Annotated in this window: 52 protein-coding genes and 1 pseudogene (1 of these 53 cut by a window edge); 22 read left to right on the top strand and 31 right to left on the bottom strand. The window is 64.3% G+C overall.

Features of this window, described 5'->3' with window-relative positions; genetic code table 11:
- The 14 genes from ACFFWD_RS44880 to urtA form a co-directional block, all read right to left on the bottom strand.
- Positions 1-325 carry the start of an urease accessory protein UreF gene (locus ACFFWD_RS44880; RefSeq protein WP_376975989.1) on the bottom strand. 413 nt of this gene lie to the left of the window's left edge, so 325 of the gene's 738 nt are visible here — the first part of the coding sequence; its start codon is at positions 323-325; the stop codon falls past the left edge of the window.
- The gene (locus ACFFWD_RS44875) at positions 306-971 is read right to left on the bottom strand and encodes an urease accessory protein UreE (protein WP_376975889.1); all 666 of its coding nucleotides are present in this window, start codon (positions 969-971) and stop codon (positions 306-308) included. The genes ACFFWD_RS44880 and ACFFWD_RS44875 overlap by 20 nt, the downstream gene beginning before the upstream one ends.
- 21 nt (positions 972-992) lie before the next feature.
- Positions 993-1,292, bottom strand: coding sequence for a putative quinol monooxygenase (locus tag ACFFWD_RS44870; protein ID WP_376975888.1), 300 nt, complete (start codon positions 1,290-1,292; stop codon positions 993-995).
- Positions 1,293-1,318: 26 nt separating this feature from the next.
- Complete coding sequence (locus ACFFWD_RS44865; protein ID WP_376975887.1) at positions 1,319-1,618, bottom strand: putative quinol monooxygenase; 300 nt, start codon at positions 1,616-1,618, stop codon at positions 1,319-1,321.
- Positions 1,619-1,666: 48 nt separating this feature from the next.
- Positions 1,667-3,382, bottom strand: coding sequence for an urease subunit alpha (gene ureC / locus ACFFWD_RS44860; RefSeq protein WP_376975886.1), 1,716 nt, complete (start codon positions 3,380-3,382; stop codon positions 1,667-1,669).
- Positions 3,379-3,921: an HD domain-containing protein gene (locus tag ACFFWD_RS44855; protein ID WP_376975885.1), complete on the bottom strand. Its 543-nt coding sequence runs from the start codon at positions 3,919-3,921 to the stop codon at positions 3,379-3,381. Before ACFFWD_RS44855 ends, ureC begins: the two co-directional genes overlap by 4 nt.
- A 4-nt stretch (positions 3,922-3,925) precedes the next feature.
- The gene (locus ACFFWD_RS44850; RefSeq protein WP_376975883.1) at positions 3,926-4,231 is read right to left on the bottom strand and encodes an urease subunit beta; all 306 of its coding nucleotides are present in this window, start codon (positions 4,229-4,231) and stop codon (positions 3,926-3,928) included.
- Positions 4,232-4,240: 9 nt separating this feature from the next.
- Positions 4,241-4,543 carry an urease subunit gamma gene (locus ACFFWD_RS44845; protein WP_376975882.1) on the bottom strand — a complete coding sequence of 101 codons (303 nt, stop codon included), beginning with the start codon at positions 4,541-4,543 and terminating at the stop codon, positions 4,241-4,243.
- Positions 4,544-4,571: 28 nt separating this feature from the next.
- Complete coding sequence (locus ACFFWD_RS44840) at positions 4,572-5,408, bottom strand: urease accessory protein UreD (protein WP_376975988.1); 837 nt, start codon at positions 5,406-5,408, stop codon at positions 4,572-4,574.
- A 105-nt stretch (positions 5,409-5,513) separates the two neighbouring features.
- Complete coding sequence (gene urtE / locus ACFFWD_RS44835; protein WP_376975881.1) at positions 5,514-6,209, bottom strand: urea ABC transporter ATP-binding subunit UrtE; 696 nt, start codon at positions 6,207-6,209, stop codon at positions 5,514-5,516.
- 3 nt (positions 6,210-6,212) lie between these two features.
- Complete coding sequence (urtD, locus tag ACFFWD_RS44830; protein ID WP_376975880.1) at positions 6,213-6,974, bottom strand: urea ABC transporter ATP-binding protein UrtD; 762 nt, start codon at positions 6,972-6,974, stop codon at positions 6,213-6,215.
- Between the two features lie 4 nt (positions 6,975-6,978).
- Positions 6,979-8,148 carry an urea ABC transporter permease subunit UrtC gene (gene urtC / locus ACFFWD_RS44825; protein WP_376975879.1) on the bottom strand — a complete coding sequence of 390 codons (1,170 nt, stop codon included), beginning with the start codon at positions 8,146-8,148 and terminating at the stop codon, positions 6,979-6,981.
- A complete protein-coding gene (urtB, locus tag ACFFWD_RS44820) occupies positions 8,145-9,725 on the bottom strand; it encodes an urea ABC transporter permease subunit UrtB (protein WP_376975987.1) in 1,581 nt (526 codons plus the stop codon). The genes urtC and urtB overlap by 4 nt, the downstream gene beginning before the upstream one ends.
- A 139-nt stretch (positions 9,726-9,864) precedes the next feature.
- Positions 9,865-11,193: an urea ABC transporter substrate-binding protein gene (gene urtA / locus ACFFWD_RS44815; protein WP_376975877.1), complete on the bottom strand. Its 1,329-nt coding sequence runs from the start codon at positions 11,191-11,193 to the stop codon at positions 9,865-9,867.
- 537 nt (positions 11,194-11,730) lie between these two features.
- Between urtA and ACFFWD_RS44810 the strand changes: the two genes are divergently transcribed.
- From ACFFWD_RS44810 to ACFFWD_RS44800, 3 genes are all read left to right on the top strand, one after another.
- Positions 11,731-13,149, top strand: coding sequence for a DEAD/DEAH box helicase (locus tag ACFFWD_RS44810; RefSeq protein ID WP_376975986.1), 1,419 nt, complete (start codon positions 11,731-11,733; stop codon positions 13,147-13,149).
- 24 nt (positions 13,150-13,173) lie between these two features.
- Positions 13,174-13,464, top strand: a complete 291-nt coding sequence (gene infA, locus ACFFWD_RS44805; RefSeq protein WP_376975876.1) for a translation initiation factor IF-1 — start codon at positions 13,174-13,176, stop codon at positions 13,462-13,464.
- A 268-nt stretch (positions 13,465-13,732) separates the two neighbouring features.
- A complete protein-coding gene (locus ACFFWD_RS44800) occupies positions 13,733-13,945 on the top strand; it encodes a cold-shock protein (protein ID WP_016842648.1) in 213 nt (70 codons plus the stop codon).
- A gap of 139 nt (positions 13,946-14,084) precedes the next feature.
- Here the strand turns inward: ACFFWD_RS44800 and ACFFWD_RS44795 are convergent, their stop codons facing one another.
- The 4 genes and pseudogenes from ACFFWD_RS44795 to ACFFWD_RS44780 all read right to left on the bottom strand — a co-directional run.
- On the bottom strand, positions 14,085-14,681 hold the full coding sequence (locus ACFFWD_RS44795) for a TadE/TadG family type IV pilus assembly protein (protein ID WP_376975875.1): 597 nt from the start codon (positions 14,679-14,681) through the stop codon (positions 14,085-14,087).
- A gap of 7 nt (positions 14,682-14,688) precedes the next feature.
- Positions 14,689-15,249 (bottom strand): TadE/TadG family type IV pilus assembly protein, encoded by a 561-nt coding sequence (locus tag ACFFWD_RS44790; RefSeq protein ID WP_376975873.1) that lies wholly within the window; start codon positions 15,247-15,249, stop codon positions 14,689-14,691.
- A gap of 151 nt (positions 15,250-15,400) precedes the next feature.
- Positions 15,401-15,910 (bottom strand): pilus assembly protein N-terminal domain-containing protein, encoded by a 510-nt coding sequence (locus ACFFWD_RS44785; RefSeq protein ID WP_376975872.1) that lies wholly within the window; start codon positions 15,908-15,910, stop codon positions 15,401-15,403.
- A gap of 148 nt (positions 15,911-16,058) precedes the next feature.
- A pseudogene (locus tag ACFFWD_RS44780) lies at positions 16,059-16,429 on the bottom strand (sterol desaturase family protein); the annotation flags it as partial.
- A 193-nt stretch (positions 16,430-16,622) separates the two neighbouring features.
- On the opposite strand from ACFFWD_RS44780, the gene ACFFWD_RS44775 reads away from it, so the two are divergent.
- On the top strand, positions 16,623-17,693 hold the full coding sequence (locus tag ACFFWD_RS44775) for a phosphatase PAP2 family protein (RefSeq protein WP_376975871.1): 1,071 nt from the start codon (positions 16,623-16,625) through the stop codon (positions 17,691-17,693).
- A gap of 23 nt (positions 17,694-17,716) precedes the next feature.
- Here the strand turns inward: ACFFWD_RS44775 and ACFFWD_RS44770 are convergent, their stop codons facing one another.
- Genes ACFFWD_RS44770 through ACFFWD_RS44760 form a run of 3 tightly spaced genes read right to left on the bottom strand, consistent with a single transcriptional unit; the run spans position 17,717 to position 21,148 of the window.
- Positions 17,717-18,823 (bottom strand): acyltransferase family protein, encoded by a 1,107-nt coding sequence (locus ACFFWD_RS44770; protein ID WP_376975870.1) that lies wholly within the window; start codon positions 18,821-18,823, stop codon positions 17,717-17,719.
- Between the two features lie 27 nt (positions 18,824-18,850).
- The gene (locus ACFFWD_RS44765; protein WP_376975869.1) at positions 18,851-20,296 is read right to left on the bottom strand and encodes a hypothetical protein; all 1,446 of its coding nucleotides are present in this window, start codon (positions 20,294-20,296) and stop codon (positions 18,851-18,853) included.
- 24 nt (positions 20,297-20,320) lie between these two features.
- Positions 20,321-21,148, bottom strand: coding sequence for a sterol desaturase family protein (locus tag ACFFWD_RS44760; protein ID WP_376975868.1), 828 nt, complete (start codon positions 21,146-21,148; stop codon positions 20,321-20,323).
- Between the two features lie 280 nt (positions 21,149-21,428).
- On the opposite strand from ACFFWD_RS44760, the gene ACFFWD_RS44755 reads away from it, so the two are divergent.
- The 9 genes from ACFFWD_RS44755 to ACFFWD_RS44715 all read left to right on the top strand — a co-directional run bounded on the left by ACFFWD_RS44755 (position 21,429) and on the right by ACFFWD_RS44715 (position 30,211).
- Entirely contained in the window at positions 21,429-21,593 is a 165-nt protein-coding gene (locus ACFFWD_RS44755; protein WP_376975867.1) for a Flp family type IVb pilin, read from the top strand.
- 200 nt (positions 21,594-21,793) lie between these two features.
- A complete protein-coding gene (locus tag ACFFWD_RS44750; protein WP_376975866.1) occupies positions 21,794-22,318 on the top strand; it encodes an A24 family peptidase in 525 nt (174 codons plus the stop codon).
- A gap of 123 nt (positions 22,319-22,441) precedes the next feature.
- Entirely contained in the window at positions 22,442-23,236 is a 795-nt protein-coding gene (gene cpaB / locus ACFFWD_RS44745; RefSeq protein ID WP_376975865.1) for a Flp pilus assembly protein CpaB, read from the top strand.
- Positions 23,237-23,250: 14 nt separating this feature from the next.
- Positions 23,251-24,723, top strand: a complete 1,473-nt coding sequence (locus ACFFWD_RS44740) for a type II and III secretion system protein family protein (protein WP_376975864.1) — start codon at positions 23,251-23,253, stop codon at positions 24,721-24,723.
- 9 nt (positions 24,724-24,732) lie between these two features.
- The gene (locus ACFFWD_RS44735) at positions 24,733-25,485 is read left to right on the top strand and encodes a CpaD family pilus assembly protein (RefSeq protein WP_376975863.1); all 753 of its coding nucleotides are present in this window, start codon (positions 24,733-24,735) and stop codon (positions 25,483-25,485) included.
- Positions 25,482-26,750, top strand: coding sequence for a CpaE/TadZ family protein (locus ACFFWD_RS44730; RefSeq protein WP_376975862.1), 1,269 nt, complete (start codon positions 25,482-25,484; stop codon positions 26,748-26,750). The genes ACFFWD_RS44735 and ACFFWD_RS44730 overlap by 4 nt, the downstream gene beginning before the upstream one ends.
- A gap of 23 nt (positions 26,751-26,773) precedes the next feature.
- Entirely contained in the window at positions 26,774-28,237 is a 1,464-nt protein-coding gene (locus ACFFWD_RS44725) for a TadA family conjugal transfer-associated ATPase (RefSeq protein WP_376975861.1), read from the top strand.
- A 12-nt stretch (positions 28,238-28,249) separates the two neighbouring features.
- Positions 28,250-29,227, top strand: a complete 978-nt coding sequence (locus ACFFWD_RS44720; protein WP_376975860.1) for a type II secretion system F family protein — start codon at positions 28,250-28,252, stop codon at positions 29,225-29,227.
- Positions 29,228-29,236: 9 nt separating this feature from the next.
- Positions 29,237-30,211 (top strand): type II secretion system F family protein, encoded by a 975-nt coding sequence (locus ACFFWD_RS44715; protein WP_376975858.1) that lies wholly within the window; start codon positions 29,237-29,239, stop codon positions 30,209-30,211.
- Between the two features lie 36 nt (positions 30,212-30,247).
- On the opposite strand, the gene ACFFWD_RS44710 is transcribed toward ACFFWD_RS44715, so the two are convergent.
- Positions 30,248-33,784, bottom strand: a complete 3,537-nt coding sequence (locus tag ACFFWD_RS44710) for an Ig-like domain-containing protein (protein ID WP_376975857.1) — start codon at positions 33,782-33,784, stop codon at positions 30,248-30,250.
- A gap of 286 nt (positions 33,785-34,070) precedes the next feature.
- Here ACFFWD_RS44710 and ACFFWD_RS44705 point away from each other — a divergent pair, with 286 nt between their 5' ends.
- Both ACFFWD_RS44705 and ACFFWD_RS44700 read left to right on the top strand, forming a co-directional pair.
- Positions 34,071-34,865 carry a FecR family protein gene (locus tag ACFFWD_RS44705; protein WP_376975856.1) on the top strand — a complete coding sequence of 265 codons (795 nt, stop codon included), beginning with the start codon at positions 34,071-34,073 and terminating at the stop codon, positions 34,863-34,865.
- A gap of 144 nt (positions 34,866-35,009) precedes the next feature.
- Entirely contained in the window at positions 35,010-35,813 is an 804-nt protein-coding gene (locus ACFFWD_RS44700; protein ID WP_376975855.1) for a tetratricopeptide repeat protein, read from the top strand.
- Between the two features lie 60 nt (positions 35,814-35,873).
- On the opposite strand, the gene ACFFWD_RS44695 is transcribed toward ACFFWD_RS44700, so the two are convergent.
- Entirely contained in the window at positions 35,874-36,692 is an 819-nt protein-coding gene (locus ACFFWD_RS44695) for a tetratricopeptide repeat protein (RefSeq protein ID WP_376975854.1), read from the bottom strand.
- Between the two features lie 114 nt (positions 36,693-36,806).
- Entirely contained in the window at positions 36,807-37,010 is a 204-nt protein-coding gene (locus tag ACFFWD_RS44690) for a hypothetical protein (RefSeq protein WP_376975853.1), read from the bottom strand.
- Positions 37,011-37,150: 140 nt separating this feature from the next.
- Between ACFFWD_RS44690 and ACFFWD_RS44685 the strand changes: the two genes are divergently transcribed.
- Positions 37,151-38,530, top strand: coding sequence for a leucyl aminopeptidase family protein (locus tag ACFFWD_RS44685; RefSeq protein ID WP_376975852.1), 1,380 nt, complete (start codon positions 37,151-37,153; stop codon positions 38,528-38,530).
- Positions 38,523-39,365 (top strand): C40 family peptidase, encoded by an 843-nt coding sequence (locus ACFFWD_RS44680; protein WP_376975851.1) that lies wholly within the window; start codon positions 38,523-38,525, stop codon positions 39,363-39,365. The genes ACFFWD_RS44685 and ACFFWD_RS44680 overlap by 8 nt, the downstream gene beginning before the upstream one ends.
- Positions 39,366-39,464: 99 nt before the next feature.
- Here the strand turns inward: ACFFWD_RS44680 and ACFFWD_RS44675 are convergent, their stop codons facing one another.
- From ACFFWD_RS44675 to ACFFWD_RS44650, 6 genes are all read right to left on the bottom strand, one after another.
- Positions 39,465-41,087: an ABC transporter ATP-binding protein gene (locus ACFFWD_RS44675; protein WP_376975850.1), complete on the bottom strand. Its 1,623-nt coding sequence runs from the start codon at positions 41,085-41,087 to the stop codon at positions 39,465-39,467.
- A 3-nt stretch (positions 41,088-41,090) separates the two neighbouring features.
- Positions 41,091-42,275, bottom strand: a complete 1,185-nt coding sequence (locus ACFFWD_RS44670) for an ABC transporter permease (protein ID WP_376975849.1) — start codon at positions 42,273-42,275, stop codon at positions 41,091-41,093.
- Positions 42,275-43,384 (bottom strand): microcin C ABC transporter permease YejB, encoded by a 1,110-nt coding sequence (locus ACFFWD_RS44665; RefSeq protein WP_376975848.1) that lies wholly within the window; start codon positions 43,382-43,384, stop codon positions 42,275-42,277. Before ACFFWD_RS44665 ends, ACFFWD_RS44670 begins: the two co-directional genes overlap by 1 nt.
- A gap of 3 nt (positions 43,385-43,387) precedes the next feature.
- A complete protein-coding gene (locus ACFFWD_RS44660; protein WP_376975847.1) occupies positions 43,388-45,259 on the bottom strand; it encodes an extracellular solute-binding protein in 1,872 nt (623 codons plus the stop codon).
- A gap of 16 nt (positions 45,260-45,275) precedes the next feature.
- Positions 45,276-47,180 (bottom strand): extracellular solute-binding protein, encoded by a 1,905-nt coding sequence (locus ACFFWD_RS44655; protein ID WP_376975846.1) that lies wholly within the window; start codon positions 47,178-47,180, stop codon positions 45,276-45,278.
- A 226-nt stretch (positions 47,181-47,406) separates the two neighbouring features.
- Positions 47,407-47,955, bottom strand: coding sequence for a c-type cytochrome (locus ACFFWD_RS44650; RefSeq protein WP_376975845.1), 549 nt, complete (start codon positions 47,953-47,955; stop codon positions 47,407-47,409).
- Between the two features lie 201 nt (positions 47,956-48,156).
- On the opposite strand from ACFFWD_RS44650, the gene ACFFWD_RS44645 reads away from it, so the two are divergent.
- Together ACFFWD_RS44645 and ACFFWD_RS44640 are read left to right on the top strand one after the other, a co-directional pair.
- Positions 48,157-48,897, top strand: coding sequence for a 3-deoxy-manno-octulosonate cytidylyltransferase (locus ACFFWD_RS44645; protein WP_376975844.1), 741 nt, complete (start codon positions 48,157-48,159; stop codon positions 48,895-48,897).
- A gap of 21 nt (positions 48,898-48,918) precedes the next feature.
- Complete coding sequence (locus ACFFWD_RS44640) at positions 48,919-49,779, top strand: prephenate dehydratase (RefSeq protein WP_376975843.1); 861 nt, start codon at positions 48,919-48,921, stop codon at positions 49,777-49,779.
- A gap of 150 nt (positions 49,780-49,929) precedes the next feature.
- On the opposite strand, the gene ACFFWD_RS44635 is transcribed toward ACFFWD_RS44640, so the two are convergent.
- Positions 49,930-50,949, bottom strand: coding sequence for an LLM class flavin-dependent oxidoreductase (locus ACFFWD_RS44635; protein ID WP_376975842.1), 1,020 nt, complete (start codon positions 50,947-50,949; stop codon positions 49,930-49,932).
- A 401-nt stretch (positions 50,950-51,350) separates the two neighbouring features.
- On the opposite strand from ACFFWD_RS44635, the gene metF reads away from it, so the two are divergent.
- The 3 genes from metF to maiA all read left to right on the top strand — a co-directional run bounded on the left by metF (position 51,351) and on the right by maiA (position 56,959).
- A complete protein-coding gene (gene metF / locus ACFFWD_RS44630; RefSeq protein ID WP_376975840.1) occupies positions 51,351-52,265 on the top strand; it encodes a methylenetetrahydrofolate reductase [NAD(P)H] in 915 nt (304 codons plus the stop codon).
- Positions 52,266-52,268: 3 nt separating this feature from the next.
- Positions 52,269-56,129, top strand: a complete 3,861-nt coding sequence (metH, locus tag ACFFWD_RS44625; RefSeq protein WP_376975839.1) for a methionine synthase — start codon at positions 52,269-52,271, stop codon at positions 56,127-56,129.
- A gap of 170 nt (positions 56,130-56,299) precedes the next feature.
- Positions 56,300-56,959, top strand: coding sequence for a maleylacetoacetate isomerase (maiA, locus tag ACFFWD_RS44620; RefSeq protein ID WP_376975837.1), 660 nt, complete (start codon positions 56,300-56,302; stop codon positions 56,957-56,959).
- Positions 56,960-57,326 lie beyond the last annotated feature (367 nt).

Here is a 57,326-nt window from a genome sequence, read left to right as displayed (position 1 = left end):
GCACGAAGGCCACGGCGAGCTCGGCGATTTCCTTCAGTCGGGCGTGGTCAGCGGCAGATGCTGCGTGATGTGCGTGCGCGAGGAACACACCGTCGCAAAACCCGCTTCCCTCGGTGAGCATCGCCGCGAGCCAGCCGCGCAGCGATGCGGCATCGGTGATGTCGCCCGCCTCGACCGCCCATTCGAGGCCGCTGGAATAGGCGAACGCGCCGACCGGGAAGGACGGCGATAACCAGGTCAACAGCCGATACAGCGCCGCCGCCTCACGCTCCGTCATCCCCCCGCTCGCCGCGGCGGGATCAGGCTCATTTGTGGTCATGAGCATGGGAGTGGTCGTGATGCCCATCACCGTGGTGATGGTCGTGGCCGCAATGCTCGTCATGATGGTGGTGATTGTGACCACTGGCGTGATCGTGATCACTGGCGTGATCGTGATCGCCGGCATGATGGTGGTGATGGCCATGATCGTGGGCATGGTCATGATCATGAGCGTGATCGTGGCCGGTGTGGTGATGCGCATGCGGCTCTTCCGCATGGGCATGCCCGGCATAGGCGCCGCCCTCGGGATCGAACGGCGCTTCGATCTCGATCACGCGGGCGCCGAGCCCCTTCACCATCGCCTCGATGACGTGATCGCGGCGGATGCGCAGGCCCTTCGGCATGATCTGCGTCGGCAGATGGCGGTTGCCGAGGTGCCATGCGACCCGGATCAGGTGGTGCGGGTCCTGCCCCCGGATTTCGACCAGCGGCTCGGGGGCGGCGACCACCTCGATCAGCCGGCCGTCCTCCAGCACCAGCGCATCGCCGCCGCGTAGCGCAACGGCGTTTTCGAGATCGAGCAGGAATTCAAGCCCGCGCGTCCCCGTCATCGCCATCCGCCGCCGGTGCCGGTCATCGAAATCGAGCACGACGGTGTCGGCCGGCGCTTCCTTCCAGCGATGCTGTCCCAGAACCTTGGTCGCGCGGATCATCGGAGCCTTCATCTAGATGCGTTAGAACTTCTCGACCTTGCCATCGCTGATGATCTCGATCACCGTCGGCCCGGTCTTCATTTGGGCGGAATGGTCGCGCCATACCTTCATGTGTGGCGCCCTGGCATGGGCGTTGAGGTCGTCGCGGCTTTCCCAGCGCTCCACCACCACATAGAGGTTGGGATCGTTGACGCTGACGTGGCCGTCGTAGGAAAGGCAACCCTTCTCCTTGCGGGTCTCGACCGTGCAGGCCTTGTGGCCGCGGATGAAATCCTCCCGTGCTTCCGGCTTCATCGGCGTGGTGGCGATGACGTAGATCATGGATTGCCTCCTGTTCTTGTTCTTGGCTAGCGGACGTCGACCTTCTCCGGCGTGATCACCTCGATCCGCGGCGGCGCGGTGATGCATTTCACCACGACGCGGCCGAACGCCTTCATGTGCTCGGCGGTGCGATGCGGCACCAGCGCCTCGGCATTCTCCCACTGCTCGACGAACACCATCTTGCTTTGGTCGGTGACGCTCTCATGGAGATCATAGGCGATGTTGCCGGGCTCCTTCCTTGTCTCCTTGATGCAGGCCGTCGCCGCGGCGATGAACTCGGCGCGGGTCTCGGGCTTGATGGTCAGCGTTGCGACAACGTAAATCACGGAAAATCCTCCCGGTTTTCTTTTCTGGTTCAGATACCGGGAGCGGTTTTAGAACATAAAATAGCGCTGTGCCATGGGCAGCACCTCCGCCGGCGCGCAGGTCAGAAGCTCGCCGTCTGCGCGCACCTCATAGGTCTCCGGGTCAACCTCGATATCGGGGGTTGCATCATTGTGGATCATGCTCTTCTTGGAGATTTTGCCGCGGGTGTTCTGCACCGCGTAGAGCTTCTTGGAGATGCCGAGCTTGCGGGCGAGGCCGCCGGTCGCCGCCGCCTTGGAGGTGAACACCACCGAGGACGCCGTCAGCGATTTGCCGAAGGCGGCGAACATCGGCCGGTAGTGCACCGGCTGCGGCGTCGGGATCGAGGCGTTGGGATCGCCCATCGGAGCTGCCACGATCGAGCCACCCTTGATGATGCAGTCGGGCTTGACCCCGAAGAAGGCCGGCGACCACAGCACGAGGTCGGCAAGCTTGCCTTTCTCAACCGAACCAATCAGCTTCGAGACGCCATGCGCGATCGCGGGGTTGATGGTGTATTTGGCGATGTAGCGCTTGACGCGGAAATTGTCGTTGTCGTTGCCCTTGTCCGGCGGCAATGCCCCGCGCTGCTTCTTCATCTTGTCGGCGGTCTGCCAGGTGCGGATGATGACCTCCCCTAACCGGCCCATCGCCTGCGAGTCCGAGGACATCATCGAGAGCGCGCCGAGATCATGCAGGATGTCCTCGGCGGCGATCGTCTCTTTCCGAATCCGGCTTTCGGCAAACGCCAGATCTTCCGCGATCGATGGATCGAGGTGATGGCACACCATCAGCATATCGAGATGCTCGTCGATGGTGTTGCGGGTGAACGGCCGCGTCGGGTTGGTCGAGGACGGCAGCACGTTCTTCAGTCCCGCGATCTTGATGATGTCGGGCGCGTGGCCGCCGCCGGCGCCTTCGGTATGGAAGGCATGGATGGTGCGACCCTTGAACGCCTTCACCGTGTCCTCGACAAAGCCGGACTCGTTCAGCGTGTCCGAATGCAGCATCACCTGGACGTCGTAATCATCGGCAACCGAGAGGCAGGTATCGATTGCCGACGGCGTGGTGCCCCAATCCTCGTGCAGCTTCAGCGCACAGGCGCCGGCCTTGATCATTTCGACGAGGGCCGCCGGGCGCGAGGCGTTGCCCTTGCCCGAGATACCGAGATTGACCGGGAAGGCATCGAACGACTGGATCATCCGCCCCATGTGCCACGGCCCGGGCGTGCAGGTCGTGGCGAATGTGCCGTGCGAGGGCCCGGTGCCGCCGCCCAGCATCGAGGTGACGCCAGACATCAGCGCGTGCTCGATCTGCTGTGGGCAGATGAAATGGATGTGGCTGTCGAACCCGCCGGCGGTGAGGATCTTGCCCTCGCCCGCGATCACGTCGGTGCCGGGCCCGATGATGATGGTGACGTTGGGCTGGATGTCGGGATTGCCGGCCTTGCCGATCGCGGCGATCATGCCCTCCCTGATCGCGACGTCGGCCTTCACGATGCCCCAGTGATCGACGATCAGCGCGTTGGTGATCACGGTGTCGGCGGCGCCTTGCGCATTCGTCACCTGCGACTGCCCCATGCCGTCGCGGATCACCTTGCCGCCGCCGAACTTCACCTCCTCGCCATAGGTGGTGAGATCCTTCTCGACCTCGATGATGAGGTCGGTGTCGGCGAGCCGCACCCTGTCGCCGGTGGTCGGCCCGAACATGTCGGCATAGACGGAACGTTTGATTTTCGTGCTCACAGCGTGCTCCTTGCAAGCCTGACGGTGTCGTCGAACATCTGGTCGAGGGTTGCGTTGCCGCCGCGACAGCCCGCCACAACCTTCTCGGCCCAGTCGACATAGTCGGTGAGATCCTCCTCGCGCTTCTCCGAACTTGGGTTCGGATAAATGCGCGCAAGGATATTGCTGATCTTGTCGGCGATCTTGATGAGCTTCGCATCCGATGACTTGTGCGGGGCGTCATCGATCTGCCGCTGCCGTCGCTCCGTTTTGGAAAGCGACATGTCGTCAGTCACCTCAGCCACGAGCGCGGCGACGCGGGCGCCGAATTCTTCTTCGAGTTCGTCGCGCGTCGTTCGGGTGTCCTCGAGGGTGTCGTGCAGCCAGCCGGCCGCGACTAGCTCGGCGTCTGCTCCATCGGTCACGATGGCAAGCGCGTTGGCGACCTCCGCGAGATGATTGAGGTAGGGCTCGCCAGGTCGTCCCTTGCGCGTCATGCCGGCGTGACTATGCGCGGCGAGTTCGGCCGCCGCGGAGACGAGTCGAAGGCCCTTTAGCATGGCGTCACAGCTTGCCCTTCACCTCGCCGCGGAAGCCGTAGATCGTGCGCTTGCCAGCGAGTGACACGAGTTGCACGTCGCGGGTCTGGCCGGGCTCGAAGCGGACGGCGGTGCCGGCGGCGATGTCGAGCCGCATGCCGCGCGCCTTCTTGCGGTCGAATTTCAGCGCCGGATTGGTCTCGAAGAAATGGTAGTGCGAGCCGACCTGGATCGGTCGGTCGCCGGTGTTGGCGACCGACAGTGTCACGGTCTTGCGGCCTGCATTGAGCTCGATTTCGCCGTCCTTGATGAAGAGTTCGCCGGGGATCATGTCGCACTCCTATCGGATCGGGTCATGCACGGTGACGAGTTTTGTCCCGTCAGGGAACGTCGCCTCGACTTGGATGTCGTGGATCATCTCGGGGATTCCGGCCATCACCTGGTCGCGCGTCAAAACCTTGGCGCCGGCTTGCATCAGTTCGGCGACCGTGCGCCCGTCGCGCGCGCCCTCGACGATGAAATCGGTGATCAGCGCAACCGCCTCGGGGTGGTTCAGCTTGACGCCGCGCTCGAGCCGGCGGCGCGCCACCATGGCCGCCATCGAAACCAGGAGCTTGTCCTTTTCGCGGGGAGACAGATTCATGCGAGCACTCTGATGGTCTTGAAAGGGATTAGTTGAGCCACAGCCTCGGCAGCGGGACGGCTGAGGCGCGGCCGAGCACCGTCATCATGTCGGTGCGCAGCCTCGCCGCATCTTGGGCACAGAAGCGCGCCATTGCAAACCCATTCCAGGCGGAGATGCCGACCTCGCCGCCGAAACTGCCCGAGGCCTCGCGGATGCGCTCGACCAGCGCCTCGTCGCCCGGCACGATCAGCGCGGTGCCGATCGCGGCGCCGCCATTGGCGATCGCGGGCCTGGCGAGCTTTTCGCCGATCTCGCCGTCGAGGCGAATGGTCTCGGCGAACACCAGCCGGCCGCCGCGACGCAGGCGCCAGCGGTCGACGAACTCGCCATGGCGCATGGTCTCGCCCATCGCGGCGCGGCCGAACACCACGATTTCGCAGAGCAGCAACGAGGCCTGTTCGGCAAGGTCGATGTCGAAGCGCCTGACGATGCGGGCGCGATCGAACAAGATGGTCTCCTGCGGCAACCAGGCGAGATGCGCGCCCGCCTGAACCTTCAGCGCGATGTTGAGCCGCGCCGCTGGCCCCGGCGCGCGATAGACCTTTTCCGCCGCGGCCGTGGTCAGCGTCAGCCGGGCGCCTTCCTCAGCCGCGATCTCGATGTCGAGGCGGTCGCCGCCGGCAATGCCGCCCGCGGTGTTGACGAACATCGCCGAGAGGCCTTCGCCCTCCGGCGAGGGAAAGCGGACGCGCAAGGAGCCGGACTCATGGAGGTCACCGCGGCGGGTGACGCCACCCCTCAGATGCACGCCGAACCGCACCGCGCCCTGGGCGCGATTGGCGGCAAATGTCGCTGAGGCCGCGCCGGCGCTCTCCGTCCGCATCCGCTCCTCACCGGCGTCATGGAGCCCGGTGCCGAACTCCAGCGTCTTTGTTTGACGCGTTTTCTTCACGCGAACCGGTACCCACTTCGCTCGAAAACGCTTTGGTTACAGCGCCATCTGGCGGCTGATCTCGGCGGGATCGAGGCTCGCACGGTCGCAGGCATATTTCACCGCACCCCGGTCCATCACCGCGAAACTGTCGCCGAGTTCGCAGGCAAAGTCGAGATATTGTTCAACCAGCACGATCGCGATGTTGCCGAGGTTACGCAAATAGGAGATGGCGCGGCCGATATCCTTGATGATCGAGGGCTGGATGCCCTCGGTCGGCTCGTCCAGCAGCAGGAGCTTTGGCCGCATCACCAGCGCGCGGCCGATCGCGAGCTGCTGCTGCTGGCCGCCGGAGAGGTCGCCGCCGCGACGGCCGAGCATGGTCTGCAACACCGGAAACAGCGAGAACACGTCGTCGGGGATGTTGCGGTCCTCGCGCTTCAGCGGACCGAAGCCGGTCTTCAGGTTCTCCTCCACCGTGAGCAGCGGGAAGATCTCGCGGCCCTGCGGCACGAAGCCGATGCCGCGCCGCGCGCGCTCGTAAGGCTTCAGCGCGGTGATGTCCTTGCCGTCGAAACTGATGGCGCCGGAGGCGATCGGATATTGCCCGACCAAAGCGCGGAGCAGCGAGGTCTTGCCGACGCCATTGCGCCCGAGCACGCAGGTCACCTTGCCGGGCTCGGCCGCAAGCGAGACGCCACGCAGCGCCTGCGCCGCGCCATAGAACAGGTTGATGTTGTCGACCTTCAGCATCGCTTAACGCCCCAAATACACTTCGACGACCCGCTCGTTCGACGACACCTGGTCGATCGAGCCTTCGGCCAGCACCGAGCCTTCATGCAGGCAGGTCACCTTGACGCCGAGCTCGCGCACGAAGGTCATGTCGTGCTCGACCACCATGATGGTGTGGTTCTTGTTGATTTCCTTCAACAGCTCCGCGGTCAGATGGGTCTCGACGTCGGTCATGCCGGCGACCGGCTCGTCGACCAGCAGCACCTTCGGATCCTGCGCCAGCAGCATGCCGATCTCGAGCCACTGCTTCTGGCCGTGCGACAGGCTGCCGGCGAGGCGGTTGCGGGCATCGGTCAGGCGGATGGTCTCGAGCACCTTGTCGATCCGCTCCGACTCGGCCCCGCTGCCGCGCCAGAACAGCGTGCCGCGGACCGAGTGATCGACATTGAGCGCGAGCAGGAGATTGTCCTGCACGGTCTGGCTCTCGAACACCGTCGGCTTCTGGAACTTGCGGCCGATACCGAGCTCAGCGATGCGGGTCTCGTCGAGCCGCGTCAGGTCGACCGTGCCGTCGAACAGCACGCTGCCGGCGTCCGGCTTGGTCTTGCCGGTGATGATGTCCATCATCGTAGTCTTGCCGGCGCCATTCGGGCCGATGATGGCGCGCATCTCGCCGGGCGCGAGCGTCAGCGACAAATTGTTGATGGCGTGGAAGCCGTCGAACGAGACGTGCACGCCGTCGAGATAGAGCATTGCCGAGGTAGCGCGGGTATCCATGACGTTCATGTGCCTACTCCGCCATCTTCGGTGCGCTGATGCCGTCTTCGCGCGCCGCGCTCGCCTCGTCGGCCGCGATGCCCGCACTGCGCCGGGTCTCACGCCAGCTGCTGAAGGTACCGACGATGCCCTTGGGCAGCAGCAGCGTCACCAGGATGAACAGCGCGCCGAGCATGAACAGCCAGTACGGCGCCAGCGGGCCCGAGGTGAAGAAGGTCTTGGCGTAGTTGACGACGACGGCGCCGAGCGCTGCCCCCACCAGCGTGCCGCGGCCGCCGACCGCGACCCAGATCACCGCTTCAATCGAGTTGCCGGGCGCGAATTCGCTGGGGTTGATGATGCCGACCTGCGGCACGTAGAGCGCGCCGGCGACACCGGCCATGCAGGCTGACAGCGTGAACACGAACAGCTTGTAGGATTCGACGCGGTAGCCGAGGAAGCGGGTGCGGCTTTCGGCGTCGCGCACCGCGATCAGGACCTTGCCGAGCTTGGAGGTGACGACCGCGCGGCAGATCACGAAGGCGATCAGGAGCGCAAGGCAGCTCAGCAGGAACAGCGCGCAACGCGTGCCGTCGGCCTGTACGTTGAAGCCGAGGATGTCCTTGAAGTCGGTCAGGCCGTTGTTGCCGCCGAAGCCGAAATCGTTGCGGAAGAACCCGAGCAACAGCGCATAGGTCATCGCTTGCGTGATGATCGAGAGATACACGCCGGTGACGCGGGAGCGGAAGGCGAGCCAACCGAAGCAGAAGGCGAGCAGGCCCGGCACCAGCACCACCATCAGCGCCGCGAAGTAGAATTTGTCGAAGCCGTACCAATACCAGGGCAGCCTGTCCCAGTTCAGGAACACCATGAAGTCGGGCAAAACGGGATTGCCGTAGACGCCGCGGCTGCCGATCTGCCGCATCAGGTACATGCCCATGGCGTAGCCGCCGAGCGCGAAGAACGCGCCGTGGCCGAGCGAGAGGATGCCGCAATAGCCCCAGATCAGATCGATCGAGAGCGCCAGGATGGCGTAGCAGACATATTTACCCCACAGCGCCACCAGATAGGTCGGCACCTGGAACATCGAGCCCTGCGGCAGCAGCAGGTTCGACAGCGGGATCAGCACGCCGATCGCCGCGACGATCAGGACGAATGCGGTCGCGCCGCGATCGAGCGAGCGGGTGAGGATGTGCGGGCTCATGCTTCCACCGCCCGTCCCTTGAGCGCGAACAGGCCGCGCGGCCGCTTCTGGATGAACAGGATGATCAGCACGAGAATGGCGATCTTGCCGAGCACGGCGCCCGCGACCGGCTCCAGGAACTTGTTGGCGATGCCGAGCGTGAAGGCGCCGACCAGCGTGCCCCAGAGATTGCCGACGCCGCCGAACACCACGACCATGAAGCTGTCGATGATGTAGCTCTGGCCGAGGTTCGGGCTGACATTGTCGATCTGCGACAGCGCCACGCCGGCGATCCCGGCAATGCCGGAGCCGAGGCCGAAGGTCAGCGCGTCGACCCGCGAGGTGGCGATCCCCATCGAGGCCGCCATCCGGCGATTCTGCGTCACCGCGCGCATCTCGAGCCCGAGCGCGGTATAGCGCAGCATCGCGAGCAGGATCGCGAACACGGCGAGCGTGAAGCAGAGGATCCAGAGCCGGTTATAGGTGATGGTGATCTGGCCGAGCTCGAAGGCGCCGCTCATCCAGGAGGGGTTGCCGACCTCGCTGTTGGTCGGACCGAACACGGTGCGCACCGCCTGCTGCAGCACCAGCGACAGGCCCCAGGTCGCAAGCAGCGTCTCCAGCGGGCGGCCATAGAGGAAGCGGATAATACTGCGCTCGATCAGGACGCCGATGCCGCCGGCAACCAGGAAGGCGAGCGGCACCGCGATAAAGAGCGAATAGTCGAACAGGCCGGGATAGCGGGTGCGGATCACCTCCTGCACGACGAAGGTGGTGTAGGCCCCGAGCATCACCATCTCGCCATGCGCCATGTTGATGACGCCCATCACGCCGAAGGTGATGGCCAGTCCAATCGCGGCGAGCAGCAGCACCGAGCCGAGCGAGAGGCCGTACCAGGCGTTCTGCACCATCGACCACATCGCCAGATTGCCCTGGATCGAGGAGATCGCGGCGGCGGCCGCCTTGGCGACCAGCGGCGGCTGCTCGGTGCCGAGGCCGGTCAGAAGCGCCATCGCTTCCTGATCGCCGCGCGCCTTGATCACGGCGATGGCCTCCAGCTTGTCGTTGTCCGAGGCGTCGGACTTGAACAGCAGGATCGCGGCGCGCGCCTCGGCGAAGGCTTGCTTGACCGCCTTGTTGGTCTCCTTGGCGAGCGCGCTTTCGACCGTCGGCAGCGCGCTTTCCTCGTGGCTCTTGAACACCGATTGCGCGGCCGCCAGGCGCTTGGCCGGATCAGGCGACAGCAGCGTCAGGCCGCCGAGCGCGGCCTCCACGGTGCGGCGCAGGCGGTTGTTGAGGCGAACCGCTGCGGCGTTGTCCGGCAGCTTGTCGACGGCCGCACCGGTTGCGGCGTCGATGACCTTGTCGTCGGCCTGCGTGATGAAGACCTTCTTGGTCTCAGGGTCGGCGGACAGGCGGCCATCCTGCAGCGCGCTGATGATCGGGAACGCGAGCGGATTGCCCGAGGCCGCGATCTCGCCGATCGCCTCCTCGGTGTCGGAAAATTCGTCATTGGCGAATTTGGCGACCGAGTCCTCGAACGGACCGGCCAGCGCGGGCAGGGCAAGGCAGCCAAGCAGCAGAAGCGATAAAAACAGCGCGCGGAGGCGCTCAACACAATTGGCAAACACGTCAATACCCCGGCAGGAGTGTGAGGAGAAGGCGGCGAATGGGGCCGCCTTCTCCAGTGTCTTGGAAGGTTTTGTTGTGTTGCGGTTCAGGTCAGGATGTCCTGGATCAGGAGCCCTGGCCGCCGCACTTGTTGGTCTTGGTGTTCCAGTTGCCGCACTTCTTGCCGACCCAATCGCCGATCAGGTCCTTGGAGCCCTCCAGCTCCTTCGACCAGGCGTCGCCGGCCACCAGGCCCGGGGTCTTCCAGACCACGTCGAACTGACCGTTGCCCTTGATCTCGCCGATGAACACCGGCTTGGTGATGTGGTGGTTCGGCAGCATCTTCGACACGCCGCCGGTCAGGTTCTTGGCTTCGATGCCGGGCAGCGCGTCGATCACCTTGTCCGGATCGGTCGACTTGACCTTCTCGACCGCCTTCACCCACATGTCGAAGCCGATCACATGCGCTTCCATCGGGTCGTTGGTCACGCGCTTCGGGTTCTTGGTGTAGGCCTGCCACGCCTTGATGAACTTCTCGTTCTCCGGCGTCTTGATCGACTCGAAGTAGTTCCAGGCCGCGAGATGGCCGACCAGCGGCTTGGTGTCGATGCCGGCGAGTTCTTCCTCACCGACCGAGAACGCGACCACCGGGATGTCGGTCGCCTTGATGCCCTGGTTACCCAACTCCTTGTAGAAGGGGACGTTGGCGTCGCCGTTGATGGTGGAGACCACGGCGGTCTTCTTGCCGGCCGAGCCGAACTTCTTGATGTCGGCCACGATCGTCTGCCAGTCGGAATGACCGAACGGCGTATAGTTGATCATGATGTCTTCCTGCTTGACGCCCTTCGACTTCAAGTAGGCTTCGAGAATCTTGTTGGTGGTGCGCGGATAGACGTAGTCGGTGCCCGCCAGCACCCAGCGCTTCACCTTTTCGTCCTTCATCAGGTAGTCGACGGCGGGGATCGCCTGCTGGTTCGGCGCGGCGCCGGTATAGAACACGTTGCGTTCGGACTCTTCGCCTTCATACTGCACGGGATAGAACAGGATGTTGTTCAGCTCCTTGAACACCGGGAGCACGGACTTGCGGGAGACGGAGGTCCAGCAGCCGAACACGACCGCGACCTTGTCCTTGGTAATCAGCTCACGCGCCTTTTCCGCAAACAGCGGCCAGTTCGATGCAGGGTCGACCACGACGGCTTCGAGCTTCTTGCCGAGCACGCCGCCCTTCTTGTTCTGCTCGTCGATCAGGAAAAGGATAGTGTCCTTCAGCGTGGTTTCGCTGATGGCCATGGTGCCGGAGAGCGAGTGGAGAACGCCAACCTTGATGGTGTCGTCGGCCGCTTGCGCGGGCGCGAACGGCGAGGACGCGGCCAGACCCAAAACCAGGCCGGCGGTCGCCGCAAGCACGCGGCGGCGGGTCGTCGTCGCTATATCGTGAGTAAGCTGAGTAAGCATGAAATGTCATCTCCCTGACGCAGGCGTGAACGCTTGCGAAACGGCCACATGGCCGCCTGCGGTTAACGGAATCGCAAGAACCATGCCACGGTGCGCAGGTGGGTTAAGCCTATGAGTTGGCTCTGTAATTTCGGCGGCTCCATGGGAACGCCAAAATTGTCTGCCTAATCGTTGGGCTGGATAAATGTATGCCAAAAGGGCAGCCAGCTCATTTTGTGAGCAAAATTGGCATTTTGGCTAAATTTCCGGCATGGCTGTGACACTTTGCGGGATGGCCGATCCGACGAAGCTGTGCCAGCTGCACTCGCATCGCGGTAACACCTTGAAACCGCCGCGTTCTTGGTCCATATGCCTGCCGTGCCCGCGGGAATCGCGGAGCCCCGCGAGCTGCGTGTTCCGGGCCGGTCCAACGGCCTCTGGCTCGATTTTCATCTAACCAATGCGAGATGCCCCAAACACGCGGGTGTCCTGACACCCTCGTGCGATCCCGGCCAATCCGGTCGGGACGACGATTGTTTTTATAGAAAGAACAACGTTTTGACCTCCTTCCAGGATTTCGGCCTCGCCGATCCCATCGCCCGTGCGCTCCGAGAAGAAAACTATCTCACGCCCACCCCCATCCAGGCCCAGACCATCCCGCTCGCCCTCGCCGGCCGTGACGTCGTCGGCATCGCCCAGACCGGAACCGGCAAGACGGCGTCATTCGCGCTGCCGATCCTGCACCGGCTCTTGGAAAACCGCGTCCGTCCGCAGCCCAAGAGCTGCCGCGTGCTGGTGCTCTCCCCCACCCGCGAGCTTTCGGGCCAGATCCTCGACAGCTTCAACGCCTATGGCCGCCACATCCGCCTCTCCTCGGCGCTCGCGATCGGCGGCGTGCCGATGGGCCGCCAGGTCCGCGCCGTGATGCAGGGGGTCGAAGTCATGGTGGCCACGCCCGGCCGCCTGCTCGACCTCGTGCAGAGCAACGGGCTGAAGCTCAACCGGGTCGAGTTCCTCGTGTTGGACGAAGCCGACCGCATGCTCGACATGGGCTTCATCAACGATATCCGCAAAATCGTCGCCAAGCTCCCGATCAGGCGGCAGACGCTGTTCTTCTCGGCCACCATGCCCAAGGACATCGCCGAGCTCGCCGAAGCGATGCTGCGCGACCCCGCCCGCGTCGCAGTGACGCCGGTGTCCTCGACCGCCGACCGCATCGCCCAGCGCGCGATCCAGGTCGATTTCGCGGCCAAACCGGCTGTGCTGGCGCAGCTCCTGAAGCAGGAGCCGGTCGATCGCGCGCTGGTCTTCACCCGCACCAAGCACGGCGCCGACAAGGTGGTGAAGAGCCTTGCCAAGGCTGGCATCGAGGCCAACGCCATTCACGGCAACAAATCGCAAAACCACAGAGAACGCGTATTGGCGGCATTTCGTTCCGGCGAGATCCGCACTTTGGTGGCGACCGACATCGCCGCCCGCGGCATCGATGTCGACGGCATCAGCCACGTGGTGAATTTCGACCTGCCCAACGTGCCGGAAACCTATGTCCACCGCATCGGCCGCACCGCGCGCGCCGGGGCCGACGGTGTCGCGATTTCGCTGATCGCCGGTGGCGAGGAGATGGGCTATCTGCGCGATATCGAGCGGCTGATCCGCATCGCGGTGCCGCGGGAAGACCGTCGCACGCCCGGCAACCGCGAGGCCGCCGCGCCGGCCCAGGCACCGCAGCCGCACCGGGGTGGCCGGTCTGCACCGCGCGCGCATCATGTCCGTGGGAATGAAGGCGCTCCTGGCACAAAAGGCCCTCGCCGTCGCCGCCGTCGAGGTGGTAATAATGGCGCGCCGCAGACGAACCGGGGCGAGTCGCCTCGTCCGTCGCAGGCCGGCAGCAGCGAGGGCATACAGGGCGTCGCCTTCTTGCATCGCGAAAGCCGGCCGCAACAGAAACCCAACCGCAACAACCGACCGCAGCACTAGCCGCCGCTGGATCTGGAGAACCACATGGCTAAGGAAGAGCTGATCCAGTTCGAAGGACTGGTGACCGAAATCCTCCCCGACGCACGCTACCGTGTGCAACTCGACGCAGGACACGAGATCGTCGCCTACACCGCCGGCAAGATGAAGAAGAACCGCATCAAGACGCTGGCCGGCGATCGCGTCACGATCGAGATGTCACCCTACGATCTGGAAAAGGGCCGCCTGATATTCCGCCACAAGGACGAGCGCCCGAGCGCGCCGGGCGGGGCGCCGCGCAGCGGACCGCCGCGTGGGGGTCAGTTCCGCCGCCGCTGAAACAGGCATTGCAACCGTCACGCGCATGACCCCTTGATGTCGTGCACGAAAAATGGCCGGCGGGCGCGCCGGCCAAAAAATCGCGCACGTCAGGATTGTTTTGAACCGTTCTATCGCATAATATCAGCCATCGATTTTCGGCCGGACGACATTAGCTATCCACCGGTACAGCCGGTTCAGACGCTGAACGACCCTTCCAAAAATTCGATCTCACCACCCCGCCGACCAGCGGGTCTTGAACTTGTATATCTGAGAAGGGACTACCCACGTGAGCATGGGAACCGTGAAGTGGTTTAACGCGACCAAGGGCTACGGCTTCATCCAGCCGGATGAAGGCGGCAATGACGTGTTCGTGCACATCAGCGCCGTCGAACGCGCCGGCCTCGGCACGTTGCGCGAAGGCCAGAAGATCTCTTACGAGATCGTCGCTGACCGCCGTTCCGGCAAATCCTCGGCCGACAATCTGCGCGCCGCCGGATAAGCCGATTTCCGGAAGGGCATCAGCCTCCTCGGAAATTGTCGTCGAAGACAACAAAGGCCGCATCTTCGGATGCGGCCTTTTTGCTTGGCGGCGCTATGCCCGACGTCTGTTTGCTTGAATCGTACGGAAGATCGCGGCGCTACAACTTCGGACAGTTCGACACCGCGCCGGCGGGCGGCGTCGGGTAGATCACGCAGGCCGCTTGCCGCGGCCTCGTATAGGAGACTTCGCTGAGGTTGATGCCGGTTTTCGCCATCACATAGCCGAGGGTCGGAACGTATTTATAGCTGACCTCGCTGAAGATCAGATAGGTGTCGCCGACTTGCAGCGCACTGGGAATCGCAACCGTGGTGCCGACCCCGCGCGGCGCCGCGCCCTGGCTCCACTGCACGCGTGCGGCGAGCGTGCTCGGATCGATGTAAAGCATCGAAATCGTCGACTTCGTCGGTGTCGTCGAATACGGCGTCATGATGCCGGTGCTGGCATTGAAGAAGTTGGTCAGGTCGGTATCTGACACCGAGATCGACTGCGACGTCAGGTCGGACAGCGTTCGCGCCATCAGCGTAACCTTGCGGTCGACGGCGACGCCGGACGAGAATTCGACGGTGCCGAAAAACATCACAAGCATGAACGGCAGGATGATCGCGAACTCGACGGCGGCAAGACCGCGCCGGTCGAGGGCAAACCTGGCCGCACAACGCTGCAGGCGACGCCGGACCCACGAAATGCTTTGCATGCTTGCCTCAGAAAGGCTCGTTCTTGAACGCCGCGGTTGCGGTCAGCAGCCGCTTGCCGTTGCTCAGATTTGCCGCGTTGAACCCAAGTCCGGAAACGAACACCGGCCATTGATAGAACACCCGCACGACCACGATGTCGCCGGCATTGCCGGGGCTGTACTGCATGGCGGGCATGAAGTTTCCGCCCGCGTCGATCGGCGGGGTGACGCTGACGGAGCTGAATTGCGAGTAGCTGCGCACATCGACATAGATGCCGTTGGCGCAGTCGAACAGCATGCTGATCTTGCTGCAGACAACATCCGTCTTGAACTGCGCCTGGGTGCAGGGCGTCGAACAGCCCGGGATCTGGCCGTTCTGCGCCTGGCCGGTCAGGACCATGCGCGCGGAATCCTGCGTTGCCGTCTCGAGCATCTGACCGGCGAAGAAGATGAACGCCACCTCGATGATTGCGAACAGCAATCCGAAGAAGAGCGGCGCAACCAGCGCGAACTCGACCGCGGCCGAGCCACGGCGGTTGCGACGGAAGCGACACAGGATGTTTCCGGCGAAACGGGCAGGCGGCGGCATCAACGACCCCGGATGAGCATAGCGGGCAACGACTAGCGGAAACTGATTGTTGAAGTGTTTCGCCGGAGCGGAACTGGTCGACCCGCGCCGTTAAGGCAATCTTAACCGTGCCGGAGGCGGGGCCGGCGCGGAACGCGCCGGCACAGACGGGTCAGTTGTTCGGCTTGGCGCCTGCGGCGGAGCCGGAGGCCTGGGAGCTCAGCGTGCCCGCCTGGTCCATCGTCGCCTTGAAGTAGGTATCGGCGTCGCCGAGCGTGATACGGCGCTGGCAGACCGGCATGCAGCTGTAGGTCTCGCGATCGATGCCGCGATAGACCGTCACGAGCTGGTCCGACGGCGGGCCTTCGACCATGATCTGGCGATCCACCAGCACCTGGCCGGTGCGATCGAGCGCGATGAAATTGGTGGCGCCGTAACCCTTGCCGGTGACGACGACAACGCCCCCGTTCTGCAGGGTGACGTCTGCGATCAGGGGATTGCCGACCACGATGGTGGCGATCCCCGTGGGCATCTTGATGAGCTTTGCCTGATCGACATTGACCGCGATCTTGTCGGGGTCAGCTGCGGCCATGGAGACCGCAGGCCACAACAGGACGGCTGCAGCCAGAGAGATGAACCCGAAACGCGCGGCTGCGCGAATACGCTGGGACTGGAACGACATACTCTACCCCGGGACGTTGACAGGCCGGCTAAAGCGATACGCTGCGGAACCGGCGCCCGACGGGGCAAATCTGACCGCAATTCATTTAAGAAGAGCAAAAATAGACCGCCGAATTGTGCCGAAGTCACGACTTCCGGAACGGATGGGCCTATTGGGCGGCAATCTCATCCGGGAACGCCTTGTCGTCGATGCCGTAATTGTCCGGCAGCCGGCCCGCCGGCATGCGAAAGGTCCCGAACAGGATATCCCAGATCGGGAAAGTGCCGGCAAAATTGGTGTTGCCGCCGTCGTCGAGCGGGGTGTGATGCCAGCGATGGAAGACCGGCGTCGCCAGCACATATCTCAACGGACCGAAGTCCCAATTGAGGTTGGCGTGCACGAAGGCGGACAGGAACCGACGGGATGGAAGCGCGCCGCTGAAATCCAGTCGACGTCCTCGGACGAATGATGAATGGCATGATACTTCCAGAAGCCACCGCGATGAAACATCCGATGCAGCCAGTACATCGCGAAGTCCGACTCACCAGCCTCATCGCACGAGCCCTGGAGAAAGCCGCCGTCTGGATCTGCCACTATACATGACATCGCAGGGGTCCGGACATCATGCATGGGATCGCGCCGCCACCCGGGCAGACCGGGATTAGAGCATTCTTAAGACTCCCCCAGCAACTTCCGCGAGAGCCGTCAACGCGAGGACCGTCACGTGCCGTCGATGTCAGGGACCGAGAACCAGGCGGCCACCGCCGGTGCCTACAATCTTGCCGTCAATCCGCCCCGGATTCGAAACGAGATCTGGCGCTGGCTCATGTTCAGCGACTACGGGATAGTCGCGCAACGGCATATGGCCATCGTCTGGTCCTGCGTCCTGGCGTGCATTCTGGCTGACGTCATCGGGATGCAGGATTCCAGGCTTTCGTTCGTATCCTCGAACTGGGCGGCTCTCGGGCAATGCTCCGCCTACTGCGTATTTGCCGCTATCTTCATCGCCTTTGCATCCGACCGCCTTCGCACGGACGAGCGACGCCCGGCGATCGTGTTGCGAAGAGTTTTGCTTCTGACGGAATTGCTGTGGCGCGTCCTACTACCGACCTTGGCGCTTCTGGTCGCCGGTGGCATTCTGACCTACGTGATCACCTCGGCGAACCTTCCGCTGAGGGACAACGTGCTGGCGGATATCGATCGCCTGCTCGGCTTCGACTGGCCAGACTTTCTGCAAGCCACAAACGCCAACCCCGTCGTCGCGACCTTGCTGACAAGGGCCTACAATGAGACGGGCCTGGCCGCGCAGGTGGTTGTCCTCTGTTTCATTTTCCAGCGACGGGGAGAGCGGCTTACGGAATTCATGGCAATCCTCAGCCTGTGTGCGGTCGCTGTGTGCATCGGCATGTGGCTGGTTCCCGCCGCGGGCGCCTTCGCCTATTTCAGTCCCGCTCCGCAGGACTTTGCCAACTTCTCGGCGATCGCCGAGATGTGGCCCTTTGGACGTACGTTCGTCATGCTGCGGGACGGATCACTCACGACCATGGACCTGGCGAAGGTTGATGGCATCGTCAGCTTCCCCTCGTTTCACACCATGGCCGGCTTGATGACGATCTACGCGGCGCGAGATATGCGCTGGCTCTTGATTCCGGTCGTGCTGGTCAACGGGATGATGATCGTCGCGACATTGCCGGTGGGAGGCCACCATCTCGCTGACGTATTGGTGGGTGCGGCATTGACGATTGCCGCAATCCTGCTGGTCCGTCGTTCAAGCGTCGATCGGACGGCCGCCGCAACGCCGTGACGTCGGCGCCGCCACGAAGGCGATCAGCTCTCCTGAGTCGCGGATGTCGCCGGCGCCGGACCGGCAGTCTGCGAACGAGGCCTAGGCGGCGGTGGCGACGCTCCCCTGCGGCCGACGCTTGCGGCCAGCAGATGACCCAACCGGTTGAAGCGACGCTCGACCATAGGTTCGATCAGGAAATAGCTCAACGCCAGCGAAATGCCGCCGACCAACGCGGCCATCGGCACAAGGTCGACCTGCAGGCATGCCGCCAGCGCCGACAGCACCGCAAAATGAACCAGATAGACCGCGTAGGAGTGACGCCCGAACAAGCCCATCACCGCATTCGTCACGTTGCCCGCGAGCACGAGATAGGACATCGCAAACAACAGCGCGACCTGGGAGCCCCATGACGACGTCAGGCACGCTCCAATCAGCAGCAGCGCGCCGAGCCGGCGCCGATTGCCGCGCTCGATCACGTCGTACAGCAAGATGCCGAGGCCAAAGCAGATGGCCTGGCGGGGCAGCCAGCAATAATAGTAGCCCACGGCAAGATAGGCCTGCCCCCGCGGCAATGATGCGGCAAGTTGCGGGACCAGATAGCGGTCCGCCAGCGCGCTGGCCGCCACGCTCACCAGCGCAATCAGAGCGTAGCAGATGACCGGGCCGTTCGGCTGCCTGAACAGGCGGATGATGAGCGGAAACAGCAGATAGAATTGCATCTCGACAGCGATGCTCCAGCCGCCGGGAACGACCGAATTGAACGCCGTGGGGCTGGACAAATGCAGGAAGAGAAACGTCAGGACGATGTCGGTGACGCCGACGCCATCGGGCGCCCAGTGCCTGATCCCTTCGCCGTTCGAGATCGCGAGATAAAACAGGATCGCGATCCAGAACAGCGGAACGATCCGAAACACGCGCCGCAGATAGAATGAGCCGGCGGCGGAAAGGTCGACCTTGCCGCCGTAGGTCAACATCATTGTGTAGCCGCTGACGATGAAGAACAGCTGCACGCCCAACTGGCCGTAGTCCTGCACCAACGCGGCAAAGCCGGGAATCACGCTGGTAGCGCGATCTGCGCAATGCGACAGAACGACCATCAGGATGGCCACGCCGCGCAACAGATCCAGCGACTGATTGCGCGTCGTCATGACGGCATCCCTTGCAATCGCAGCAGGTCAATCGGCAACACGCACATGCACCACCGCGCTTTCATCCGCGTAGATGCGCTGCCATCCACCGATGTGATCCAGCAGCTTGGCGGCCGGCGTTGCCGGCTTGAGCATCACCGCATCGATGTCGTAGGTTCGCAACAGGTCGAGAAAGCCGCCGACGTCCTTGAGCTGGAGCGCACGGTAATAGGCGACATCGAACGTCTCGCCATAGAGCTCGGCACGCCCGTCGATGAACACCGGCACCTGCCGCCAGATCAGATAGCCGCCGAAGGGAAGATCGTTGAGAACTCGCTTGGCATTGCGTGCCTTCAGCACGTCGACGGCCGCCGCAGGCGAATGCGCGGCCGGCGGCGTGATGCGTTGGCCCGCCGCAACGGCCCAGGTCGCGGCGCAAAGCGCGGCGCACAGCGCCACCGCAGGCGCGACCTTGAGCCGGCGGACGCCGGCGCCGCGCAGGCCGAACTGCGATGCCACGGGCGTCAGCACGACCAGCGGCAACAGCACGGCGAAGATCTCGATATTCCGCACATGGGACAGCGCCATGTGCAACAGGCCGAGCACCAATGCGATTCTCGGCAGCGACAACCTCACGCCGCAATACAGGGCGCCGCCGATCAGCGCCAGGAGAGACAGCTCGAACGCACCGAGATGAGCGAAATCCGCCGGCGTCCACTCCCCGATGAGATGAAGCAGCTCGCCGAGGCTGAGAATCTTCAGCGCGGCCACGATCGTGTACCAGCCATATGGCGTCACGCAGCACGCGGCGACCGCGCCGATGCCAAAAGCCATCCATCGCAGCGCGAGCGGGCGCCGCTCCGCCGGCGCTGCCCTCCAGAGGGAGTCGAGCCCGAATGCGCCTGCCAGCACCAGGCCGAAAACAAATCCTCCGTGCAGATTGGCCCAGAGCGTGATCAGCGACAGGAGCCAGAATGACGGCGCCTCGCCGCGCTCGCTGGCGGCCATCAGGCCGTTTGCCCACATCACCATGATCGGCAGGACCAGCACATGCGGACGCGCCAGCAGGTGCCCGACCGAAAGCACCAGCACCGCCATCGCGACGAGGCTCGCATAGGTCGCGGGCACGCGCTGGCAAAGAATGGATAAGAGCAGGCCGAACGCGGCGGCGATGCTGATCGCGGCCAGCGCCGCTGGTCCCGTCCAGCCCGCAAGATCATAGGCTTTCGCGTACAGGACCTGCGCGAGCCAGGACGACGACATCCATGGTTCGCCGGACTTGGTGAATGAATAGAAGTCGACCGCGGGTACGGCCCCGTGATCGAGGATCCAGCGGCCGACGGCGATCTGCCAATAGGTGTCGGAATCGCCGAGCAGCTTGCTGCCGTTGATCAGCAGCAACACGTAGACACCGCACACCATCCAGAACCAGGCAGGCACCTCGCCCAGGCCGGAGGTCTTTTCCCGTGGGATGGTTGCGGTCTCTGCGCTCATGGCGCGCAACGCCGATTGAATGGGTCAGTGACGGAATGGATAGGCAAGCTGCCCGCCGATCTCGGAGGGGATCGCCTTGTCGTCGGCGCCGTAGTTTGCCGGCAGCACGTTGTTAGGCATCCTGAACGTGCCGAACAGAATATCCCAGATCGGGAACGTGCCGGCGAAATTGGTGTCGCCGCCGTCCGCGAGGGAGGTGTGGTGCCAGCGATGGAACACCGGCGTGGCAATCACATATTTGAACGGGCCGAGCGTCCAGTTCAGGTTGGCGTGGACGAAGGCGGAATGGAATGTGGTGAACGGGCCGACCCACAGCATGATGTTCGGCGAGATGCCGGCCATCAGCAGGATCACGTCGACCGAGATCGTGCCGATCAACAGGTTGACCGGGTGGAAACGCGCCGCCGAGATCCATTCGAGGTCTTCGGAGGAATGATGGATGGCGTGGTACTTCCAGAAGCCGCCGCGATGAAACATCCGGTGCAGCCAATACAGCATGAAGTCCGAGGCAATCAGGAAGATACCGGCCTGCAGCCAGAGCGGAAGCTGAGACAACGGGCCGTGACCATTGTCGTAGAACGCGATGAGGTCATCGGCGCCGTGAACATCGAAGACGACCGCCGCGCCGAGCACCATCAGCCCGATGCGCAGGACGCGGGCGAACACCGGCACGAAGAACCAGTAGCAAATGTCAGTCGCGAGCTCACGCTTGCGCCACCAGGGCCGTCCGGGATTGCAGGCCCAGAAATGCGTCAACACCGTGAAGACGAGCGCCAGCGCGAGCGTGATCGGCGCGACTTTCGCCATCGTCTGGCCGACCATCGCGATGACTTCAAGGGGCAGCGTGGACATGACGGCCTCATTGGACGGGGAGCCCATGGGTATCGGTTCGCGCTTAAGGAGCTGTGAATCCAGTCGAACTCAACGAGCGACGGAAGCAGCGGGCAATCCTAGCAAATGCCTTAAGTCCAAATTTACTGTGCGCAACAACTGCGAGTTCCCCCCGACTTTGCGAGATCAAATTAACTGCGCCGCAATTGTCGATCCCTAGGGTTCCCGCATGGTCACGGTGCTGAGAACGCCGGCCAGACCAGATCTAGTTCGACCAGCCACGTGTACACAGGAGCTACTTATGAAGAATCTCGTCTCGCGTTTCGTGAAGGATGAGTCCGGCGCGACCGCTATCGAGTACGGCCTTATCGCCACCGGCATCGCGATTGCCATCATCGCGGCGGTCAACGGCGTCGGCACCAAGCTGTCCGGCACCTTCAGCTCGATCTCGACCGCGCTGAAGTAAGCGGAATTCCCGGCGAATTCGCCTCAAAGGTCCCGGCAATCCCGGGACCTTTGCTTTTTGTGCGGCACAACGCCGGATATTTCGCCCGCAACGCTTTGCGGAACCGTGATGCCGGCTTTGGCTTTTCCCGATTGTTCACCATTGACCGCTAGCGTCGGGCGATATCCCGACTTTGGCTCTCGCTTCACGGCGCTTCATCCATGATCCTCGATTTCGCGCGCTTGATGCTGTTTCCGGCCCTGATGGCATTCGCTGCGGCGAGCGACCTCTTCACCATGACGATCCCGAACCGGGTGTCGTTGGCCTTGCTGGCCGGCTTCGTCGTGCTGGCACCGCTGACCGGGATGGCCGCCAGCGACATCCTCAACCATGTCGGCGCCGGCGCGCTGGTGCTCGTTGTGGCCTTCGGCATGTTTGCGATGGGATGGGTCGGCGGCGGCGACGCCAAGGTGGCGGCGGCCGCGGGCCTCTGGTTCGGATTCGACCATCTGCTCAACTATCTGGTCTATGTGTCGCTGTTCGGCGGCGCGCTGACCGTGCTGCTGCTGCAGCTCAGGCAATGGCCGCTGCCCTACCGGCTTGCGTCGCAGCCCTGGCTCGCCCGCCTGCACGACAAGCAGACCGGCATCCCCTACGGCATCGCGCTCGCCTTCGGTGCATTGCTGGTCTATCCGGAAACCGATTGGATCAGGGCGATCGATCTCGCGCACGTCGCCATGCGCTGAAAACGCCGGGTAACCACCCGTTAAGGCGATTTAGATACGCCTCATTAACCATGCTTTGACGAATAGCTGGTCAACTCCCATCACGGCGGCGGCAGCGTCGCGTCATGTGGAAAGTGAAGCGTAATGAATACCGCCCGCATTCTGGTCCTGGCTATCGCAGGCTGCGCCGGCCTCGCTGCCCTTTATCTGGCGAGCGGAAGCGACGACAAGCCCGCTCCCGCCGTACCCGTCGCCCAGATGCCCACCGTCGACATCCTGGTCGCGAGATCCGACATCGGCCTCGGGCAAACCGTGAAGCCGGAGGACCTGCAGTGGCAGACCTGGCCGGCGGCGACCGCTTCCAGCTCGTTCATGCGCCGGGACAGCAGGGCCGAGGCGATGAAGGACGTCACCGGCTCGATCGCCCGCGCCCCGTTCATCCAGGGCGAGCCGATCCGCGAGCAGAAGCTCGTCAAGGCCGACGGCAGCGGCTTCATGGCCGCGATCCTGCCGAGCGGAATGCGCGCGGTGTCAACCGAAATCTCGCCCGAGACCGGCGCCGGCGGCTTCATCCTGCCGAACGACCGGGTCGACGTGCTGCTGTCCAAGCGTGAGAAGAACCCGGACCGCAGCGGCGCCGATATCGTCAATTCCGAGGTCATCCTGACCAATGTCCGCGTGCTCGCGATCGATCAGGCGCCGAAGGAGAAGGACGGCACCAACGCGCTGGTCGGCAAGACGGTGACGCTCGAGCTCAAGCCGGAACAGACCGAAACGTTGGCCCGTGCGCGCCAGAGCGGCGTCCTGTCGCTCGCGCTGCGCAGCATCGTCGACGTCAACGCGGGCGACGCCAGGTCCGACGACAATCCCTACCGGCGCGGCGAGACGGTGAACGTCATCCGCTTCGGCGTCGCCAGCCAGGCGACGATGCAGAAGTGACGAGGGCACACGAGATGAAGTGCAGGGTAGCTCAACGGACGATGCGGACCTTCCTGGTCCGCGCCCTGTCGTTTTCAGCGGTCGCAACGCTCATGCTCAGCCCGTCGCTGACGCCGGTGTCCGCGGGCGACTACCGCGTCGCCGCGCCCCCCGCCGCCGCCGACGGCCAGATGAATGCCCGCTTCCTGTCGCTCGGCGTCGGCAAGTCCGTGGTGATCGACCTGCCGCGCGACATCAAGGACGTGCTGGTCGCCGACCCCAAGATCGCCAATGCCGTGGTCCGCTCGGCCCAGCGGGCCTACATCATCGGCGCGGCGATCGGCCAGACCAACATCGTGTTCTTCGACGCCGCCGGCCAGCAGATCGCCGCCTATGACATCGCCGTCAAGCGCGACCTCAACGGCATCCGCGCCGCGCTCCGGCAGGCGCTGCCGAACTCCGATATCCAGATTGATGGCGTCGGCGACGGCGTCGTGCTGACCGGGACCGCCGCAAACCCGATCGACGCGCAGCAGGCTTTCGATCTCGCCTCCCGCCTCGCGGGCGGCGCCGACAAGGTCGTCAACACCATCGCGGTCCATGGCCGCGACCAGGTGATGCTGAAGGTCACGGTCGCCGAGGTCCAGCGTTCGATCATCAAGCAGCTCGGCGTCGACCTCTCCGCCAACCTCAACTACGGCACGACGGTCGTCAAATTCAACAATGCCAATCCGTTCACCGCGAACAGCGGTCCGCTGGTGCCGAACAATGCGCTCACCACGTCGTTCGGCGCGACGCCGTCGGTCCAGGCGACGCTGCGCGCCATGGAAAGCGCCGGCGTCGTGCGGACGCTGGCCGAACCGAACCTGACCGCGATCTCGGGCGAATCGGCGACCTTCATCTCCGGCGGCGAGTTTCCGATCCCGACCGGCGTGACCTGTCAAACGACCACGTCCGGCGCCCTCGGAAACTGCGTCCAGACCGTCAGCTTCAAGAAGTTCGGTATCTCGCTCAACTTCACCCCGGTGGTGCTGTCCGAGGGACGGATCAGCCTGCGGGTGATGACGGAAGTGTCGGAGGTCTCGACCGAGAACGCGCTGACCGGCGGCCAGGGCGGCTCGACGATCCCCTCGATCAAGACCCGCCGCGCGGAAACCACCCTCGAAATTCCTTCCGGCGGCGCCATGGCGATGGCCGGCCTGATTCAGCAGCAGACCAAGCAGGCGATCAACGGCCTGCCCGGCCTCGCGGAAATCCCCGTGCTCGGGACATTGTTCCGCAGCCGCGACTTCATCAACAACCAGACCGAGCTGATGGTGCTGGTGACGCCCTATGTGGTCCGCGCGGTGTCGCAGAAGGACCTGTCGCGCCCGGATGACGGCTTCGCCAACGCATCCGATCCGCAGGCCGATCTGCTCGGCAGCATCAATCGCATCTACGGCGTGCCGGGCCGCAACGCGGACCGGGCACGGAATTACCGCGGCACCTACGGCTTCATCACGGACTGAGGCGGGACGATGACACAGACGATTTCCACGATACCCGCCGATCGCAAACGCGCCTTCCGCCTCGCGGGAGCGCTGATCGGTCTGACTGTGACGCTTGGCGCCTGCCAGCACACCACCGACGACAGCCTTGCCTATGTGAACGCGCCCGAGGACTACCGCCAGCGGCATCCGATCGCGGTCACCGAGGCCGACCGCTCGATCGTCGTCTTCGTCGGCCGCGGCCGTGGCGGCCTGACCGCCGAGCAGCGCGCCGCAGTGATGGGGATGGCGCGCGACTGGATGCGCGAGGGCACCGGCGCCGTCAGCATCGACGTGCCCGCCGATACGCCGAACGCGCGCGCCGCGCAGGACTCGCTGCGCGAGATCCAGGCGACGTTTGCCGGCGCCGGCGTGCCGCCGCACGGCATCCTGGTGCGCAAATATCACCCCGACGATCCGCGCCACATGGCGGCGATCCGGGTGAACTATCCGAAGATCTCGGCGGTCGCCGGTCCTTGCGGCATCTGGCCGGAGGACCTCGGCCCGTCGATCCACAACAAGTCCTACATCGAGAACAAGTCGTACTACAATTTCGGCTGCGCCAATCAGCGCAACCTCGCCGCCATGGTCGCGGATCCCTCCGACCTCGTGCAGCCGCGCGCGGAGACCGCCGCCTATGCACCGCGTCGCAATACCGCCTTCGAGAAATACCGCAAGGGCACCACGACGGCGACGACTTATCCCGAGTCCGACAAGGCCAAACTCAGCGACACAGGCAAATGATCACCTACGCGCGACAGAACTCCGAGGAACAGCCGGACGTCACGACTCCGGCCGCGGAGGATCATATTGCCCCGGCACCGCGGGTATCAGTTCAGGCGTTCTGCGAAACGGTCGAGACCGCCGCCGCAGTACAGTCGGCGAGCGAAGACCGCCGGCTGGCCAAGGCCCATCTCAAGATCCAGATGGGCGGCATGGCAGCCGCCATCGAGGCCTATCGCTCGGCGCCGACGCCGAACGTCATCATCCTCGAGGCCGACGGCCGCAACGACATCCTGGCCGGACTCGACCAGCTCGCCACGGTTTGCGACGCCGGCACAAGGGTAATCGTGATCGGCCGCGTCAACGACGTCACGCTCTATCGCGAGCTGGTGCGCCGCGGCGTCAGCGACTACGTGATCGCGCCAGCCCAGACCATCGACGTGGTGCGCTCGGTCTGCAACCTGTTCTCGGCGCCGGAAGCCAAGGCGGTCGGCCGCATCATCGCCATCGTCGGTGCCAAGGGCGGCGTCGGCGCATCGACCATCGCCCACAACGTCGCCTGGGCGATCGCCCGCGATCTGGCGCTGGATTCGGTGGTCGCCGATCTCGATCTCGCATTCGGCACCGCCGGGCTGAACTACAACCAGGATCCGGCGCAGGGCATTGCCGACGCGGTGTTCTCGCCCGACCGCGTCGACACCGCCTTCGTCGACCGCCTGCTGTCGAAATGCACCGATCATCTGAGCCTGCTGGCCGCGCCCGCGACGCTCGACAAGGTCTATGATTTCGGTGCCGAGGCGTTCGACGCAATCTTCGACACGCTGCGCACCACAATGCCCTGTATCGTGCTCGACGTCCCCCATCAATGGTCGGGCTGGACCAAGCGCGCGCTGATCGCGGCCGACGACATCCTGATCGTGGCGGCGCCCGATCTCGCCAATCTGCGCAACGCCAAGAACATGTTCGACCTGTTGAAGGCGGCGCGGCCAAACGACCGTGCACCGCTGTACTGCCTGAACCAGGTCGGCATCCCGAAGCGTCCGGAGATCGCCGCCGGCGAATTCGCCAAGGCGATCGAGAGCCCGCCAATCGCCGCCATCCCGTTCGAACCGCAGATTTTCGGCTCGGCGGCCAACAACGGACAGATGATCGCGGAGATCGCGGCCAATCATCGCTCGGTCGAGATGTTCCTGCAAATGGCGCAGCGGCTGACAGGCCGCGGCGAGACCAAGAAGCCGAGGGGATCGTTCCTGTCGCCCCTGCTCGAAAAGCTGCGGGCCAAGTAGTGGCTCGCGTGGAGTAAGACGTCGTGTTTGGTAAGCGTAGCGGAAACGATTTGGACATGCGGGCACCCAAGCCCGCGTTTCAGGCGCCGGAACCTGCCGCCGCGCCAGCCATCTCGCGCGAGCCCGTCGCTCCCACGATGCCGTCGCCGCCGATCGCTCCGATGAGGGCGCCGCCGGCGCCGACGATCGAGACCCGCCGCTCCGACAACTACTACCAGGTCAAGGCGACGATCTTCGGCGCCTTGATCGAGGCGATCGACCTCGCCCAGCTCGCCAAGCTCGACAGCGAATCGGCGCGCGAGGAAATCCGCGACATCGTCAACGAGATCATCGCGATCAAGAATATCGTGATGTCGATCGCCGAGCAGGAAGAGCTGCTCGACGACATCTGCAACGACGTGCTCGGCTACGGACCGCTGGAGCCCCTGCTGTCGCGCGACGACATCGCCGACATCATGGTCAACGGCGCCGGCACCGTGTTCATCGAAGTCGGCGGCAAGATCCAGCGCACCGGCATCCGCTTCCGCGACAACCAGCAGCTGCTCAACATCTGCCAGCGTATCGTCAGCCAGGTCGGCCGGCGCGTCGACGAATCCTCGCCGATCTGCGACGCCCGCCTCGCCGACGGCAGCCGCGTCAACGCCATCGTGCCCCCGCTGGCGATCGACGGACCAGCGCTCACCATCCGCAAGTTCAAGAAGGACAAGCTGACGCTGGAGCAGCTCGTCAAGTTCGGCGCGATCACGCCCGAGGGGGCGACAATCCTGCAGATCATCGGCCGCGTCCGCTGCAACGTACTGATCTCCGGCGGCACCGGCTCCGGCAAGACCACACTGTTGAACTGCCTGACCAACTACATCGAGCACGACGAGCGCGTCATCACCTGCGAAGACGCCGCCGAATTGCAGCTGCAGCAGCCCCATGTGGTGCGGCTGGAGACCCGCCCGCCGAACATCGAGGGCGAGGGCCAGGTCACGATGCGTGAACTGGTCCGCAACTGCCTGCGTATGCGTCCCGAACGCATCATCGTCGGCGAGGTCCGCGGACCCGAGGCATTCGACCTGCTGCAGGCCATGAACACCGGCCATGACGGCTCGATGGGCACGCTGCACGCCAACAACCCGCGCGAGGCGCTGTCGCGCTGCGAATCCATGATCACAATGGGCGGATTCTCGCTGCCCTCCCGGACGATCCGCGAGATGATCTGTGCCTCGATCGACGTCATCATCCAGGCCGCGCGCTTGCGCGACGGCTCGCGCCGCATCACCCACATCACCGAGGTGATGGGCATGGAAGGCGACACCATCATCACCCAGGACATCTTCCTCTACGACATGGTCGGCGAGGACGCGAACGGCAAGATCATCGGCAGGCACCGCTCGACCGGCATCGGCCGGCCGAAGTTCTGGGAGCGCGCGCGCTACTACAATGAAGAGAAGCGGCTCGCGGCAGCGCTCGACGCCTCCGAAGCCCCGCCGCCGGCCTAAAGGGAACGCGCGATGAACGTCCAAACCCTCGCCCTCGCCTTCCTCGCCGCCACCACCGTGGGCGGCCTCGCCTGGGTCTTCGTGTATCCCTACATCTCGGGAGAGAAGAAGGCCGAGTCCCGCCGCGCCTCGGTGGCGCGCACCGAGCCCGCCGCGACGCGCCAGGCCGACCGGACCCAGCGCTCGCGCCGCGAACAGGTCGAGGGAACGCTCAAGGAGCTCGAAGCACGCAACCAGAAGAACAAGCGAATCCCGCTCTCGATGCGGATCGAGCAGGCCGGATTGTCATGGTCGGACCAGAAATTCTGGGTCATCTCCGGCGTGCTCGGCCTGATTGGCTTCGGCATCACCTATCTGGTTGGCGGCGGCCTGTTCGGCGCGGCCGGCATGGCCTTTGCTGCCGGTTTCGGCCTGCCACGCTGGCTGCTCAGCTTCCTGAAGAAGCGGCGGGAAAAAGCCTTCCTGAAGGCGCTGCCAGATGCGGTCGACGTAATCGTGCGCGGCATCAAGGCCGGCCTGCCGCTGTTCGAATCGATCAAGGTGGTGGCCGCCGACGCGCCGGAGCCGCTGCGCAGCGAGTTCCTCGCCATCATCGAAACCCAGGCGATCGGCATGCCGCTCGGCGAGGCCTGCGCCCGCCTTTACGAGCGTATGCCGCTGCCGGAAGCAAACTTCTTCGGCATCGTGATCGCGATCCAGCAGAAATCCGGCGGCAACCTCTCGGAAGCACTCGGCAACCTCTCGAAGGTGCTGCGCGACCGCAAGAAGATGGCCGAGAAGATCCAGGCCATGTCGATGGAAGCGAAGGCCTCTGCGGGCATCATCGGCTCGCTGCCTCCCATCGTCATGATCCTCGTCTTCATCACGACGCCGGACTACATCGCCCTGCTGTGGACCCATCCGATCGGCCAGTTCATGCTGGTCGGCTGCGCCGTCTGGATGTCGATCGGCGTGATGGTGATGAAAAAGATGATCAACTTCGATTTCTGACGGTGCAGTATGATTGATTTCGTCGTCACCAAGCTTCACGATGTCCGGTTCATGAGTATGCTGCTCGCCTTCTTTGCGGCGAGCGCGACGGTCTATACCCTGGTGATGCCGCTGCTCGCCGGCGGCGATCTCAGCAAGCGCATGAAAGCTGTCGCCAGCGAGCGCGAACGCATCCGCCAGCGCGAGCGCGACCGCCTCAACAAGTCGGAAAAGGTCGCGCTGCGTCAGACCCCGAAGCAGATCGTCTCCAAGGTGGTGGAGGACCTCAACCTCACCAAATGGCTGGCCCAGGAGGCGGCGCTCGAGAAGCTCATCATGGCGGGCTATCGCGGCCACGCCCCCTACGTGACCTTCCTGTTCGCGCGTGCGGTGACGCCGATCGTCATGCTGATCGCCGCCGCCGTCTACGTCTTCGTCGTGTCGGGGACAGACTGGTCGATCACCATGAAAATCGGCATCTGTGTCGGCGCGGCCTATGCCGGCCTGCAGGCACCGATGCTGTTCCTCAAGAACGCCATCAGCAAGCGCCAGCTGTCGATCAAGCGCGCCTTCCCCGATTCACTCGACCTGCTGCTGATCTGCATCGAGTCAGGCATGTCGGTCGAAGTAGCCTTCCGCAAGGTGGCCCAGGAGATCGTCGGCCAGTCGGTGGCGCTGTCGGAGGAATTCACGCTGACCACGGCGGAGCTGTCTTACCTGCAGGACCGCAAGTCGGCCTACGAGAACCTGGCGCGGCGCACCGGGCTCGAGGGCGTGAAATCGGTCTGCCTGGCGCTGCAACAGTCCGAACGCTACGGCACGCCGCTCGGCCAGAGCCTGCGCGTGATGGCGCAGGAAAACCGCGACATGCGCATGACCGAGGCCGAGAAGAAGGCGGCCGCGCTGCCGCCCAAGCTGACCGTGCCGATGATCCTGTTCTTCCTGCCCTGTCTGTTCATCGTCATTCTCGGGCCGTCTTACATCAAGATCACGACGATGCATTAGGCGCGCGCGAGCCGCGCACGACGGGAGGCGATCCCGTCACACCATCAGATCATGCGGTGCAAGGACGACGACCGCGAGCCCGGCATGGTCCGGGCCTGTTCCAGAGTCGCTGTGAGATCCCAGGCCCGCGAGCGACGGCTCGGTAGCTAAATTCGGCGCGGTGACATCTGTACTGGTGATTGTCTGCTTGGGTGGCTGCAGGGCCGCATCGGCGATCATTGTCGGACTGACATTGGTTTGCACCGGCATCTGATCGAACGTGAAGCTGTCCGTCGTGAGGCCCACCCGGGAAAGGATCGCGGCCTCACTGGTCGGGTCCGTCCCGACGTTTCGAATGGTTTCGAAGCTGAACTGCTCGATGGTTGCTTGCGGGGTCCAGGTTGCGTCGAGCCCCGCGTTGCTGGTGGTCGGCTGGGATGAAATGGCGACGGCGTTTGTCGTGGCGACCGTCACGACGTTCTCGGCGGTTGCGGCCAGCGCAAAATCGATCAGCGCGCCGCCCGCCAGGACGGGCGCCCCAGGCGGATCGGATACGACTTGCGTCCCCGTGTCCATATGGTGGAAATCGTCGCGCTCATCGTCGTCGATGACCCTGATCGCGGTCGACGCGGTGGCCGCCGTCGGGTAAGTGTTGGAGCCGTCGCTCGACGTTACCGACAGATGCAGCGTATCGGAGCCTTCATACTCCGTGGTCGGGGTATAGGTCAGCCCCGCCAGTAGCTTGTTCACGGCGGCCGCGCTCCCCGACAGCGTCAGCGTCGCACAGTCGTCGCCGGCCACTGTCACCCCACTCAGCCAACCGACATGCAGCGTCCCGTGCGATACCGTGAGCGTCGCACTCACCGTGTCGTCGTTGTCCTCCGCCAGCGGCCCAACGCGCACCCCGGCAATCGGCACGCAAGTGTCGTTCTCATCGAGCGTGAGCGTCGCCGGCGCGCATGCCGTCGGCGGCGCGGCAACCGGGTTCACCGTGATCGCGGTCGACGCGGTAGCCGCCGTCGGGTAAGTGTTGGAGCCGTCGCTCGACGTTACCGACAGATGCAGCGTGTCGCCACCTTCATACTCTTTGGTCGGCGTATAGGTCAGCTCCGCCAGTAGCTTGTTCACGGCCGCTGCGCTCCCCGACAGCGTCAGCGTCGCACAGTCGTCGCCGGCCACTGTCACCCCACTCAGCCAACCGACATGCAGCGTCCCGTGCGATACCGTGAGCGTCGCACTCACCGTGTCATCATTGTCCTCCGCCAGCGGCCCAACGCGCACCCCGGCAATCGCCACGCAAGTGTTGTTCTCGTTGAGCGTTAGCGTCGGCGGCGCGCTTGCCGTCGGCGGCTCGGCAACCGGGGCGACCGTCACGACCTCGGTTGCGGTCGCAGTCGCGCTGATATTGCCTTCCGAATCGCGCTCGGTCGCCGCGATCGTCAGCGTGAAGCATCCCTCGAATTCCGCTGGGGGCGTGATCTTCAGGCTCGACAGGTTCCAGCCGGCAACGTCGTGGGAGGTGTTGCCTGCGGTCGCCGTAAAGCTATGACCGGGCAGGCCGGAGCCATCACTCAGCACAGTTCCCACCGGGATATCGCTCACGACAAGAGTATTGAGGCTGTTCGGGAGCGCGTCGCCGTCGACGCCCGACAGACTCTTGACCGTCACGCCAAGGTCGAGCGCGATCGCCGTGTTCTCATTGCCGTGCGCGGCGACAGGGTTGAGGTCGGGCGGCAGGGGGGCGACAGTCACTAGCTCGGTTGCACTCGCGCTGTTGGCATCCTGGTCGGTCGCCGTGATGGTCAGGATGAAATTGGTGTCGTTCGGCGGAGTGATTTTCAGGTTCGAGAGACTCCAGCTCTTCACGTCGATCGAGGTGTTGCCACTCGTCGCCATGAAGCTGTTCGTGCCGTCGGTGAGCACTGCCCCGACCGGGATGCCGCTCACCACAAGCGACTGCACGCTGTTGCTGTGGCCCGGCAGGCTGTTCACAGTCGCCGTGATCGTGCCCAGCGCGATCATCGCGCCCTCGACGCCGCACTCAGCCTGCGGCAGCCACGTCACCGTCGGCGGCGTCTCGTCGACTGTGATCGCTTGCGTTGCCCGTGGCGCGGGATTGCCGGCCGCATCCGAGACGTCCGCCGTCACCGTGTAGCTGCCGTCATGCAGCAATTTGGCATCGGTCGAGCTGACGCTTACTGACCAGGTGTTATTTATTACCGCTGTGGTGAACGCGTGGACGACGTGGCCGGAGCTGTCAATGATCTTGACCGTCACCGGCTGGCCACTCTCTGCGTCGAACGTAGTGCCGGTGATAGCGAACCCGGCGCTTGCCGCATTGACATTGACGACGCTCTGATAGGCAATGGTGTTGATTGCGACCGTCGGCGGGGTCTCGTCCACCTTGATCGCCTGCGAGGCCTCCGCCGAATTGCCGGCGGCGTTCGACACGTTGGCCGTCAGCGTGTAGATGCCGTCGACCAGCGCTTTGGCTTCCGCCGGGGTGACGTTAATCAACCAGGTGTTACCGGTTACCGTGGCGGCACCGCTGTAAACGACGTGGTGGGAACTATCGACGATGGTGACGGTGACGACCCGCCCATCCTCCACACCCGAGGTCTTGCCCGTGATCTCAACCCCGGCATTGGCTTTGGCGGCATTGATGATGTTGTCTGCAGCAACCGCGATTTGTCCGCCAATGCTGCTGATCGCTACGGTTGGCGGCGGCGGCGGAGGTGCGATGAATATCTCAGGAACTTTGATGAGCGCCGCCTCTATCAGAGGGAGCGAATTTTCCGCGGCGGGGGAATCGCTCTGAATAAAGTTGATAGGCAGCAGCAGCTCCTGCGGATTGGAGAAAGGGGGCGCGCTGGACCCGCTTGTTCCCGCCATCGCCAGGTTGGCGAGCAGATCCTGCTGGGCCGCGTGCAATTCCTCCATTCGGGCATCAGAATTCGTGAACTGGTTCACGATGACCGAGGAGCCTCGCCCGCTCAGGACGACCGTCTGCCCGGGATCGTCAACAATGATATGTCGCGGGGTCGCCTCCTTGGTCACGAGCTCGAACGCACCGTGCGCGAGATCCTTGTAAGTGATGCTGTCGTCATCCAGCAATGTGGCGTTCGGATCCGCGGCCCGGGCATCCGTCATCATTGAGAAGGTCAGCGCTGCAAGCGACAGCAGGCCGAACCCACCGGAATGGGCGCGGCCGCGAATGCTCCCGACAGGCGTATCTATTCTCAGCGAGCCGATGCTTGCCACTTGGCCCGCACGGAAGGCGAAGGCTCCTGCGGTCACCGCAAACAGGGCCGAGCGCGGGACGCCGCAGGAATCGCAGACAAATTCGTCGAGAACCACGCGGGCGCCGCTGAAAATGTTGAACACGGTTCCGTCGATGAAGCGAATACCGATCCGTCCATCGGACGCGGTCTCGATCACGTCACCCAGGCAGACAGGATCGCCAACCACGACGGGAACGGCAATGCCGCACGCACGCGTGAGAGTGGCGCAGCCGATCACGCTCCGAACATGCCCAACGACCTGGGGAAGCTCGGCCGCGACAGCCTTGCCCTCGACGCGGGACGCAACAAACATCGGCTTCGACCTCGCCTGCTGAAGAACTCAGGCCCAGCGTGGCGCCGCAGCCTTCTCGGCTCAGGCTTGTCCAACACCACGAGGCAAAAACATTTGTACTGGCAGCCCCAGACCGACCGCCGAAACGTCTTGATCAAAACAACCTGATTGCGAGGGAGCGTGGTCAACGCTCCGTCGTGTCGCCGTGCCGCGGTTCGCGGCGCTCTCTCCCAGGAATTGTCGCGTTCAACTTCGGTCCAATAATGCCGTTTCTTGGCCGCGGCGTACCGGTGTCGGGATTAGGCAGATGACCATAACGAGGTACCCAATTTGGATAGGCTGGTCCGCAGCGGCCGGTCGGCACTACATGTCGTGCGGCGCCGGCCGGTGGCTCAAGGAACCATCGACCGCCACACCAACAGGATCTTCTCAGAAAGGGGGGATCATGCGCACACACATGATCGCGGTATTGGTGACAGGTTTCGTCCTGGCGCTCGCCAATTTCGTGAGTGGTCCGGCGCGAGCCCAAACTGATCCTGCCCAGCCGGCTGTGCAGGATTTGCCGTCAAATCCGATTGGCAAGGTTGTGGTCGCCACGGGCTCGGTCACCATTCAACATGCCGGCGCGACCGTCGTTCAGGCAAATCTCGCAGGTCAGCCCGCGCAGGCGAAGGTTGGCGACCTCGTCTATCAGGGCGACGCGGTCGCAACCGGGGCTGATGGCCGGCTCGGCATCAACTTTACGGATGGCAGCTCGTTCAATCTGTCGAGCAACGCGCGCATGGTCTTGAACGACTTCGTCTACGACCCCAAAGGGAAGTCCAATTCGACGCTCTTCAGTCTGACCAAGGGAACGTTCACCTTCGTTGCCGGCAACGTCGCGAAGACCGGCGATATGAAGGTCGACACCCCCGTCGCCACCATGGGCATTCGAGGCACCACGCCACGCGTCGAAATTTCGAATGATGGTACGGTGAAGTTCTCGACCCTGATCGAAGAGGGCAAGAGCAAGCTCGCGAGAAAGCCGGGAACGGCCGCGACACCGCAACCCGAGCAGAACGGCCGCCCGAAACTCAATTTGAACATCTGTCGAGGGTGCTAGATCAGTTCTCGGGGGTACAGGCGGCCGGGGCGGCAGCGCCCCTCGCAGAAATCGTTCCTCATCTCCAGGATCAGGAAACCTGACATGGGATTTGGCACAAGACGCGGCATCGTCGACGGCGCGACATCCATTCTCATCCTGTCGTTGCTCGGGTCGCCGGCAACGGCACAGGCAGCAAAGCAGAAGGACAGCTACGTCAAGAGTATCGAGTTGTGCAACGGCGCAGGGCACGCGTCGCTCGAGTCGCGGATTGAAGGTTGCACCGCCCTCATCGGCGCGGGTCAAGACATGACGAGCGCCTTGCCTATCGCCTACAACAATCGCGGCAATGCCTACGCCGCCAGGGGAGACTACGACCGCGCCATCGAGGATTTCGATCAATCGATCAAGCTCAATCGGACCTACACCAAGCCCTACAACAACCGCGGCGTGGCTTACTTGAGGAAAGGCAATTACGACCTCGCAATTGAAGCCTTCGGCGAGGCGATCAAGCTCAACCCGCGCTACGGCGAAGCCTTCGCCAACCGTGCCGAAGCCCACCTGAAGAAGCAGGAGTACGATCGCGCGGCGCAGGATTATGACGAGGCAATTCGTCTTGATCCCAATCTGGAAGCCGCATGGAACGGACGTTGCTGGTCTCGCGCTGTGCTCGGTGAGCTGCAAAACGCGCTGGACGATTGCAACAAGGCGCTTCAGGGAGGTTCGAACAACGCTGCGACATACGACTCGCGTGGGCTGGTCTACCTGAAGCTCGGCCAATTCGGCGCAGCCGTCGCGGATTACAGCTCGGCGCTGCGCATCGACCCCAGCCTCGCGAGCGCACTTTACGGACGCGGGCTTGCAAAGCGCAAGATGGGCAATCAAGCCGACAGCGATGCCGATGTCTCGGCGGCTCGGACCATCCGGGCCGGGATCGATGACGACTTCGTGCGCTACGGCGTGCGATAAGAGCCGATCAAGATCGCGCGTCGACACCAGGACCGGAGGCCGATTGGAACCGATCGGGCTCTAGTCGTCCTGCGCAACCACCGGCGCGGGACGCGTGGACCGCGACGCCGTCCGCGGCCCATCCTTGCGGCTCAGCATCTCGCGCAGATAGGCGACATTGGCCGCCGCCTCTTCGGTCGGCAGATCCGCCTTGACGATGTTCTCGGCCTCGGCGAAGCGGCCTTGCAGGCCGACCACAAGCGCCAGATTCTGCCGCACCCGCGCATCGGCCCGGCCGCTCGCATAGGCGCGGCGCAGCGTCTCCTCGGACCTCGGCAGGTCCTTGGTCAGCATGTAGGACAGGCCGAGATTCGACAGCACCGACGGCTCGTCCGGAACGATGCGCAGCGCGCTTGCATAGTAGCGGCGCGCCTCCTCGTGCCTGCCCATCTTGTCGAGCGTGGTCCCCTGGACCGACAGGATGCGCCAGTCGGGATTGTCGGGAGTGTGCGCGCGGCCCAGCACGTCAAAGGCGGTCTGCGAATTGCCGTTGTCGGCAAGCGCGCGGCCATAGGCTGCGAGCAGCGCCTTGTTGCCGGGATGAGCGATGGTTGCCTGTTCGAGCACGGCGCACGCCTGCGCGCGCTGCTCGGTCATGCGCAGCGCCTGGCCGTAGCCGATAGCGGCATCGACATCCTTGGGATTGTTGCGATAGCGCTCGCCATAGTACTCGACGGCGCGGCGCGGATCGTCCGGCACCGCCTCCGCCTTCGAGGTCAGCGATCCCTTCACGTCGGACATGGTCTGGCAGCCGCCAAGACCTGCGGCGAGCACCGCCGTCAGGGGCACGTAAGCGAGATGCCGGGCAAGGTGCCGGGCCAGGCTGGACTGTCGACGCATGGCACTTTGACTCACGAAATCGGGCGAATGAACGAGCACAGCAATAGACCGTTAACCCTAACGTCTGGTTAATTGCGCCCCCCGGAGCGCGCAGGGGGCGGCCGCACCGCGCAATCAATAATCCATCGCGAGCCGCCGGCGGACTTCGTCGATCCGCTTGTCGAGCGCATCGAAGCGCGCATGCAGGCTGCGGTCGTGCAGGTAGAACAGATAGCCGATCAGCAGCAGCACGAAGATCCAGTGGTGGCTTTCGACATAGGCGAAGACCAGCTCGATCGCGTGGCCGATGCCGGCAACAATGCTCAGCACAATATCCATCGCGTTCCCCTCCCCTGGAAGATGACGGTTGCGGCCTTCGGACCGGGCGAAAACGCCCGCGGCCACCTTTGCTGAAGCCTACCATCGCGGCCGAAAGGCGTGTAGTAGCGACATACGACGCCAGAACAGCCGAGAGCAGCATGCCATCCGTGTTCGAGACCGCGCCCGCAAGCGCAGCCATTCCCATCACTTTCGTTACCAAGGCGACATGGAGCGCGATCAGGGACGAGTTGCCCGCGCCGGCGCGGCTATTCGCCGACGCCAACGGTTTTGCCGCCAAGCCCGGCAAATGCCTGACGCTGCCGGCGCCCGAGGGCACGATCGCGCAGGTGCTGTTCGGCCTCGAGAACGAAGGCGACAGGTCGCGCGATCCGTTCCGGCCAGGCAGCCTGCCCGGCCTGCTGCCGCCCGGGGTCTACCGTTTCGCCAATGCGCCGCATGACATCAGGCTCGCAACCCTCGCCTTTGCGCTGGGCTGCTACCGCTTCGGCCGCTATCGCAAGAACGGGGCACCTGATGTCCGTTTGGTACCTCCGGACAACGTCGACAGCGCCGACATTGCGCGGATGGCGGAGGCCGCCGCGCTGGCGCGCGACCTCATCAATACGCCGTCCAACGACATGGGGCCGGCGGAGCTCGCAGAAGCGGCGCGGGAGCTCGCGACGCGATTCGGCGCGACCTTCAACTGCATCACCGGCGACGAGCTTGCGCGGAATTTTCCGCTCGTCCACGCCGTCGGCATGGCCTCGACGCGCGCGCCGCGGCTGATCGACCTGACGTGGGGCGATCCCGCGCATCCCAGGGTCACGCTGGTCGGCAAGGGCGTCTGTTTCGACACCGGCGGCCTCGACCTCAAACCGTCGAGCGGCATGTTGATCATGAAGAAGGACATGGGCGGCGCCGCCAACGTGCTGGCGCTGGCGCAGATGGTGATGGATGCGAAGCTGAAGCTGCGGCTGCGCGTGCTGATCCCGGCGGTCGAGAACGCCGTTGCCGGCAATGCGTTCCGCCCGCTCGACATCTTCAAGTCGCGCAAGGGCATCACGGTCGAGATCGGCAACACCGACGCGGAGGGCAGGCTCGTTCTGGCCGATGCGCTGGCGCTGGCGGACGAGGAGACGCCCGATCTCCTGATCGACCTCGGCACGCTGACCGGCGCGGCGCGGGTGGCACTCGGGCCGGATTTACCGCCCTTTTACAGCAATGATGAGACGCTGGCCGAACGCGTCGCCGCCCACGCCAGAGAGGAGAACGATCCGTTGTGGCGCATGCCGCTCTGGCCAGCCTACGATTCCTGGCTCGACTCCAAGACCGCCGACATCACCAACTCGCCGTCGGGAACCTTTGCCGGCTCGATCACCTGCGCGCTGTTCCTGCAGCGTTTCGTCGAGCAGGCGAAGAGCTGGCTGCATGTCGACATCTATGGCTGGACGCCATCCGCAAAACCCGGCCGCCCCGAAGGCGGCGAATGCCAGGCCGCACGCGCGATCTACAAGCTGTTGAGCCAGCGCTATGCATGACCCGCGCCTGACGCCCGCCCGCGACGACCTCGCCGCCAAATATCTCGAGGGCAAGGTCAAGGCCGGGCGTTTCGTTGACGGCGAGGAGCTCGAGGTCTGCGACGCCATCGCTCCGCTCCGCCGTGCGCCGTCACCCGATGCCGAGCAGATGACGCAGGCGCTGAAGGGCGAGCGCGTCACGATCTACGACCGCAACGGCGAAGGCTGGGCCTGGGGCCAACTTGCCGGCGACGGCTATGTCGGCTGGCTGCCGGACAGTGCGCTGGTGAGACCTAAGGCGGCTCCGACCCACAAGGTGACGGCGCTCTCGACGCTCGCCTTTCCCGGCCCCTCGATCAAGCTACCGCCGGTCGAGGCGCTTCCGATGTCGGCGCGGATCGCCGTGGCGCGTGAGGTGGCGTCCTTCGCGGTCACCCATGATGGCCGCTATTTGCCGCGCCAACATCTCGGCGCCCTCGACATGGTCGCGCCCGACTTCGTCGCCGTCGCCGAACGATTCGTCGGCACCCCCTATCTGTGGGGCGGCAAGAGCGCGTTCGGCATCGATTGCTCCGGCCTTGTGCAGATCGCGCTCGCCTCGGCCGGCACCGGCTGTCCGCGCGACAGCGACATGCAGCAGGACGGGCTGGGTAAGGAACTGACCGCCGCGGAAGCCAAGCACCTGCAACGCGGCGACCTGATCTTCTGGAAGGGCCATGTCGCGATCGTCCGCGACGCCTCCACCATCGTACACGCCAACGCGCATCACATGGCAACCGCCATCGAGAACACGCAAGCCGCCATCGCCCGGATCAAGGCGACCGGCAGCGAGGTGCTCGCGATCAAGCGGCTGTAGCCGAAACGCGTAGGATGGGTAGAGCGCAGCGAAACCCATCGCTCCCGACCGCGTGGAAGGAATGATGGGTTTCGCTTCGCTCTACCCATCCTACGGATGTCAGGTCGCCACTGCCCCCTCGCCGTCCATCTCCAACCGGAACGCGGCGGCGAACAGGGCGCGGGTGTACTCGCTCTTCGGATTCTTGAACAGCTCGGAGGCCGGCCCCTCCTCCTCCACCTTGCCGGATTTCATCACGATCAGGTGGCTTGCGAGCGAGGCCACCACGCGCAGATCGTGCGAGATGAACACGTAGGTGAGGTCGCGCTTGCGCTGCAGCTCGCGCAACAGGTCGACCATCTGCGCCTGGAACAGCATGTCGAGCGCGCTCGTCGGCTCGTCCAGCACGACGAAGTTCGGCTCCAGCACCACCGCGCGCGCGATCGAGATGCGCTGGCGCTGGCCGCCGGAGAATTCATGCGGATAGCGGAAGCGCCAGTCCGGTTCGAGCCCGACATCCCTGAGCGCCTTGATCACCCGCGCCTCGCGCTCCTCGCGCGACAGCTGCGGCTGATGCACCTCGAGCCCCTCGGCAATGATGTCGGCGACCGACATGCGCGGGCTGAGCGAGCCGAACGGGTCCTGGAACACGATCTGCATGTCGCGGCGGAACGGCCGCATCTGCTTGAAGCGCAGGCCCTGGATGTCCTTGCCGAGGAACACGATCGGCCCGTTGGAGGAAATCAGCCGCAACAGCGCCAGTCCCAGCGTCGTCTTGCCGGAGCCGGATTCACCGACCACGCCGAGCGTCTCGCCCTTGCGCACGGTCACGCTGACGCCGTCGACCGCCTTGATATGGCCGACCGTCGAGCGCAACAGGCCGCGCTTGATCGGGAACCAGACCTTGAGGTTGTCGGCCGATATCACCAGCGGCGCGCCCGGCTGCGGCGGCGCCGGATCGGGCTTTGGCTCAGCCGCCAGCAGCGCGCGGGTATAGGCGTGTTTCGGCGCGGTGAAGACCTGCTCGACCGGCCCCTGCTCGACGATCTTGCCGCTGTTCATCACGCAGACCGTGTCGGCGATGCGGCGGACGATGCCGAGGTCGTGGGTGATGAACAACAGGCTCATGCCGAGGCGGGTGCGGATCTCCGCAAGCAGCGCCAGGATCTGCGCCTGCACGGTGACGTCGAGCGCGGTGGTCGGCTCGTCGGCGATCAACAGGTCCGGCTCGTTGGCGAGCGCCATCGCGATCATCACGCGCTGGCGCTGGCCGCCGGACAATTGATGCGGATAGCTCTGCAGCCGTGTCTCCGGCTCGGGGATGCCGACTTGTCGCAGCAATTCCAATGTCCGCGCCCGCGCGGCCGAGCCGCCGATGCCCCGGTGCAGCGACAGGATCTCGCCGATCTGCGACTCGATGGTGTGGAGCGGATTGAGTGAGGTCATCGGCTCCTGGAAGATGATCGAGATGTCGTTGCCTCTGACCTCGCGCATCTCGCGGTCGGACGCGGCCAGGAGATCGCGGCCGCGGAAGCGGATCGCGCCTGAGGGATGCGACGCCGCGGGATAGGGCAACAGCTTCAGGATCGACAGTGCGCTGACCGATTTGCCCGAGCCGGATTCGCCGACCAGGGCCACGCACTCGCCGCGCTTGATCGAGAACGAGATACGGTCGACCGCGACCGAGGAGCCGAACGCGACCGAGAGGTCGCTGATATCGAGCAGGGGCTTAATGGCATCCATGCGTCAGCCCTTGGAGAACGTCTTGCGCGGATCGAAGGCGTCGCGCGCGGCTTCGCCGATGAAGATCAGGAGCGACAGCATGATCGCCACCGAGAAGAAGCCGGTGAAGCCGAGCCACGGCGCCTGCACGTTGGCCTTGCCCTGCGACAAGAGTTCGCCGAGCGACGGCGAGCCGGGCGGCAAGCCGAAGCCGAGGAAATCCAGCGCCGTCAGCGTCATCACCGAAGACGACACGATGAACGGCAGGAAGGTCATGGTCGCGACCATGGCGTTCGGCAACAGATGGCGGAACATGATCACCGCATTGGAGACGCCGAGCGCGCGCGCCGCCTGGATGTATTCGAAATTGCGCCCGCGCAGGAACTCCGCACGCACCAGGCCGACCAGCGCCACCCATGAGAACAAGAGGAGGATGCCGAGCAGGATGAAGAAGCCGGGCGGCAACACCGCCGAGATGATGAGCAGCAGGTAGAGCGAGGGGATCGCGGTCCAGATCTCGATAAACCGCTGGAAGGTAAGATCGATCCAGCCGCCGAAGTAGCCCTGCACGCCGCCGGCGGCGATGCCGATGATCGAGGACAGGATGGTCAGCGTCAGGCCGAACAGCACCGAGATGCGGAAGCCGTAGATCAGCCGCGCGACGACGTCGCGGCCCTGATCGTCGGTGCCGAGCCAGTTGTATTCGAGGTCGCGGCAGCCCTTCAGGCCCTTCTTCTGCACCACCTCCTTGCACTGGTCCTCGGTCAGCATCCAGGTCGGCTTCGATGGCGCGGGCGTCGGCAAGTCGAGATTGCGAGTGTCGTAGGAGTAGCGGATCGGCGGCCAGATCATGCTGCCGCCCTTCGCCGCGATCTGCTTCTGCAAATAAGGGTCGCGATAGTCGGCCGCGGTCTCGAAATCGCCGCCGAAGGTGGTTTCGGCATAGCTAAACAGCACCGGCCAGTAGAGATGGCCGTCATACTTGATCACCAGCGGCTTGTCGTTGGCGATCACATTGGCGAACAGCGACACCACGAACAGCGTGATGAAGATCCAGAACGACCAATAGCCGCGGCGGTTCGCCTTGAAGTTCTGCCAGCGACGCTTGTTGAGCGGCGACGGCGCGAAGGCATGGCGCGTGGCGGGCACCACCTCGCCGAGCGGCGATTGCGTCGAGGTTTCGACCGGCTGGGGCGCTAGCATCGTCATCAGACTTCCCGCGCCTCGAAATCGATCCGCGGATCGACCCACATATACGCAAGGTCGGAGATCAGATTGACCACCAGTCCGAGCAGCGAGAAGATGAACAGCGTTCCGAACACCACCGGATAATCCCGGTTCAGGATGCTCTCGAAGCTGAGCAGGCCGAGACCGTCGAGCGAAAAGATCGTCTCGATCAGGAGCGAACCGGAGAAGAAGGCGTGGATGAACGTGGCCGGAAAGCCCGCAATCACGATCAGCATGGCGTTGCGGAACACGTGCCCGTACAGCACCTGCCGCTCGCTGCAGCCCTTGGCGCGCGCCGTCATCACATATTGCTTGCGGATCTCGTCGAGGAAGGAGTTCTTGGTCAGCAACGTCATGGTGGCGAAGGCGCCGAGCGCCATCGACACCATCGGCAGCGTGAGATGCCAGAAATAGTCGATGATCTTCCAGTACCAGGGGAATTGCGCCCAGCCGTCCGACGTCAGCCCGCGCAGCGGGAAGATGTTGAGGAACGAGCCGCCGGCAAACAGGATGATCAGGAGGATCGCAAACAGGAAACCAGGGATCGCGAAGCCGATGATGATCACACCTGACGTCCAGGTGTCGAACCGCGACCCGTCCTGAACCGCCTTGCGGATGCCGAGCGGGATCGAGATCAAATAGGTCAGGAACGTCATCCAGAGGCCGAGCGACATCGAGACCGGCAGCTTCTCCTTGACGAGCTGGATCACGCTGATGTCGCGGAAGTAACTCTTGCCGAAATCGAAGCGGGCGAAGTTCCACACCATCAACGCGAAACGCTCGGGCGCCGGCTTGTCAAAGCCGAACTGCACCTCGAGCTTCTTGATGAATTCCGGGTCGAGGCCCTGCGCGCCGCGATATTTCGAGCTAACCGTATCGGCCGAGGTGCCGACCTGGCCGCGCTGCGCGCCGAAATCGCCACCCCCGCCAGAGACGCGCGACGTGCCGCCGGTATCGGCGCCGCTGATCTGCGCGATGACGCGCTCGACCGGTCCGCCGGGCGCGAACTGCACCACCACAAAGGACACGAACAGGATGCCGAGCAGCGTCGGCAGCATCAGGAAAATGCGACGGGCGATATAGGCGCTCATCAGCTACCTCGCCTGTTGGGCACTGGCAGACTTGGCCGGATCGACCCACCAGATATCCGGCACGCCCGCGCCGCTGGCGTAACGCGGCAGCTTCGGCGGATGCGCGAACATATCCCAATAGGCCACGCGATGTGTGTTGGCGTACCATTGCGGCACCCAGTAGCGGCCGGCCCGGAACACGCGGTCGAGCGCGCGGCAGGCGAATGTCAGGTCGGCGCGCGTCTCGGCGGCGATCGCCTTCTCGATCAACGCATCGATCGCAGGACTGGAGACGCCCGCAAGGTTATAGGACCCTTTGGTAGCGGCCGCCTGAGATGAGAAGTACGGCCGCAGGCTGTCACCTGGGGTCGCCGACATGCTCAAGCGCTGGATCGCGATGTCGAAATCAAAGGCCTCGACGCGAGCACGGTGCTGCACCGCGTCGACCAGTCGGATGTTGGCGTCAACGCCGAGTTGGACGAGATTCTTGATGAAAGCGGCGTGGTGCGGCTGGAACGACGGCTCGTCGAGCAGAAACTCGATCGTGAACACCTCGCCATTCGGCAACCGCCGCTTGCCGTCCTTGACGACGCATCCGGCGTCATTGAGCATCTGGGCGGCCTTGCGCAACAGCGCGCGATCCTGTCCCGAACCGTCGGACACCGGCGGCACAAAGGGCTCGCCGAACACCTCGTCCGGCACCTGGCCGCGGAACGGCTCCAGCAGCTTCAATTCCTCCGGCGACGGCGGCCCGCTGGCGACCATGTCGGAGTTCTGGAATGGTGAAGCGGTGCGCGCGTAAGCGCCATACATCACCGTCTTCTGGGTCCACTCGAAATCGAACGCGTAGCCAAGCGCGTCGCGCACCTGCCGATCCCTGAACTTGTCGCGACGCGTGTTGAAGAACCAGCCCTGCCCGCCCGACGGCGTTTCATCCGGCAGGGTCTCGCGCTTGACCCGGCCATCCCTGATGGCCGGAAAGTCGTAACGCGTGGCCCAGATGCGCGCGGTGAATTCCTCGCGAAACAGGTAGTTCTTGCCGGTGAATCCCTCGAAGGCGACGTCGCGATCGCGATAGAATTCGTAGCGCACGACGTCGAAATTGTTGGCGCCGCGGCTGACCGGAAGGTCGGCCCCCCACCAGTCCTTGACGCGATCAAACTCGATGAAGCGGTTGGCCTCGAAGCGGCCGACCTTGTAGGGGCCCGAACCGAGCGGAGTGTCGAGCGTCGACTCGTCGAATGCGCGGTTGGCGTAATAGGCCTTGGAGAAGATCGGCAAGCCCGCAACAAAGAGCGGCACGTCGCGCGCGCGGTTTGGCGCGAAGGTCACGACGACGGCGGCATCATCGAGTGCCTCGGCCTTCACGAAGTCGCGCAACTGCACGACAATCAGGGGATGGCCCTTCTCCTTCAGCGTATTGAGCGAGAAGGCGACGTCCTGCGCGGTCAGCTTCGAACCGTCGTGAAACCGCGCTTTCGGCCGCAGCGTGAAACGGTAGCTGAGCTTGTCGGGCGAAATCAGCACCGATTTGGCCGCCAGGCCATACATCGCATCGGGCTCATCGCCGGAGCGCGCCATCAGCGAGACGAAGGTCATGTCCATGCCCTTCGCGCCTTCGCCCTTGAGGATGTAGGCGTTGAGCGAATTGAACGTGAAGAACGATTGATTATAGGCACGCGACGAGGGGATCAGCGAAAACAACCCGCCCTTCGGCGCGTTCGGGTTGACGTAGTCGAAATGGTGAAAATCTGCCGGATATTTCAGGTCGCCGAACACCGACATGCCGTGCATCTCGGTGCCGTTATCGGCCGCCGCCGGCGTGGCGCGAAGTCCTGCAGCGCTCAACGCACCGATGCCGAGACCGAGTGCGTGCCGACGGGTGAATAGCGCCATGCGCGAATCCTTAACCTTATGAACGCTTGCCGACCTTGGCCGCCTTGTCGGCGTCGTGCCACCAGATCGTCGGGAAACCCGAGAGGCCGTATTTGGGCAACTCTGCCGGACGGCCGAAGCGATCCCAGCGCGCCGTCCGCACCTTCGGATAGTTCCATTGCGGGACGACGTAGTGATTCCACAACAACACGCGGTCGAGCGCTTTCGTTGCAGCGACGAGATCTTCGCGGTCCGTCGCAAAGATCACCCGCTCGATCAGCTTGTCGATGGCGGGGTTCTTGATGCCGACGATATTGCGCGATCCCGGTGCATCGGCGGCTTTCGTTCCCCAAAATTCACGCTGCTCATTGCCGGGAGACAGGGATTCCGGCCAGGACCCGACAACGATGTCGAAATCCCAGGCGCGCAGGCGATTTTCATATTGGATCGGATCAATCGTGCGCACACTGACCGACATCCCAAGCCGCTCAAGTGACGGCTTGAAAGCCAGCATGATCCTTTCGAAATTCGGATCCTCGCTCAGCAGTTCGATCGAGAACGGCTCGCCGGTCTTGGCATCCACCAGCTTGCGGTCCCGCACCTCGTAGCCGGCGTCCTTGAGCAGGCGTGACGCCTCGCGGAGGTTTTCGCGCACAGCTTCGGGACTTCCGCCGACCGGATTCGTGTAGACCTTCGTAAATACCTCGGCCGGTACCTGCTCGCGCACAGATTCGAGAACGCCAAGTTCCTTGCCTTGTGGCAAGCCGGTCGCCATCAACTCCTCGGCGCCGTCGAAGTAGCTGCTGATGCGCTTGTATTGGCCGAAGAACAGCTGCTTGTTCACTTCTTCGAAGTCGAACGCGTAGTTCAGGGCGCGCCGGACACGCGGATCGGCGAATTTGGCGCGCCGCAGGTTCGGCACAAAGGCCTGCATGATGCCGGAACTACGGTTCGGAAACTCCTCCAGCAGCACGCGCTTGTCGGTGACGGCTGGAAAATCATAGGCGGTCGCCCAAGCCTTCGCGCTGTTCTCGGTACGCCAATCGACCTGATCGCCCTTGAACGCCTCGATCGCAACCGTCGGATCCCTGAAGTACTCGTAGCGCAGTTCGTCGAAATTGTTGCGGCCGACATTGATCGCGAGGTCGCGCGCCCAATGGTCCTTGACCCGCTCCAGCGTCACGGTCCGTCCTGCGACGAACTCCTTGATGCGATAGGCTCCCGACCCGAGCGGCTTCTCGAGCGTCGTCGCGGAGATATCGCGCTTACGACCCTGGCTGTCGGTGCCCTCCCACCAGTGCTTGGGCAGGATCGTCAGTTGGCCCACGATCTGCGGGAGTTCTCGGTTGCCCGGCATGTCGAAGACAAATTTCACGTCCCGATCGCCGATCTTCTCGGCCCGAACCACGTGGCTGTAATAGGCCGAGAACATCGGGTGATGCTTCTTGAAGGCATCGAGCGAGAAGATCACGTCTTCCGGGGTGACGGGGGTGCCGTCATGCCATTTGGCCTGAGCACGAAGACGGTAGACGACATACGAGAAGTCGTCAGGGTAACTTGCGACCTCCGCCAGCGATCCGTACTCCGTCGAGACTTCGTCTTGCGCAGGCGTCGTCAGGGATTCGTAGATCAGCGCGACCGCGGCTGCGATCGAGCCTTTCACGCCGGAGACGACCACGTTGAAATTATCGAAAGTGCCGATCGCGATCTGGCGGACGGTGCCGCCCTTGGGCGCATCCGGATTGACGTAATCAAACCGCTTGAAGTCGGCCGGGTATTTGACGGTGCCGAAAAGCGACAGACCGTGCCGCCATTTCAGCCCGTTCGGGGCGTCGTTTGCGAGCGCCGGCGTGATCGGGCCAGCGCCGAGATTGAGACCGAGCGCCGGGGCCACCGCGGCCAGTGCACTGCCTTGAAGAAGATGCCGTCGGGTAATCGCCAAATCCGGAATTCCTGTTGCTGACCCCGCCTAGATGGGACCCACTATAAGGCAACGGTTCGACCAGTTACGTTGCTTTTTCCTCATGATCATCGGTCCGGAACCGATCCGGTGCGGCGAAACGTCCCGATAACGCCCCTGCGACCCCGCATCAGATGACCGTTCCCCCATGCGAAAACGGCCAGGCATTGCCTGGCCGTCGTTCAATACGTGTTCGCAGAACAAATTGTTACTTCGAAGCGGTCGGGATCTTCTCAGGATGATCCGAGTTCGAATTCAGATAGGCGATGATGTCGGCGCGCTCGCTGTCCTTCGCAACACCGGCAAAGCCCATCGCCGTGCCGGGGACGAATCCCTTCGGGTTGGTGAGGAACTTGTTGAGGTCGTCAAAGGTCCACTTGCCGCCCTTGCCCTTCATGGCGGCCGAGAAGTTGAACCCGCGGCCCTCGCCCTTTGCCTCGTTCACGACGCCGTAGAGGTTCGGACCGACGCGGTTGGGGCCGCCCTTCTCGAAGGTATGGCAGGCAGCGCACTTCTTGGCGGCCGCGGTGCCCTTCTCAACGGAGGCGGTCTGCAGGAGCTTCTCGATCGGCTCGGACGATGCCGCGGCAGCCTCGCCGCCACCACCATGGGTCGTTTCCTTCACCGCGATCTCGAAACCCGGTTTCTCCGGCTGCTTCGGCGAGAACACCGCGCCGGCGGCAAAGCCCGTCACCAGGATAAGGATGCAGGTGCCGAACAGTGCACCGAGAATCTTGTTGAGTTCGAAGGAGTCCATCGTGGATCAGGCTCCGGGCCTTGAATGTCGACTTCAGGCCGGGAATACGGCCGCGGGGAAAGACCTGGGAATCGGCCTTTCGCACCGCCCCCAAGCAGGGTTGAGATATCGGTTTGCCCGCGCTCTGGCAACCCGTATAAACGCGCCGAAATCCACCCCCTCCCCAATCAATTTCCGCAGGCCGGACGGGCCCCCGACGCAATGACTAACCCTCGCACCTTGGTGCTGATTCCGGCCCGCATGGCCGCCACGCGGCTGCCCGGCAAGCCGCTCCTGGACATCGCCGGCCAGCCGATGATCGTCCATGTGCTGCGCCGGGCCGAGGAGGCCGGGATCGGCCGGGTCGCCGTTGCCACCGACACGGCGGAGATCGCGGCCGTGGTGACGGCCGCCGGCGGCGAGGTGGTGATGACCCGCTCTGACCATCCGTCCGGCTCCGACCGGATCCATGAGGCGATGCAGACGCTCGACCCTGACGGAAAGGTCGAGATCGTGGTCAACCTGCAGGGCGACTTTCCGACCATCACCCCGGACACCATCCGTGCCGCGCTGCCGCCGCTTACGGACCCGGCCGTCGACATCGCCACGCTGGCCTCGCAGATCCATAGCGCCGAGGAGGACCAGGCCCCGAGCGTCGTGAAGGCGGTCGGCTCGCCGATCGGGCCGAACCGGCTCCGCGCGCTCTATTTCACCCGCGCCACGGCCCCCCATGGCGACGGCCCCCGCTACCACCATATCGGCCTCTACGCCTACCGCCGCGGCGCGCTGGAGCGCTTCGTGGCGTTGCCGCCCTCGCCGCTGGAGCTGCAGGAAAAGCTCGAGCAGCTGCGCGCGCTGGAGGCCGGCATGCGGATCGACATCACCATCGTCGACAGCGTCCCGCGCGGCGTCGACACCCCGGCCGACCTCGAAACCGCCCGGCGGATACTGGCAAAAGCCTGAGCCGCTGGTAAAAGGCCCCGCATGACCAAGAAGCTGAAAATCGCGTTCCAGGGCGAGCCTGGCGCCAATTCCCATATCGCGATCGTCGAGGCCTATCCCGACGCCGAGCCGATGCCCTGCCCGACTTTCGAGGATGCGCTGTCCGCGATCGCCTCCGGCGAGGCCGATCTCGGCATGATCCCGATCGAGAACTCGGTCGCCGGCCGCGTTGCCGACATCCACCATTTGCTGCCGGACTCGGGCCTGTTCATCGTGGGCGAATGGTTCCTGCCGGTCCGCCACCAGCTGATGGCGGTCAAGGGCACCAAGCTTTCCGACATCAAGAGCGTCGAGAGCCATGTGCACGCGCTCGGCCAATGCCGACGCATCATCAGGAAGCTCGGCGTCGCGCCGATCGTCGCCGGCGACACCGCCGGCAGCGCGCGCGATATCTCCGAGCGCGGCGACAAGAGCGTGGCCGCGATCGCCTCCCGCCTCGCCGCCGAGATCTACGGCCTCGACATCCTCGCCGAGGACGTCGAGGACGAGGCCCACAACACCACCCGCTTCGTGGTGCTGGCGCGCGAGGCGAAATGGGCCGAGCAGGGCTCGGGGCCGCTGGTCACGACGTTTGTCTTCCGCGTCCGCAACCTGCCCGCGGCGCTCTACAAGGCACTGGGCGGCTTTGCGACCAACGGCGTCAACATGACCAAGCTGGAAAGCTACATGGTCGATGGCAATTTCTTCGCCACGCAATTCTACGCCGACGTCGACGGCCACCCGAACGATCGCGGGCTGGCCTTTGCGCTGGAGGAGCTGAAATTCTTCTCGCGCGAATTCCGCATCGTCGGCGTCTATCCCGGCCATCCGTTCCGCGCGACCTTCAGCGAGACGCAGGACTAGGCCGAGCGAACGCAATCTTTCCAAGTGTCGTCCCGGCGAAGGCCGGGACCCATTACCACCGGCGTTCGTAGGCAGCACGGCGACAACCAGTTTGCTCAACAACTGGAGCCGCGGCGTATGGGTCCCGGCCTTTCGCCGGGACGACAATCATTACGCCGCCACCTTCTTGCTTAGCCCGAACGCATCCGCGAGCAGGCTGTACGATTTCTTCCGCGCCTCGTGGTCGTAGACCGCGGTGATCACCATCAACTCGTCCGCCTGGGTCGCCGCGATCAGGGGCTGCAGCTTCGTCATCACGGTTTGTGGGTTGCCGACGAAGAACCGCGACCGGTTGCGCGCGATCGAGGCGCGCTCGGCGTCGGTGTAGGGATAGGCCTCGGCCTCCTCGATGCTGGGCAGCGGCAGATACTGCCCGCGGTCGCGGCGCAGGCGGTTCAGGTCCATCGACAGCGCGAGCTTCTCCGCCTCTGCATCCGTGTCAGCCGCAACGACCGCCACCGCCAAGATCGCCTGCGGCGTGCTGCGCCAGCCCGACGGCTTGAAATGCGCGCGATAATTGGTCATCGCCGCGATTGCGTCATGGGTGGCGAAATGGTGCGCGAACGCAAATCCCATCCCGACCTGGGCGGCGAGCTCGGCCGAGTAGTCGCTGGAGCCGAGCAGCCAGATCGGCGGCAGCGGCGAGTCATCAGGCATCGCCACCACGTTGTTGTAGGGGTGGCCGGGCGGGAAATCACGCGTCTCCCACAGGGTCAGCTCATGCAGCCGCTCCAGGAAATCGTCGCCCTCGCGGCGATCGAGCCGGCTGCGCAGCGCGTAGGCAGTGGCGCCATCGGTGCCGGGCGCGCGGCCGAGGCCGAGATCGATGCGGCCGGGAAACAGCGCCTCCAACATCTTGAAGCGCTCGGCGACGACGAGCGGCGCGTGGTTGGGCAGCATCACGCCGCCGGAGCCGACGCGGATGTGCTGGGTCACCGCCGCGATCTGGCCGATCATCAGGTCCGGCGCCGGGCTCGCGACGGAGGCGAGGTTGTGGTGCTCGGCCAGCCAGTAGCGGACATAGCCGAGGCCGTCGACATGGCGCGACAGATCAATGCTGTTGCGCAGCGCCGCGGCGGGTTTAATGCCTGAAGTGACGACCGAAAGGTCGAGGACGGAGAGCGGAATCATGGCGCTGAGCCTAGTGTCGCCGCGCGAGCCGACAAAGGCCCCGGCCGCGCAGATCAGGCCCGCGCCGGATGGCCGGCATTCGCCCCCCACACTTCATGCGAATTGGGACAGAGTAAGACAGTTTGTTAGCAGCTAAACGCTGCCCACATGACAATAGGCCTGACGTTTCTGGGGCGGATGGAAACATTATTCTATAATTTCAGTGAATTATGGGCTAAAATCAGCATGCCTGATTTCGCCCACTCCGGACGCCAATGGACGCTCTGTTTGTCCTCATATTGACGCATAGTGGGCAATTTCCCATATCGGATGGGCTGTTTCGGCCGTCTCGTTTCGCCTATCTTGGGCCCTCCATAACCAGGCCAGACGTCTGCCCACCCGTTGCGGAGCCCGTGCGTATCATGACCGAGACCATTTCTCCCGTGTCCAATGGGCACCGTGCGCCAAAGGCCCCCAAGATCTCCTTCGAGTTCTTCCCGCCCAAGACCGAGGAGATGGAGCGCAATCTCTGGGAGACCATCAACCGCCTGGCGCCGCTGGCGCCGAACTTCGTCTCGGTGACCTATGGCGCGGGCGGCTCGACCCGCGAGCGCACTCACGCGACCATCGCCCGCATTCTGAAGGAAACCAACCTGCTGCCGGCCGCGCATCTGACCTGCGTCGGCGCCTCGCGCGGCGAGATCGACGAGATCGTCGACCGCTACCACGAGGTCGGCGTCCGCCACATCGTCGCGCTGCGCGGCGATCCGCCCGCCGGCATCGGCACGCCCTACGTCACCCATCCCGACGGCTATCAGAGCTCGGCTGCGCTCGTCGCCGGGATCAAGACGCGTCACCCCGACATCGAGGTGTCGGTCTCGGCGTATCCCGAGAAGCATCCGGAAGCAGGAAGCTTCGATGCCGACATCGACACGCTGCAGGCCAAGGTCGATGCCGGCGCGGCGCGCGCGATCACCCAGGTGTTCTTCGACAACGACCTCTACTTCCGCTACCTCGACCGGGTGCGCGCGCGCGGCATCGAGATCCCGATCGTGCCGGGCATCATGCCGATGCACAATTTCAAGCAGGCCCGCAATTTCGTCACCCGCGCCGGCACCACCGTGCCGGATTGGTTTGCCGCAAAGTTCGAGGGCCTCGACGACGATCCCGAGACGCGCAAGCTGGTGGCCGCGACGGTCGCCGCCGGCCAGGTGCAGAAATTGGCAAAGCACGGCGTCGACACCTTCCACTTCTACACCATGAACCGCGCGGACCTCGTGTTCGCGATCAGCCATCTGCTCGGCATCCGGCCGCATGGCGCCCAGAAAGCTGCCTGACCCATGACAGTCCCGGTTTCTTCCAAGCGTATCGCCCTGCTCGCTGCTGCCCGCGAGCGCATCCTGGTGCTCGACGGCGCCATGGGCACGATGATCCAGGGCCTGCAGTTCGACGAGGCCGCGTTCCGCGGCGCGCGCTTCAAGGATTTCCATCGCGACATCAAGGGCAACAACGACGTCCTGATCCTGACCCAGCCTGACGCGATCGAGGACATCCACGCCGCCTATTTGCGCGCCGGCGCCGACATCGTCGCGACCAACACCTTCTCCTCGACCTCGATCGCGCAGGCCGACTACGACATGTCGGACCTTGCCTATGAGCTGAACCGAGAGGGCGCGCGGCTGGCGCGTGCCGCGGCGGAGCGCGTGTCGGCCGAGGACGGCAAGGAGCGTTTTGTGGCGGGCGCTCTCGGCCCAACCAACCGCACCGCTTCGATCTCGCCGGACGTGTCGAACCCGGGCTATCGCGCGGTCACCTTCGACGATCTGCGCAAGGCCTATGGCGAACAGGCCCGCGGCCTGCTCGACGGCGGCGCCGACCTCCTGCTGGTCGAAACCATCTTCGACACGCTGAACGCCAAGGCGGCGCTGTACGCGATCTCCGAGATCATCGAGGAACGCGGCATCGACATCCCCGTGATGATCTCCGGCACCATCACCGACAAGTCCGGCCGCCTGCTCTCCGGCCAGTTGCCGGAGGCGTTCTGGCACTCGGTGCGGCACGCCAGGCCCGTGACCATCGGCTTCAACTGCGCGCTCGGCGCGGAAGATCTGCGCGCGCACATCGCCGATATCGGCCGCGTCGCCGACACGCTGGTTTGTGCGTATCCGAACGCCGGCCTGCCCAACGAGTTCGGCCAGTATGACGAGACGCCGGACTACATGGCGCGGCTGATCGGCGAATTCGCCGCCGCCGGCCTCGTCAACATCGTCGGCGGCTGCTGCGGCACCACGCCGGACCATATCGCGGCGATTGCCGCCGCCGTCGCGCCGCACAAGCCGCGCATCGTGCCCGAGATCGCGCCGCGGCTGCGGCTCTCCGGCCTCGAGCCGTTCACGCTCACCGATGCGATCCCCTTCGTCAACGTCGGCGAGCGCACCAACGTCACCGGCTCGGCCCGCTTCCGCAAGCTGATCACTGCGGGCGACTACACCGCCGCGCTGCAGGTCGCGCGTGACCAGGTCGAGAACGGCGCCCAGGTTATCGACGTCAACATGGACGAGGGCCTGCTCGATTCCGAGAAGGCCATGGTGACGTTCCTCAACCTCGTCGCCGCCGAGCCCGATATCGCGCGCGTCCCTGTGATGGTCGACTCCTCGAAGTTCCACGTCATCGAGGCCGGCCTGAAGTGCATCCAGGGCAAGCCGATCGTGAACTCGATCTCGCTCAAGGAAGGCGAGGAGAAGTTTTTGCATGAGGCGACCGTCGCCAAGCGCCATGGCGCGGCCGTGGTGGTGATGGCGTTCGACGAGACCGGCCAGGCCGACACGTTCAAGCGCAAGACCGAGATCTGCAAGCGGGCCTACGACATCCTGGTCAACCGGCTCGACTTCCCGCCCGAGGACATCATCTTCGACCCGAATATCTTCGCGATCGCGACCGGCCTCGAGGAGCACAACAATTACGGCGTCGACTTCATCGAGGCGACGCGCTGGATCCGGCAGAACCTCAAGGGCGCGCACATCTCGGGCGGCGTCTCCAATTTGTCGTTCTCGTTCCGCGGCAACGAGCCGGTGCGCGAGGCGATGCACTCGGTGTTCCTGTATCACGCCATCCATGCCGGCATGGACATGGGCATCGTCAATGCCGGGCAGATGATCGTCTATGACGACATCGACCCCGAGCTGCGCCAGGTGTGCGAGGACGTCATCCTCAATCGCGATCCCGGTGCTTCGGAGCGGCTGCTGGCGCTCGCCGAAAAATTCCGCGGCAAGGAGAAGCAGACCAAGGAGCAGGATCTCGCCTGGCGCGAATGGCCGGTCGAGAAGCGGCTGTCCCACGCGCTGGTCCACGGCATCACCGAATTCATCGAGCAGGACACCGAAACTGCCCGGCGAAACGCCACCCGCCCGCTCGACGTCATCGAAGGCCCGCTGATGGCCGGCATGAACGTGGTCGGCGACCTCTTCGGCGACGGCAAGATGTTCCTGCCGCAAGTGGTGAAGTCGGCACGGGTGATGAAGCAGGCGGTCGCCTATCTGATGCCGTTCATGGAGGAGGAGAAGGCGCGCAACCTCGCCAGTGGCGTGACCGGCGACGGCCGCAACGCCGCCGGCAAGATCGTGCTCGCGACCGTGAAGGGCGACGTCCACGACATCGGCAAGAACATCGTCGGCATCGTGCTCCAGTGCAACAATTTCGAGGTCATCGATCTCGGCGTCATGGTGCCGGCCAACAAGATCATCGAGACCGCGAAGGCCGAGGGCGCCGATATCATCGGCCTGTCCGGTCTGATCACGCCCTCGCTCGACGAAATGAGCTTCCTCGCCGGCGAACTGGAACGGCAGGGCATGAACCTGCCGCTGTTGATCGGTGGCGCCACCACGAGCCGCGTGCATACCGCGGTCAAGATCGACCCGAACTATCCGGGCGGGCCGGTGGTGCATGTCAACGACGCCAGCCGCGCGGTCGGCGTCGCCTCCTCGCTGTTGTCGCCGGAGAAACGGCAGGCCTATGCCGCCGAGGTGCGCGCCGAATACGCAAGAATCTCCGCGGCGCATTTCCGTGCCCAGGCCGACAAGAAGCGGCTGAAGCTCGCCCAAGCCCGCGCCAACAAGGTGGCGATCGACTTTGCCGCGGCGCCGCCGAAGAAGCCGGCCTTCTTCGGCCTGAAGAGCTTCGACGCTTACGACCTGGCCGAACTCGCCGAATACATCGACTGGACGCCGTTCTTCCAAACCTGGGAGCTGACCGGCCGCTTCCCCGCGATCCTCGACGATCCCAAGATCGGTGAGGTGGCACGCTCGCTCTATGACGACGCGCGCAAAATGCTCGATACGATCATCAAGGAGAAGTGGTTCACCGCCCGCGCCACCATCGGCTTCTGGCCGGCGAATGCTGTTGGCGACGATATCGAGGTCTACGCCGACGAGACGCGCAAGGAGAGGATCGCGACCTTCCACACGCTGCGCCAGCAGCTCGAGAAGCGCGAGGGCCGCTTCAACGCCGCGCTGTCGGATTTCATCGCGCCGAAGGAGACGGGCGTGCCCGACTATGTCGGCGGCTTCGTCGTGACCGCCGGGATCGGCGAGGATGCGGTCGCCGACCGCTTCAAGAACGCCAATGACGATTACTCCTCGATCCTGTGCAAGGCGCTGGCCGATCGCCTCGCGGAAGCCTTTGCCGAGCGCATGCACCAGCGCGTGCGCAAGGAGTTCTGGGCCTATGCGCCGGACGAGGCGTTCTTGTCCGACGATTTGATCCTCGAGAAATACGACGGCATCCGCCCGGCGCCCGGCTATCCGGCGCAGCCCGACCACACCGAGAAGAAAACGCTGTTCGCGCTGCTCGATGCCGAGGCCACCGCCGGCGTGAAGCTGACCGAGAGCTATGCGATGTGGCCGGGCTCCTCGGTCTCCGGGCTCTATTTCTCGCACCCCGAAAGCTTCTATTTCGGCGTCGGCAAGATCGAGCGCGACCAGGTCGAGGATTACGCCAACCGCAAGGGTATGACGGTCGTCGAGGTCGAGCGCTGGCTCGCGCCGATCCTGAACTACATCCCCGCGCAGGACCAGGCGAAGGAGATCGCGCCCGCCGCAGCGCCGGCCAACGATGTTGCCGGCAAGGAACTGGCCTCGCACCCGCCCGGCTGCACCTGTGCCGTGCACCTCGCCTGGCGCAAGAAGGCGGTGGGGGCGGGGTAGTGACTTCCTTCCCTTCTCCCCTTGTGGGAGAAGGTGTCGCGGACGCAGTCCGCGACGGATGAGGGGTCTCTATCCGCGGAGACAGACCCCTCACCCGTCCGCGATGCTGCGCATCGCGACCACCCTCGCCCACAAGGGGAGAGGGGAAGAGATGCGGAGGGTACCTCTCCATGAAACTCTTTTCCTTCTGGCGATCGCTGGCGAGCTTTCGGGTACGGATCGCGCTCAATCTGAAGAACCTGCCGACTGAAGTGATCTTCGTCGATCTCGATGCGGACGCGCATCGCACTGAGGCCTATCGCAAGATCAATCCGCAGATGGCGTTGCCGGCGCTGGTGACCGACGACGGCGCGGTGCTGTTCCAGTCGCTCGCGATCATCGACTATCTCGACGAGACCCATCCCGCGCCGCCGCTCCTGCCATCGGACCCGCTCGGCCGCGCGCGGGTGCGCGGGCTTGCGCTGATCGTCGCCTGCGAGGGCCATCCGCTGCTGACGCCGCGGGTGCGGCGCTATCTCGACCGCGAACTCGACCTGCGCGACAGCCAGCAGAACGCCTGGCGGCGGCACTGGACGGTCGAGACGCTGGTTGCGCTGGAGGGCCATCTCGCCGGCCACAAGGCCACCGGCACCTTCTGCCACGGTGATCAACCCGGCCTCGCCGACATCTGCCTGGTCGGCCATGTCACCGCCGCCATCAACCAGCAGATCAGCCTGTCGCCCTGGCCGACGATCAAGCGCATCCACGAGGCCGCGATGGCGCTGCCGGCATTCGCCAAGGCGCACCCGGCGGCGCAGCTGGACACGCCGGAGGCAATGCGGGCGAAATAGCGCCCAACACAACTCTCTCCCCGTCATCCCCGCGCAACGGCTTCGCTGTTGTCGCTGGAGGAGCGCATAGCGCGTCTCGCAGGATGTACGGCCGCAGTCGGGCCGTCGTGCTTCGAGACGCGCGTTCCGCGCTCCTCAGCATGACGGGGATAGATTTGCGCGTACGGCTCTTTCCGCATCATTGCGAGGAGCGACAGCGACGAAGCAATCCATCTCTCGGCAAGCGGAGAGATGGATTGCTTCGCTTCGCTCGCAATGACGCGGGGGAGCTTTCTGATTCAACTATCAAACAGCGATGAGGATGTGCGTTCGCATTCTCGCGACGTGAACCGTCCGAGCTTTGCGTTTCGTCCCACCCTCTTCAATC

The sequence above is a fragment of the Bradyrhizobium erythrophlei genome, assembly GCF_042430365.1.
Classification (GTDB): Bacteria; Pseudomonadota; Alphaproteobacteria; order Rhizobiales; family Xanthobacteraceae; genus Bradyrhizobium; species Bradyrhizobium erythrophlei.
Note: the sequence above shows the minus strand (reverse complement) of the source record. Positions and strands in the feature narration are given on the sequence as shown.

Bases quoted from the DNA above. Each gene is read 5' to 3' on its own strand.
- ACFFWD_RS44740 (WP_376975864.1), top strand. From the start codon at position 23,251: ATGAAGTGCAGGGTAGCTCAACGGACGATGCGGACCTTCCTGGTCCGC.
- ACFFWD_RS44750 (WP_376975866.1), top strand. From the start codon at position 21,794: ATGATCCTCGATTTCGCGCGCTTGATGCTGTTTCCGGCCCTGATGGCA.
- ACFFWD_RS44850 (WP_376975883.1), bottom strand. From the start codon at position 4,231: ATGATCCCCGGCGAACTCTTCATCAAGGACGGCGAAATCGAGCTCAAT.
- ACFFWD_RS44640 (WP_376975843.1), top strand. From the start codon at position 48,919: ATGACCAAGAAGCTGAAAATCGCGTTCCAGGGCGAGCCTGGCGCCAAT.
- ACFFWD_RS44685 (WP_376975852.1), top strand. From the start codon at position 37,151: ATGCCATCCGTGTTCGAGACCGCGCCCGCAAGCGCAGCCATTCCCATC.
- ACFFWD_RS44870 (WP_376975888.1), bottom strand. From the start codon at position 1,292: ATGATCTACGTCATCGCCACCACGCCGATGAAGCCGGAAGCACGGGAG.
- ACFFWD_RS44705 (WP_376975856.1), top strand. From the start codon at position 34,071: ATGACCATAACGAGGTACCCAATTTGGATAGGCTGGTCCGCAGCGGCC.
- ACFFWD_RS44695 (WP_376975854.1), bottom strand. From the start codon at position 36,692: ATGCGTCGACAGTCCAGCCTGGCCCGGCACCTTGCCCGGCATCTCGCT.
- ACFFWD_RS44770 (WP_376975870.1), bottom strand. From the start codon at position 18,823: ATGACGACGCGCAATCAGTCGCTGGATCTGTTGCGCGGCGTGGCCATC.
- metH (WP_376975839.1), top strand. From the start codon at position 52,269: ATGACAGTCCCGGTTTCTTCCAAGCGTATCGCCCTGCTCGCTGCTGCC.
- ACFFWD_RS44845 (WP_376975882.1), bottom strand. From the start codon at position 4,543: ATGAATCTGTCTCCCCGCGAAAAGGACAAGCTCCTGGTTTCGATGGCG.
- ACFFWD_RS44790 (WP_376975873.1), bottom strand. From the start codon at position 15,249: ATGCCGCCGCCTGCCCGTTTCGCCGGAAACATCCTGTGTCGCTTCCGT.
- metF (WP_376975840.1), top strand. From the start codon at position 51,351: ATGACCGAGACCATTTCTCCCGTGTCCAATGGGCACCGTGCGCCAAAG.
- ACFFWD_RS44690 (WP_376975853.1), bottom strand. From the start codon at position 37,010: ATGGATATTGTGCTGAGCATTGTTGCCGGCATCGGCCACGCGATCGAG.
- ACFFWD_RS44785 (WP_376975872.1), bottom strand. From the start codon at position 15,910: ATGTCGTTCCAGTCCCAGCGTATTCGCGCAGCCGCGCGTTTCGGGTTC.
- ACFFWD_RS44875 (WP_376975889.1), bottom strand. From the start codon at position 971: ATGATCCGCGCGACCAAGGTTCTGGGACAGCATCGCTGGAAGGAAGCG.
- cpaB (WP_376975865.1), top strand. From the start codon at position 22,442: ATGAATACCGCCCGCATTCTGGTCCTGGCTATCGCAGGCTGCGCCGGC.
- ACFFWD_RS44775 (WP_376975871.1), top strand. From the start codon at position 16,623: ATGTCAGGGACCGAGAACCAGGCGGCCACCGCCGGTGCCTACAATCTT.
- ACFFWD_RS44760 (WP_376975868.1), bottom strand. From the start codon at position 21,148: ATGTCCACGCTGCCCCTTGAAGTCATCGCGATGGTCGGCCAGACGATG.
- ACFFWD_RS44645 (WP_376975844.1), top strand. From the start codon at position 48,157: ATGACTAACCCTCGCACCTTGGTGCTGATTCCGGCCCGCATGGCCGCC.
- ACFFWD_RS44635 (WP_376975842.1), bottom strand. From the start codon at position 50,949: ATGATTCCGCTCTCCGTCCTCGACCTTTCGGTCGTCACTTCAGGCATT.
- urtD (WP_376975880.1), bottom strand. From the start codon at position 6,974: ATGAACGTCATGGATACCCGCGCTACCTCGGCAATGCTCTATCTCGAC.
- ACFFWD_RS44650 (WP_376975845.1), bottom strand. From the start codon at position 47,955: ATGGACTCCTTCGAACTCAACAAGATTCTCGGTGCACTGTTCGGCACC.
- ACFFWD_RS44675 (WP_376975850.1), bottom strand. From the start codon at position 41,087: ATGGATGCCATTAAGCCCCTGCTCGATATCAGCGACCTCTCGGTCGCG.
- ACFFWD_RS44795 (WP_376975875.1), bottom strand. From the start codon at position 14,681: ATGCAAAGCATTTCGTGGGTCCGGCGTCGCCTGCAGCGTTGTGCGGCC.
- ACFFWD_RS44765 (WP_376975869.1), bottom strand. From the start codon at position 20,296: ATGAGCGCAGAGACCGCAACCATCCCACGGGAAAAGACCTCCGGCCTG.
- ACFFWD_RS44855 (WP_376975885.1), bottom strand. From the start codon at position 3,921: ATGCTAAAGGGCCTTCGACTCGTCTCCGCGGCGGCCGAACTCGCCGCG.
- ACFFWD_RS44730 (WP_376975862.1), top strand. From the start codon at position 25,482: ATGATCACCTACGCGCGACAGAACTCCGAGGAACAGCCGGACGTCACG.
- ACFFWD_RS44660 (WP_376975847.1), bottom strand. From the start codon at position 45,259: ATGGCGCTATTCACCCGTCGGCACGCACTCGGTCTCGGCATCGGTGCG.
- ACFFWD_RS44840 (WP_376975988.1), bottom strand. From the start codon at position 5,408: ATGCGGACGGAGAGCGCCGGCGCGGCCTCAGCGACATTTGCCGCCAAT.
- ACFFWD_RS44720 (WP_376975860.1), top strand. From the start codon at position 28,250: ATGAACGTCCAAACCCTCGCCCTCGCCTTCCTCGCCGCCACCACCGTG.
- ACFFWD_RS44710 (WP_376975857.1), bottom strand. From the start codon at position 33,784: ATGTTTGTTGCGTCCCGCGTCGAGGGCAAGGCTGTCGCGGCCGAGCTT.
- ACFFWD_RS44735 (WP_376975863.1), top strand. From the start codon at position 24,733: ATGACACAGACGATTTCCACGATACCCGCCGATCGCAAACGCGCCTTC.
- maiA (WP_376975837.1), top strand. From the start codon at position 56,300: ATGAAACTCTTTTCCTTCTGGCGATCGCTGGCGAGCTTTCGGGTACGG.
- ACFFWD_RS44755 (WP_376975867.1), top strand. From the start codon at position 21,429: ATGAAGAATCTCGTCTCGCGTTTCGTGAAGGATGAGTCCGGCGCGACC.
- ACFFWD_RS44670 (WP_376975849.1), bottom strand. From the start codon at position 42,275: ATGACGATGCTAGCGCCCCAGCCGGTCGAAACCTCGACGCAATCGCCG.
- urtC (WP_376975879.1), bottom strand. From the start codon at position 8,148: ATGAGCCCGCACATCCTCACCCGCTCGCTCGATCGCGGCGCGACCGCA.
- urtA (WP_376975877.1), bottom strand. From the start codon at position 11,193: ATGCTTACTCAGCTTACTCACGATATAGCGACGACGACCCGCCGCCGC.
- ACFFWD_RS44715 (WP_376975858.1), top strand. From the start codon at position 29,237: ATGATTGATTTCGTCGTCACCAAGCTTCACGATGTCCGGTTCATGAGT.
- ACFFWD_RS44680 (WP_376975851.1), top strand. From the start codon at position 38,523: ATGCATGACCCGCGCCTGACGCCCGCCCGCGACGACCTCGCCGCCAAA.
- ACFFWD_RS44665 (WP_376975848.1), bottom strand. From the start codon at position 43,384: ATGAGCGCCTATATCGCCCGTCGCATTTTCCTGATGCTGCCGACGCTG.
- urtE (WP_376975881.1), bottom strand. From the start codon at position 6,209: ATGCTGAAGGTCGACAACATCAACCTGTTCTATGGCGCGGCGCAGGCG.
- infA (WP_376975876.1), top strand. From the start codon at position 13,174: ATGGCTAAGGAAGAGCTGATCCAGTTCGAAGGACTGGTGACCGAAATC.